This is a genomic window from Mesorhizobium sp. LNHC252B00, from assembly GCF_000502955.1.
In the GTDB taxonomy this organism is placed as follows: Bacteria; Pseudomonadota; Alphaproteobacteria; order Rhizobiales; family Rhizobiaceae; genus Mesorhizobium.
Genome location: NZ_AYWO01000023.1, coordinates 1 through 57,109, shown reverse-complemented (window position 1 = coordinate 57,109; position 57,109 = coordinate 1). Strand labels below are relative to the sequence as shown.

Below are 57,109 nucleotides of genomic sequence, written 5' to 3'. Positions count from 1 at the left end.
GGGCGACCTGGCTGCGGCTGCCTTCTTGGGAGCGGCCTTCTTCGGCTTGGCCGAAGCATCGGCGACCATGGTCTTGGCCGGGATTGCAGCCGGCTCGACACGCGGCTGCCGGTCGGCCTTTATGAAAGCAGGATGCACGATCTTGCCGCCGTCGGTCAGCATCGTCGCCTTGACCAGGTCGTCATCGCGATTGATGGCAAGCGTCTTCGTCGTCTTGTCGACCAGCGTCTCGAGGAAGGCGAACAGGTTCCTGGCGTAAAGCAGCGATGCCGACGCCGCGACACGGCCAGGCACATTGAGATGGCCGACGATCTTGACGTTGTTGGCCGTGGTGACGACCTTGCCGGCTTCGGCCCCCTCGACGTTGCCGCCCCGCTCGACGGCCAGGTCGACGAGCACCGAACCCGGCTTCATCGAGGCGACCATGGCGGCGGACACCAGCTTCGGTGCCGGCCGGCCCGGGATCAGCGCCGTGGTGATGACGATATCCTGTTTGGCGATATGTTCGGCGGTCAATGCCGCCTGTTTGGCCTGGTATTCCCTGGACATTTCCTTGGCGTAGCCGCCTGCCGTCTCGGCGGCCTTGAACTCGTCGTCCTCGACCGCCAGGAATTTCGCGCCGAGCGAGGCGACCTGTTCCTTGGCGGCGGGGCGAACGTCGGTGGCAGTGACGACCGCACCAAGCCGGCGCGCGGTGGCGATCGCCTGCAGGCCGGCAACGCCGACGCCCATGATGAAGACCTTTGCCGCGGGCACCGTGCCTGCCGCAGTCATCATCATCGGCAATGCCCGGTCATATTCCGAAGCGCCGTCGATCACCGCCTGATAGCCGGCGAGGTTGGCCTGCGACGACAGAACGTCCATCGACTGCGCCCGGGTGATGCGCGGCATGAATTCCATCGAGAATGCGGTCACGCCGGCCTTGGCAAGGGCTGCCACGGCGGCATCGTTGCCATAGGGATCCATGATGGCGATGACCGCAGTGCCTAGCTTGTAGCTCTTCAGCTCGAGATCCGTCGGCCGGCGCACTTTCAGCACCACATCGGCCTTGGCGATATCGGAAGCCTTGCCGATAGCGGCACCGGCCTTGGCGAATTCCTCGTCGGGGATGCGCGATCTCGTGCCTGCACCGGTTTCGACGACGATTTCGAAGCCCAGCGCCGCCAGCCGCTTCACCGTATCGGGTGAAGCCGCGACGCGCGGCTCGTTCGCGTCGAGCTCACGAGGGATGAAAACAGTCTGTCCCACCGCATGATCCTTTCGGCCGGAAGCTCGTTCCCGCAAGACGCCGGCCGGCCTCGCGGCGGCGCCGTGGACAAAAAGTCGGAAATCTATCGGAGAATAAGGGCGCCGACGGCCATAATCAGCGCGAACAGGATGGTAGCAGAGAAGAAGCCGCCCGCGAAAAAGCCGAAAGCCATCGCCAAGAGCAGGGCTCCGCAGAAAAGCGATCCGTATTTGGCCAGCCTGAGGAAGCCCGCATAAGTGCGATCATGCTCGGCATAGTCCATCTTCGCGCCCAGTTCGACAGGACCGGTCGGCGAGTGATCAGCCATAGGAATACCCCTTCGAAGACATCTTTCAGGCACATAGCGAAAAGCCGGGCCGAGAGCAATGGCGCTATTGCCGCATCGCAGCCAACAACTGCCTCAAGGGAAAATTGAAGCCGGCTGCCGACGCGACGCCGCGCTCGACACTGGGTCCGGCCGCCTGATGTGGAAAGATACTTCGAAAGCGTCGAGGCGGGGCGCTTGCGCTGCCTCAACCGGCAAGATGCGGGAAAAGCCCGAGCAGTCCGACGACGATCAGATAGAGCGCGACAATATAGTTCAACAGCCTTGGCATGACGAGGATCAGCACGCCGGCGATCAGCGAGATGAGCGGGGTGAGCGCTAGCGTGGAAATGGTCATGTTGGGTTCCTTCTGGCAAATCCGTCGAAATGGAGACGCGGAGCGTCAACGCGCCGCCTTCATCAGAACGCCTGTCTGGCCGGAAAGCTCCGGACGCTCCGCAAAAATCGGAAGCCTCAGGCGGCGTCGCGATAATATTTCGCTGTTGGAACAATCGACAGGGGTGTCAGTCGGTTGATGGCCGGATTGGCAAACATCAGCCGCTGTTCCATCGGCGTCGACCTGAAGAATGGGAACCGTTCGAGCGTCAGTCGCATATTCTCGCCGGCGGGGATTTCGAACAATGCGATCTTGGTAAGAACGCCCGGAAATACTTTTCCCTCGGTCCTCTGCACGGCATTGAAGTAACGGGAATAAAAATTGGAATGCTCGATCTTGACCGGCGTAAGCACCGAGTTCTGGCCAAAATAGCGCGAGGCCACCATGGCTAGCCTGAGGGTCAGGAAAGGCAGCACTCCGGGCGCCGGCGCACCGTCAGGATCGGTTGCGAAGCGGGTTCCGTCGATGAAGGTTTCTCCGCGGGCAAGTCGCTCGATCAGTATTTCCGGATAGGCATCGACGGAGGGCGAATTCGGGTGCTCGCTGGAAATGTAATGGAAGCGGATCGTGCTGACCAATTCGCCATAGCAATAGACACCGAACCGGTAGGAATTGGGCAGATTGTCCCAGCGATCCTCGAACATCCCGCTGGCGATTGGGCCGCACATGCCTGAGCGCAGATAGGATTTATAGCGAAGCCGGTAAATCGCCTCCAAATCCTCACCCCCGGTGATGAGGCGATAATCGACATGCTCCAGCAGTTGCATAATCGATCGATTCAGCACCGAATCCCCGGCTGCGCTGACCGCGCCGGACGTATTGCTTGCAGCCCTTGCAGCATCCATCATCTGTCCTCGAAATTCCGCCTACGGACAAGCTATTCGAGTAAGAATGAGACACAAGCTGAAATTTAGATGTTGTTGATTTACCTTCTGTTAACCTTAACAGCTGAGCCGCCCACTTGAGAATGTATTTGATGAGGAACGCGCGTCGAGAAAGATGTGGATCGTTGCCTCCAGACATCGCACCTCCAGCAACACAGGGGCGTGAGCTCAGCCAACGCTTGAGCTGTCGGTCACGGCGCTAACTGGCTGTCCGTTTGCCGGTGAGGCGCAGGTCAGCGGCGAAAGGCCAAGTGACATTCGACATCGTCTCGATACCCGACGCACTGAGCGCGGCACCGAACAGGAAGCCCTGAACGAGATCGGGTTTGACCTGCAAGGCCAAGATCTTGAGCTGCTCGAAGGTCTCTACGCCTTCGACAGTCACGGAAAGCCCCAGCGGCCGCGACAGGTTGACGATGCCCTTGAGTAGTTCCAACGAACGCGGGTTCTGGGTGACGTCCATCAGGAATGAGCGGTCGATCTTGATCTTGTCGAGCGGCAGCTTGTGCAGATAGCTCAGGCTCGAATAGCCGGTGCCGAAATCGTCGAGAGCGATGCGCACGCCAATCTGCTTCAATTCCTCGATGTACTGGCGTGTCAGAGATTTGTCATCGAGCAGCGCCGTTTCGGTGACCTCGATTTCCAGCCGGCCAGCGGCGAGGCCAGAGCTCGCCAGCGCATCGCGAACCTTCTGGATGACATCGCGGCTGCGGAAATCCTTGGCGGACAGATTGACCGAGACGCTGGTCTGGTCGGGCCATTTGGCGCATTCGGTACAGGCTGCCTGCAGCACGAAGGTGCTGATCTCGGAAATGATTCCCATTTCCTCGGCCAGCGGAATGAAGATGCTGGGCGAGATCGGCCCGAGATCGGAATGGTCCCAGCGGCAGAGCGCCTCGCAACCGGCGATGCGCATCGTGTTCATCGCCACGATCGGCTGGTAGACTACCCGCAATTCCTTGTTTTCCACCGCGCTGCGCAGATCCGCCTTCATCAGCTGACGGTTGCGGAACGCTGCGTCCATTGCCGCCTCGAATAGCCGCCAGCCGTTCTTGCCGAGTTCCTTGGCCTTGTAGAGCGCCAGGTCAGCCTTGACGATCATGGCGTCGACATCGGTATCCTTCACCTGCGACAGCACCGCGCCGCCGCTGGCCTGGATGCGCAGGCCGTGACCGGCAACGTCCACCTCCCCCTGCAGTCCGGCGAAAATCTCGTCGAGCTGGCTTGTCAGATGGCTCTCATCCTCGACTCGGTCGAAGAAGACCATGAATTCGTCGCCGCCGAAACGGCTGACCGTGATGCCTTGCCCGGCAATGGCTGCAAGCCGCTCGGCAACGGCGTAGATCAACCCGTCGCCGATCGGATGTCCAAGCGTGTCGTTGACGCTTTTGAAGTCGTCGAGGTCGAGCACCGCCAGCCCGCAGAAACGGTCGCGGTCGCCGGACGCCATGGCCTCGCCGATCAACTCGTGGAAATAGGCACGGTTGGGCAGGCCGGTAAGATTGTCGTAACGCGCCATGAAGCGGATCTTGTCTTCCGCCTCGACGCGCCCCGTCACGTCCTCGAAGGTGATGACGCCCAGCTCCTGGCTGCCTTCGCGTGCCGAAAATTCATAGTGCTGGCCGTTGGCGAGGGAAACAAGCACCTTGCGGTCGCGGCCCTCGCGCAAGGCGCGCGTCAACTGGGCCTCGATGTAGCGGCAATCGTTCGGTGCCAACATGCCCGCGGCGACGCCACGCATCAAAAGACCGTGGATGGATCGCCCAAGCAGCGCATCCCCGGACTTGAGCGACATCAGATGGGCAGCTTCGGCATTGGCTACCGCCACGCGGCCGTCGGGGCCGAGCATGACCAGGCCATGTGACATGGTGTTGAGGGCGCGATCGAACCTGTGCGCGAGCTTCTTCGCTTCCTTGTGACCGATGACCGCCGAGAAAAGCACGTTGCGGACGTGGTCGGCGCTGTTGATCGTGATGAACGTCAAGGGGATGATCATCAGCCCCAGAACGACCGAGGGGATATCCATGCGCAGCAAGAGTGCAAGTGCTGCCGGACCAATGAAGGTCACGGAAAAAATCCGCACCATGAGCGGAGATCCGTAGTTCCGGCCAACAACCGTCACCAGGGTTGCGATGGCCAGCGACGTCGCGGCCAGTTCGGCAAAGGGATCAGGATACACATAGATCGATATGAAGCACAGCGCGCCCAGGCCGAGGCCCTGCAGGCTGCCCTTGAGGATATAGTTGCGCTCCCACTGCTGCGCCTCTTGGACATTGGCTATTACGCCGCCCGCCTTTTGGAAGTCGCGAATGCCGAAATAGCGGAAAAGGCTGATGGACAGCAGACTAAAAGAAAAAGCCAGGAACAATGAATCGTGCGTGCGCAAGTAGATCATGAATCCGAGGATCCAGTAGCACACGCCGCCAATCACCAGCATGTGAGCGTTGTCGAACAACGACCGCACAAACTGGATATAAACATCCGCCGGGATGTTTTCGGTCTTTGTTCTGCCCATATCGTCGGCCCAACGCTAGGCCTCGTCATCCCACATCCGCCTTAAGAAAGGCTTAGAACAGAGGCTTTGGCTCGGTTGCCGCAAGGAGCGCAAAAGCAGGACAGACCGGGAAATCGAGCTTCAGGTAAACAAGGCCTTCACTCGGCGGCTCGAAGTGCCGCCCCCGCCGGTGCGTTTGCGAGGCGCTGGAGCAACCGCGAGCGCTCGCCGGCCGCCTGTTTGGCACTGGCTTGCCGGACATGGCCATAGCCGCGAATGAGAGCCGGCACCGAGGCCAGCGCAACCGCCGCGTCGACCCGGGCTGGCGCCAGCGCTCCGGCGATTAGCTCCAGATCCGCCTCGTACTGTGCCAGAAGCTGTCGCTCCATGCGCCGCTCGGCGGTGTAGCCGAACAGGTCGAAGACCGTGCCGCGCAGGCCTTTCATCGCTGCCAGCAGCCGAAAACCCTTCATCATCCAGGGGCCGAAACTCGATTTCCTGGGTTTGCCGTCATTGCCGCGGCGGCCCATGATCGGCGGCGCGAGATGGAATTCAAGTTTGTCGTAGCTCTGGAATTGCTTGCCCAATTCGGCGGCAAACGAGCCATCGGTGTAGAGCCGCGCCACCTCGTACTCATCCTTGATCGCCATCAGCTTGAACAGGTTCCTGGCTGCGGGTTCCGACACCGCGGTCGAACCGGGCACCGCCTTCGCTTCGGCGGCTCGCAACCGGGCCAGTCTTTCGGCATAACGCCTGCCATAAGCGCCGTTCTGATAGGCGGTCAGGAATGCGACACGGCGGGCAATGATGTCGTCCAGCGTCTCGGCGACGTCCGCAGCCTGGCCGGTCTTTCCAGGGACGGTTGGGCCCAGCTGGGCGACGAGGCCGCGCACGAATTCCGGCTGATGGGCGGCACGACGGCCCCAGCGAAAGGCGGCTATGTTCATCGCCACTGCCTCGCCATTGAGCTCGATCGCCTTCTCGACCGCCTCGGCGGAGAGCGGCAAGCCGCCATGCTGGAAGGCAAAGCCGAGCATGAACATGTTGGCGCCGAGTGAATTGCCGAAAAGTGCCGTGGCGGTGCGGGTGGCGTCGAAGAAATGCGCCTTGTCGTCTCCGGCAGCAGTGCGGATCGCTTTCTTCAGGCGCTCTATCGGCAGCGAGAAATCGGCCGAACGGGCAAATTCGCCGGGCATGATCTCGGCGGTGTTGGCGAGGAAGATGGTGTGGCCCTCGCGCACCGCGGTCAGCACCTTCTTGGCGCCCGACACGACGAGATCGCAGCCGAGCACGAGATCGGCCTTGCCGGCCGAAACACGGATGGCGTGGATGTCGTCCGGGGTGCGGGCGATGCGGACATGGGTGAACACCGAACCGCCCTTCTGGGCAAGGCCGGCCATGTCGATCATGCCGCAACCCTTGTCCTCGAGATGCGCGGCCATGCCAAGCACAGCACCGATGGTGACGACGCCGGTGCCGCCGACACCGTCGATGATTGCCGCCCAGCCCTGTTCGCCAAGCGCGAATTCGGCGGGCGTCGGCACGCCGTCGAGCGGGTTAGCCTTGCCGGCAAGGCCTTCGGCCTTGCGGATCTTGGCTCCGTGCACGGTGACGAAGGATGGGCAGAAGCCATTGACGCAGGAGAAATCCTTGTTGCAGCTGGACTGGTCGATCCTGCGCTTGCGGCCGAATTCGGTCTCGACCGGCTGGATCGAGACACAGTTCGATTGCACGCCGCAATCGCCGCAGCCTTCGCAGACCAGCTCGTTGATGAAGACCCGCTTGTCGGGATCTGGGAATGTGCCGCGCTTGCGGCGGCGGCGCTTTTCGGCGGCGCAGGTTTGGTCGTACAGCAAGACCGATACGCCCTTAACGTCCCGCAGTTCGCGCTGGACGAGATCGAGATCGTCGCGGTGATGGATGGTGGCGCCGGCCGGGAATTCGGCCTTGCCGGCATATTTGTCGGGTTCATCGGTGACGATGGCGATGCGGTCGACGCCTTCGGCCCGCACCTGCCTGGCGATCATATCGACGGTCAGACCACCTTCGTGCGGTTGGCCGCCGGTCATCGCGACGGCGTCGTTGTAGAGGATCTTGTAGGTGATGTTGGCGTCGCTCGACAGTGCAAAGCGGATCGCCAGCGTGCCTGAATGATTGTAGGTGCCATCGCCGAGATTCTGGAAGATATGGCCGCGCTTGGAGAACGGCGCCTGGCCGACCCATTGCGCGCCCTCGCCGCCCATCGCCGTGAAGCCGAGGGTATTGCGGTCCATCCACAACGCCATGAAGTGGCAACCGATACCGGCAGCGGCGATCGAGCCGTCCGGCACCTTGGTCGAGGAGTTGTGCGGGCAACCGGAACAGAAGAAGGGTGTGCGCGAACCGATGTCGGTGGCGTCGGCGAGCATTGCCTGGAACTGCCGCAGCTTTGCCACCCGCGCCGAAATCTCCTCGGACGGGCCGATGGTCCTGACAATCCTCTCGCCAAGCGCGATGGCGATCTCGTTGGGGTCGAGCGCGCCCTTGGCAGGGAACAGCCAGTCGCCGCGCTCGTCCTTCTTGCCGACAATGACGGGCTGCGTTGCGGTGCCGTAGAGGCTCTCGCGCAGCTGTACCTCGATCAGCGAGCGTTTCTCCTCGACGACGACGATGGTGTCGAGGCCGCGGGCGAAATCGGCGATGTGATGCAGATCGAGCGGCCAGGGGCAGCCGACCTTGAACAGCCGCACGCCGATGCGGTTGGCGGCCGCCTCGTCGATGCCGATGTCCTCCAGCGCCTGGCGAACATCTAGATAGCTCTTGCCCAGCGTGATGATGCCGATCTTCGGGTTGCGGCCGCCCGAATAGACAATGCGGTTCAGCCCATTGGCAAGGATGAAGGCCGAAGCCGCGGCACGCTTGTGCTCATGCAACCGTTGCTCCTGGCCGAGCATATCGATCTCGTGGCGGATGTTGAGACCGCCAGGCGGCATGTCGAAATCCGGCACCACGATGTTCAGCCGCCCGAGCGAGGCATCGACCGAGGCCGTCGATTCGATGTTGTCCTTGACGCATTTGATCGCCGCCCAGGTGCCGGCAAAGCGCGACATGGCAAAGCCGTAGAGCCCATAATCGATGATCTCCTGGACGCCGGCCGGGTTGAGGATTGGCACCATCGTGTCGACGAACAGGAATTCGGTGGCATGGGCGTTGGTCGAGGATTCGGCCATGTGGTCGTCGCCCATCAGGGCGAGCACGCCGCCATGCTTGGACGAGCCGGCGAGATTGGCGTGGCGGAACACATCGCCTGATCGATCGACGCCCGGCCCCTTGCCATACCAGACCGAAAAGACGCCGTCATGGGTGCCCTCGCCCAGCAGCTCCGTCTGCTGCGCGCCCCAGCAAGCCGTGGCGGCCAGCTCCTCGTTGAGGCCAGGCTGGAAGACGATATCGGCCTGGGCGAGCTGTTTCTTGGCCTTCCACAGCTGCATGTCGAGGCCGCCGAGCGGAGAGCCGCGATAGCCGGAGACAAAGCCGGCCGTATTCAGGCCGGCGCGGCGGTCACGCTCGCGCTGCATCAGAAGCATGCGGATGACCGCCTGCGCGCCGGACAGGAAGATGCGCTCCTTTGCCAGGTCGAACTTATCGTCGAGCGCGACGTCATGCAGCGTCATCAGGAATTTCCTCTGCGGAGGCCGCGCGGGGGCAGGCGGCCAGCGTCGGGATCGGATGACGCATCCTTTCTCCCCTTGCAAGGCAGGTCAAACAAAATCGCAGGTGCCAGGCAACGCACAACGAGCAGTCGGCAATCATCGCTGCGGGCATTGCGCGGCACTGCAGCCGGGCTGGCAGTGGCGGGTCAGGTGCCCTTCGAGCAATCCGGCTTCGGCTCGCCCGGCAGCTTGCCGTCGGGATGGCCGACGAGATCGGGATTGGCCGTATAGAGCTGGTCGATCACCAGCGGCCTGTCGGGCAGGATCGACTGATCTTCCGTCGACATCAACGTGGTGTCGATCTCCTGCAGGACCGCACCGTCGGCCCCCTTGATGCTGATGGCAATCGCATAGGGCTTGTTCTTGACGACGCAGGTCAGAGCCGGGCTTTCCAGTGTCACCTTGTCGAGCTTCGGCCAGACCTTCTGCTCGACCACCAATGGCGCGCCGCCGGCCGGGTCTTGGAAGCTGGCGACCGCCACCTGGCCTTCTCCCATCGGCTTCAGCGGCCGTAGCGTCACCACATAGGTCGCCCTGGCGAGGCGGTAGTTGAAGACGAATATCTTGCCGGAAATCTCGAACAGCTTGCCGTCATCGTTGCCGGTGTCGCGGCAGGCGCCGAGCGCAACGGCGGCGATGAGTGCCGCACCGACGACGACCGAACGGGAAAAACCTTTAAGCATTCTTGACCTCATTTTCCGCCATGCGGCGGCGACGATAGTGACGACTTGCCTTCTGGCGGTTGCCGCACACCGCCATGTCGCACCAAAGGCGGCTGGAATTGCGGCTTCTGTCGACGAACAGCCAGGTGCAGTTGGGACAGATTCTGAGCCTTGCGGTGGTGTCGTCGCGCAGCAGCGAGAGCGCCGAAACCGCCAGCGCCGTCTCGAAGGCGATCGGCGTCACCGGATCGCCGAACGGCCTTCCCGGCGCACCGATCTCGGTCCGGCTACCGGCCAGGCCATCGGAGCAGGCTGTGAGGAAGCCCGGCAAATCGGAGGTTGCAATCGAACCCTTCGACACCGCCCCACGAAACAGCCGGTCAGTCGCCTCGCGGATCGACAGCACGACGGGCGCAATCGTCTCTGGTGACGGCGCTGCCAGCGGCCTGCCGCCAAGCTCGGCGGCGCGAAAGCGGCTCGCCGCATCGGCGAAGCGGGCAATCTCGGCCGGATCATCGAAGCGGTCGAAAGACCTCTGCGGATCGCCGCGCCGCACGACGGTGTTCGCCGTGTCGAGCGCAAGCAGGCCGCCAGTGAAGCGGTGCGGTGTCCAGGATACCGTCATGCCAGAAATCTAACCGATAAATCGCGTTTGACAAGTTAGTTTCAGCGATGCAAACCTTACGTCGGGGTGCGGTCTCCGCAGCCTTTTGAGCATGTCGTCGTCACAAAGCCACTTCGCACTTTTGGGCGACATGCTCCGAGGATTTCGCATGCTCTATTTCTTCCAGCAGGTGCTGAACGGGCTGCATTCGGGCGCGCTCTACGCGCTGCTCGCCTTCGGCTATGTGCTGACCAACGGCATCCTGCACCGCACCAACCTCGCCTATGGCGCGCTGTTCGCCTTTTGCGGCCAGACGATGATCCTCACCGCGGCCTTCGGCTATCAGGTGCTGTGGCTGACGCTGCTCGCGGCGGTGGCGCTCGGCGTCGTCGCGGCTTTCCTCTATGCCGCACTGCTCAGCCACGTGCTGTCCCGCAGCGTCTTCGAACCCTTGGCCGACCGTACACCCAACGCGATCGTGGTAACGACGCTCGGCATCCTGTTGCTGTTGTCCGAGGCGAGCCGCATCGCGGCCGACACGCACGATTTGTGGCTGCCGCCGATGCTGGCACAGCCTGTCGTTTTCGCGCACGGCGCGACCTTCAAGGCGACGCTGACGCTTATCCAGCTCATCGACTGCGCGGTGGCGCTGGCGACAATCGCCCTGGCCAGCTGGACGTTTGCCCGTTCGGGCTTCGGCCGGCGATGGCGCGCCGTTTCCGATGATCCCAAGGCAGCCGCGATGTGCGGCGTCGACGTGCGCGCGGTGTTACGGCATGCTGTGCTGTTCGGCGGTTTCTGCGCCGCGCTGGCCGGCATCATGGCCGGCCTCTATTACGGGAATGTCAGCTTCGGCTCCGGCCTCGTCTACGGGCTGAAGATCCTGTTCGTGACGGCGGTCGGCGGCTATCTCTCGCCGCCGCGGGCGGCGCTGGGCGCGGCCGCTTTCGGCATGGCCGAATCGCTGTGGACCGGCTATTTCCCGCTCGAATGGCGCGATGCGTGGATGTACCTGTTCCTGGTCGCGATCCTGGTGCTGATCGGCGCCGGCCGCGACACCGGCAAGATTGCCTGAACCGCATCAGACTTTGGTTGCATGACGCGGGGCAGAGAGCCGGTATCCGCCCAACTCTCCCGTGCAATGATATCTTGCCGCCGCTATCCTTGTTGACCCGTCAGTCCACGCACGGCATACCGTTGGACCACGTGGCGTGACGGACAATAAGGGGGAGCCGGCACGCCTCCGACATACAGGGAGGAATGCATGGCAGGGCTTCTCGCTCTATCCAGGACCATCGATCGTGCGAATGAGTTCATTGGCAAATGGGTGTCGTGGCTGATCCTGCTGGCGATCCTGGTGAGCGCCGCCAACGCCATCATCCGCAAGATGTTCGACATATCCTCGAACGCCTGGCTCGAGCTGCAGTGGTATCTGTTCGGCGCCGCCTTCATGCTGGCCGCCGCCTATACGCTGAAGCAGAACGAACATATCCGCATCGACATCGTCTACGGCCTGTTTTCACGCCGCGTGCAGCACTGGATCGACCTGCTTGGCCATCTGCTTTTCCTGATGCCGTTCGTGACGCTGATGGTGGTCTATTTCGTTCCCTATGTGTCGCTGTCGTTTCGCAGCGGCGAAATGTCCAACAATTCCGGCGGGCTCATCATCTGGCCGGCCAAGGCCATCCTGCTCATCGGCTTTTTCCTGCTCGCGCTGCAGGGCGTCTCCGAGATCATCAAGAAGATCGCCATCATGCGCGGCGACATGGACGATCCCAACCCGTTCATATCTGTGCATGAGCAGGCCGAACTCGAAGCCAAGGCACTGGCCGACGAGGTGCGCTCGTGATGGAGTTCATCGCCCAGAACATGGCGCCGATCATGTTCGCTTCGCTGATCATCTTCCTGCTGATCGGCTATCCAGTCGCCTTTTCGCTAGCCGCCAACGGCTTGATGTTCTTCTTCATCGGCGTGCTCCTCTCGCCCTATTCCGGTGGATCGATCAACCTCGCCTGGCCGCTTCTGCACGCACTGCCGGATAATTTCTACGGCAGCCGGGTGATGTCGAACGACACGCTGCTGGCCATTCCGTTCTTCACCTTCATGGGCATCGTGCTTGAACGATCGGGCATGGCCGAAGATCTGCTCGACACGATCGGCCAGCTGTTCGGGCCAATCCGCGGCGGCCTCGCCTATGCGGTGATCTTCGTCGGCGCCCTTTTGGCGGCGACCACCGGCGTGGTGGCCGCGTCCGTCATCGCCATGGGCCTGATCTCGCTGCCGATCATGCTGCGTTACGGCTATGACCGGCGCGTGGCGGCCGGCGTCATCGCAGCGTCTGGCACGCTCGCCCAGATCATCCCGCCGTCGCTCGTGCTGATCGTCCTCGCCGACCAGCTCGGCCGTTCGGTCGGCGACATGTATGCAGGCGCGCTGATCCCGGGCCTCGTGCTCACCGGGCTCTATATGTCCTACATCCTGATCATGTCCTTCATCCGGCCGAATTCGATGCCGGCGCTGCCGCTCGAGGCCCGTAAGCTCGGCCATGGCGTGATGTCCTTGCTGGTGGCGCTGGCGGTCACATCAGCGGTTTCCTACGCGGCGTATCGCTATCTGGCGCCGACGCATGGCGACAATGCCGACATTCTCGGCGCCACCGCCGGAGTGCTCTTTATCTACATTGTGGCCATTGCCGACAAAGGCCTGAACTTCAACATGATGTCGAGGCTCGCGCAGCAGGTGATCATCGTGCTGATCCCGCCGCTGGCGCTGATCTTCCTGGTGCTGGGCACCATCTTCCTCGGCATCGCCACCCCGACCGAGGGTGGCGCCATGGGCTCGGTCGGCGCCTTGATCATGGCGGCGGCAAAAGGCAGGCTGTCGCTGGACGTGGTCAAGCAGGCGCTGACCTCGACGACGCGGCTGTCGTCCTTCGTGCTGTTCATCCTGATCGGCGCTGCCAAGCGTGTTCCAGATGTAGAGGATGGCGACGGCCGGCACCAGNCGGCGTCAACCTGCTCGTCTTCTTCCTCGCCTTCTTCCTCGACTTTTTCGAACTCGCCTTCATCATCGTGCCGCTGCTGGCGCCGGCCGCCGACAAGCTCGGCATCGACCTGATCTGGTTTGGCGTGCTTCTGGGCGTCAACATGCAGACCAGCTTCATGCACCCGCCCTTCGGCTTCGCGCTGTTCTACTTGCGTTCGGTGGCCGCCCGCGTGCCCTATCTCGACCGCCTCACCGGTAAACAGATCGCACCCGTGACCACCGGACAGATCTATTGGGGCGCGGTGCCGTTCGTCTGTATCCAGGTGATCATGATCGGACTGACCATCGCCTTCCCGCAGATGGTGATGCACTACAAGGGAACGACCGTCGATCCGGGCACGATCGATTACAAAGTGCCGGAGGCACCCGGCCTGTCGCCACTCGGCACACCATCTGCCGGCGGCACGGCACCAGCCGCTCCCGCCGCGCCCGATGATCTGTCGCAGCCGCCGAGCTTCGGCGAACCGGCGCCGGCCCAACCGGCGGCACCGCAGCCGGATCTGTCGCAGCCGCCAAGCTTCAACTGAACCTGGCATGGGCAAGATCATGAAGGCGGTTCGGCTGGAAGCGGTGGGCAGCATCGCGCTGCGCGAAGTCGACAAACCCGATATCGGGCCGGACGAGCTTCTGGTGCGTGTCGAAGCCTGTGGTGTTTGCGGCACAGACCGGCATCTGTTTCACGGCGAATTTCCGTGCACGCCGCCGGTGACGCCCGGCCATGAGTTCTCCGGCATCGTCGAGGCGATCGGAGCATCCGTATCCGGCTTTGCCATTGGCGATCGTGTCACCGGCGACCCCAACATCGCCTGCGGGCGTTGCGCGCATTGTCATGCCGGGCGGGTCAACCTCTGCAGCAATCTGCAAGCCATCGGCATCCATCGCGACGGCGGCTTTGCCGAATATCTTGCCTTGCCGCAGAAGCAGGCTTTTGTCCTGCCTGTGGGCCTGGATCCAATGCATGGTGCATTCTGCGAGCCGCTCGGTTGTTGTCTGCATGGCGTGGACCTTGCCGGGATCCGGCCGGGCAGCTCGGTGGTCGTGCTGGGCGGCGGCGTGATCGGCCTGCTCACCGTGCAACTGGCAAGACTGGCCGGGGCCACCACCGTCATTCTGTCGACCAGGCAAGCCTCGCGGCGCGTGCTCGCCGAGGAAATCGGCGCCACTGCGACGATCGATCCGACCGCCGCCGATGTCATCGAAGCCATCGCCGGACCAGCCGGTCTGGTGCCGGGCGGAGCCGACGTGGTGTTCGAATGCGCAGGCGTGCGAGAGACCGTGGAGCAGTCAATGCGCATGGCCCGCGCCGGTGGCACGGTCGTCATCGTCGGCGTGACACCGCAAGGCATGAAAGCGGAGTTCGAGCCCTTCGACCTGTTGTTCCGGGAACTGAAGGTGCTCGGTTCCTTCCTCAATCCTCACACCCATCGCCGCGCCGCCGAACTCATTGCATCGGGTGTAATCGAGATCGACAGGCTGATCTCCAGGCAGGTGCCGCTCGAAGACGCGGCAGCGGTGATCGCCAATCCACCGGCGCCCGGCGAGGTCAAGGTGCTGGTGGTGCCCAGCCGGGTCTGAGTGGCTACCGCAGATTGTTATACGAGCGTTTGCGCCGCCCCTCATCGCCCTGCCAGGCACTTCTCCTCGTATAGTGATGGGGAGAAGGTGCCGGCAGGCGGATGAGGGGCGGCGCAAACTTCAATCCTTTGCCGCGCAAGCCCGAGGTCTCTCAGATGGGGCTACAGCTTGCCGTTGCGCTGCTGAACCATCATGAAGGTGTCGTAATTGTATTCGGCCACCTGCGCCCAGAGATAGTGCTCTTTGCGGAAGCCCTTGATCGATTCCCAGATCTTCTTGAACGGGGCGTTGGAGGCTTCCATTTCGGCATAGACCTCGTTGGCTTTTTCGAAACAGGCCGCCATGATCTCCTGGCTGAACGGGCGCAGTTTCGCGCCGCCGGCCACCAGCCGCTTCACCGCCGCAGGGTTCAAATAATCGTATTTCTGCAGCATGTTGGCGTCGGCGGCCTGTGCCGCAGTGCGCAGAAGCGACTTGTAAGTCGGCGAAAGCTCGTCGTATTTCGCCTTGTTGAACATCAGATGGACGGTCGGGCCGCCTTCCCACCAGCCGGGATAGTAGTAATAGGGCGCGACCTTGTAGAAGCCGAGCTTCTCGTCGTCATAGGGCCCAACCCATTCGGCGGCGTCGATGGTGCCTTTTTCCAGCGCAGGATAGATATCGCCGCCGGCGATCTGCTGCGGCACGACGCCGAGCCTCTGCACCACCTTGCCGGCAAAACCGCCGATGCGCATCTTGAGGCCGGAAAGGTCGGCCACCGTTTTGATTTCCTTGCGGAACCAGCCGCCCATCTGCACGCCGGTGTTGCCGCCCGGCAGGCCGAAAAGGCCCTGCGTGGCGAGAAACTCGTTGAACAGGTCGATGCCGCCGCCATGGTAATGCCAGGCATTCATTCCGCGTGCGTTGAGCGAGAAGGGAACCGCCGCACCGAGTGCCCATGTCGGGTCCTTGCCCCAGTAATAATATGCCACCGTGTGGCAGGCTTCGACCGTGCCGGCGGTGGTGGCGTCGGCGGCCTGGAGGCCCGGCACCAGTTCGCCGGCGGCGAAGACCTGGACCTGGAAATTGCCGTCGGTGGCTTCCGACAGCATCTTCGAGAACACCTCGGCGCCGCCATAGATGGTGTCGAGGGACTTCGGGAAGGACGACGCCAGCCGCCACGTCACCTTGGGATTGGACTGAGCTATTGCGGGCGCCGCCAGAGTGGCCGCCGCCGCCGCGGCGCCGACGCCTGTGACACCAGCCTTGCGAATGAATGAACGACGATCCATGCAGTTCCTCCCTTTTGGATCAAAAGACCGACGTTCGGGGATATCCTCGATTTCCGTGTCGGTTCGTTCGAGACAATACACGGGCAAGAAGTCGAGTCCAGCACGGCGGCCCGATTTGACGGCGAAGCCCAGCCGCCCTGCAACTATAGTCTAACGGGCCGTTTCCTGGCCTATGTGACACGTTGAAACTTGGCATGGAAAAATCCCCAGGGATCGCCTATTTTGGAGGCAGGAATCCCTTGCTCAGATGGAACACAGAGCCAAAATGCATCAGCCGCTCGTCGCCATATCAACCGACGTCCGTCAGTTCGACAACTACACCTGGCATGCCGTCCCGCAGCAATATCTGGAAGCGGCGATCACCGGCGCCGGCGTGTTCCCGGTGCTTGTGCCGTCGTTTGGTGACCGGCTCGACTTCGACGAACTTCTGTCGTCGGTCGATGGCGTGATGGTCACCGGCTCGAAATCCAATGTGCATCCTTCGCTTTATGGCGGCGACGCCAGCGAAGCCAACGGGCCCTATGACCCGGCGCGCGACGCCACGACGCTGCCGCTGATTCGCCGGGCGATCGAGCGCGGCGTGCCGCTGCTCGCGATCTGCCGCGGCATCCAGGAATTGAATGTGGCGCTCGGCGGCACGCTCGGCACCGAGATCCAGGAGCGCGAGGGTTCGCTCGACCACCGCGCCCCGGTGAGCGACAATCAGGACGAACGCTTCGGTATCCGGCAGACGGTGACGATCAAGCCCGGAAGCTGCCTGGCCGGTGTGTTCGGCGAGGGCGACATCATGGTCAATTCCGTACACCGCCAGGCGGTCGACCGGCTCGGCTCGAAGCTGCAGATCGAGGCCGTCGCCAACGACGGCACGGTCGAAGCGGTGTCGGTCAGGGATGCTCGCGCCTTCGCCGTCGGCGTCCAATGGCACCCTGAATATTGGGTCAAGTCGGACAGCAACTCGGCGAAAATATTCCGCGCCTTCGGCGATGCTGTTCGCCTGCACGCCGCGGCGAAAGCCGGAGCGCGCGCTGCGGCAGAATAATCAGTCGCCAGATTTAGAGTCACTGGTGGCCGCCAGCGACAGCAGCGGCAGCGCCGGGGCGTAGGATTCGTAGCCATTGCCGTCGGCAGCCGCGAATGTGACGATCGGATCGACACCGTTGGCGCTGAAGGCGACCGTGCCGTCGTCTTGCTCTCGCCAGAACTTCGCCTGCTCTATGCCCGGCAAGAGTTTGCGGCAGATCGGGGCGACGGCAAGCAGGGACAAGCCATCCGAGATTTCGGTCCCGCGACTGACCGCACACGCCGCCTCGTCGCCATTGGCGACCAACCTGTAGCTGTTGAACGGCACGACTTCGTCGGCGGCACTTTCACTGCTGCCACCGTGAAACAGCTGAATGCCGCCAAACAGGGCTGCGGCAGCGATCAATGCGGAAAGCGCTTTCATCGTTCTTCATCCACGCGCACGGACAGGATAAAGAATGATTCCTGAGGGTTAAGCCGACGTTAATAAACGCGGCAACCGCAGCTCAGCCACGAGCCCTGATTCCGACCGTCTCCGGCACCGGCGTCAGCGGGCGGCGCTCGGTGAACCAGGACACCAGATTGTCTACGCACAGGTCGGCCATGGCACGGCGGGTGTGATCCGAGGCCGAGCCGACATGCGGCAACAGCGAGGTGTTTGGCGCGTCGAGCAACGCCTTGGGCACGTTCGGTTCGTCGGCAAAGACATCGAGGCCGGCAGCGGCGATGATGCCGTTGGCGAGTGCTGCCGCAAGCGCGGGCTCATCGACCGTGCTGCCGCGGCCGATGTTGACGAAGACCCCGCTGGGGCCAAGCGCCGACAGGATTTCGGCATTGACCGCCTTCTCCGTCGAGGCTCCGCCAGGCGCTACCGAAATCAGTGTGTCGACGGATTCGGCAAGGCCTTTCAGCGTCGGATGGTACTGGTAGGAAAGCCCTTCGACGCGACGCCGATTGTGGTAGGAGACCGGCAGGCCGAAAGCTTCGAGCCGCCGGGCGATAGCTTGTCCGATGCGGCCCATGCCGAAAATACCCACACGGCGCCCGCGCAAGGTCAGCCGGCTCAGCGGATAGTTGCCGTTGCGCACCCAACTGCCATCGCGCAGCCAGGTTTCGGCTCGCGGCAGGTCGCGGACAGTGTTGATCAGCAGCCCGATGGCAGTGTCGGCAACTTCCTCGGTCAGCACGTCGGGCGTGTTGGTGACCATGACGTTCTTCGCCGCCGCATGGCCGACATCGACCGAATCATAGCCGACGCCGAAGGAAGCGATGAGTTCGAGATTGGGCAGTGCATCCATCATCGCCGCGTTGATGCCGGCGAACGAAGCGATGCCACGCACGTTGCTGCGCATCTCGTCGGTGACCAGGGACGGATCGGCACGTTCGATTGTGACACGCCTGAATGTGCGGTCGATGCGGTCGACCGCATGATCGTTGAAATCGCCCGGCACCAGGATGGTGACGGTTTGCAGTTGTTCGGCCTTGGTCATCCACGCTCCACCGGCTTGCCGGTCGACTGACGTACATGCAGTTCCGGCTTGATCAATTCCTGCGAGGGCCGCACCATCTGCCCGTTGAGCTTGTCGAGCAGGGCGCTGGCGGCACGGCGGCCCACCTCGCGCTGCCCATTCCAGACGGTGGTGAGTGCCGGCGTCGCAATCGCCGCCTCTTCGAGATCGTCATAGCCGGTGACGGAAATGTCCAGGCCAGGCACGAGGCCGGCTCGCGCGATGCCGTTCATGAGCCCGATGGCGACAAGGTCGTTCCAGCAGCAGGCCGCCGTCGGTCTATCCTTCAGCGCCAGGAATTGCCCGGCGGCCTCGAAACCGGCCTGCTTGGTGCGCGGGCCGGCGATGCGCCAGGACGGCCTGACTTCAAGCCCGGCCGCCTCCATGGCGTTGACATAGCCCTGGTAGCGATCGCGGCCGGTCGAGGTCTGGTCGGTGCCGCCGATCATGGCGATGCGCTTGTGTCCGAGCGAGATCAGATGGTTGGTGGCGAGCCCGGTGCCATAAGCATCGTCGCCGCGGAAGACCGGCACGTCGGCGCCCTCGACGGTGCGCGCGATCAGCACCGCCGGCAGACCGTTCTCCTCGGCCATCACGATATCGGAAGCGGGTGTGCCGATGGCCGGCGACATGATGACGCCGTCGGCACCTAGCTGCAAAAGCGTGTCGATGAAAGTGCGCTGCTTTTCGAGCTGATCGTAATGGTTGGACAGGATGAAGGTCTGCCGGCTGCGGTCAAGCTCGCTTTCGATCGAGCGCAGTATCTCGGCGAAGAACGGGTTCATGATGTCGTGGACGACGACACCGACAATACCCGAACGCGAGGTGCGCAAGCTGGCGGCGCGGCGGTTGTAGATATAGCCGATGGCGCGGGCGTGTTCCTTGATGCGGTCGCGGGTGGTCCCGGCAACCAGAGGGCTGTCGCGCAGCGCCAGCGAGACCGTGGCCGTGGACACGCCGAGCGCATCCGCGATCGTCGAAAGCTTGATTTTTTGTGCCAGCGACTTGCGCTCCCCGACCGACCTGAGTTCTTGATCTAAACAGTTTAAAGGCGGCGTTATGCCACCGATCGAGGGCAAATCAAAGTTTTTTTGCCAGCGCTTCCGCCTCGACATCCGAGGCCGCGCGGCTCTGCAGCCGAAGCCGGTGCTCGCGGTGGACGATGTAGAGGCCGCTGGCGACGATGATGGCGGCGCCGACCAACGTCCAGCGGTCGGGAAACTGCTTGAAGACGATCCAGCCGGAAATGATCATCCACACCATCTGCGAATAAGGATAGGGCGCCAACGCCGTGGTCGTCGCCAGCCGGTAGGCCTGGACCAGCAGCCAGTGGCCGACGCCGCCGAACACGCCGAGCATGAGCAGCACGAACCAGTGCCAGCCGTCATGCGGCAGGGAAAACGAAAACGGCAGCAAGGGCAACAGCAGCAGCGCCGGTGCCAGCGCCGAGAACAGGATCAGGCTCTCCGGCGTCTCGGTCGCCGACATGCGGCGCGTCATGATGACGTAGAAGCAGTTCGACAGCGTCGAGCCGAGCGCGAAGAGATGCCCGATGCCGAAAATCCCGACGCCCGGCCGGGTGATGATGAGAACACCGGCAAAGGCCGCCAGGATTGCCAGCCAGCGGCGCCAGCCCGCCCATTCGCCGAGCAGCGGACCGGCCAGAGCCGTGATCACCATCGGCCCGAAAAAATAGATCGAGGTGGTCTCGGCCAGTTGCAGGGACCGTAGCGCCAGGACGTTGAAGATGGTCGAGCCGAACAAGAACAGGCCGCGCAGGACATGCGCCGGCAGATTGTCCGGGCGAAAGCGCGCCGGCTCGCGCCAGCCGCGAAGCAGCGTGCCGACCAGCACCACATGCACGGCAAAGCGCACCCAAGCAACGATCAGCACCGAAACGCCGGCAAGGACGAGGTACTTGCTGCTGGTGTCGAGGAAGGTGAAACAGACATAGGTGGAAAGCATGCACAGGATCGCCACCGGTGGCGTCGCGCTTTCTAGATGTCTTTGGGGAGCACTCAATTGCAGGCCGGATCGGAAGCTGGACTGGAGCTCTCCTTTGCGGGAATTGCCGGCTCCCGGCAAGCCAATTGTCGGCGTCGCGACACGAAAGCCGGCTGGCACAACAAGAGCCGCCGGCAGGCGTAGTGTCTGAAGGGCTACGGATGCATGCGGGCGCCCTTGGTGATCTTGTCGACCAGCTTCTTGTCGGCGCGAAGCGCTATGCCGACCACCTTGGCGTCTTCAGGCGCGAATTCGGCGAAGACGGCGCGGTTGGCCGCGTCAAAGCCGGTCGAAAACATCTCCTCGACATAGAGCGAGGTCGTCACGCCGCGCTCCAGTGTGCGCATGTGTATCGTGCCAAGCGTTGCCTGGTCGGCGGACAGCACGATGACCGGCTGGATCGACAGCGGGTTGTAGAGATTGCCGGCGCGATCGCAATAGGGCTCGCCGATGATGTCGGGAAACTGGGCGGCGATGCCGCTGGTCAGGAAGGCGGTGACGTTGAGTTTCTGCCAAACCGGCAAATCCTGCCTGAGCACGATTGCAAATTTCGTATCGAACATGAGAGATAGACCATTCGAGGTTGCGCCCCGGTTTTGGGACTGAAGGAACGATGTCGCACGATCTAGACAGCCAGGCCTTTAGAGGTCTTGGACGTTTGTGCGTCGATGCGGCGGAAAACTGCATTATCTCCGCCCCCGACCCCGCCGGCATGGAGCGGATCGAGGCGCGCTTCCACGGCAATGCCTTCGACCTGCATCGCCACGATACCTATGCGATCGGCGTGACGCTGCACGGGGTGCAGACGTTCCGCTATCTCGGCGCGACGCGCCACAGCCTGCCCGGCCAGATCATCGTGCTGCATCCCGACGAGTTGCATGACGGCGGCGCCGGTACGGAGGCCGGCCTGCGCTACCGGATGCTCTATTTGGAGCCGTCTTTGATGCTGGAGTGCCTTGGCGGCGCGTCGCTGCCGTTTGTCAGGGATGGCGTGGTGACGGACGCGGCCTTCTGCGCCACGCTGCTTTCGGCGCTGGGCCCGATGGAGCGGGAACTCGACGAGTTGTTCGTCGACGACTTCCTCGCGCAGTTGATGCAAAGCCTGACGCGGCATGCCGGCCAGCCGGCAAAGCCGATGGCCAGGACGGCGTGGCGGGCGGCTGCACTGGCTCGCGACTATCTCACGGAAAACCTGACCCGCCCAGTGCGTTCCGGCGAGTTGGAAGCGGTAACGGGGCTCGACCGCTATGCCCTGTCACGGCATTTCCGAGCCGCCTTCTCGACCAGCCCGCATCGTTTCCTGGTGATGCGCCGGCTCCAGCGCGCGCGGAGGATGATCGCCGCCGGCGAGCCATTGGCGCAAATCGCCATCGACGCCGGCTTCAGCGACCAAAGCCATTTCATCAGGCAATTCAAGAAGGCGTTCGGCATGACGCCGGGACGCTGGTCGTCGCTTATCCAAGGCTCTGCAGCGGCGGCTTGAGCGCCTGCCGCCCAGACTAACGCACAATCAGTCGTCCGACTCGGCGTCGTCGTCGATCAAAGCCAGTTCTTCGTTCGAGAGGTTGGCCTCGATGCGGGCGAGCAGCTTGAACAGCGTCTTCTGGTCCTTCTTGTCGAGGCCTTTCAGCGCCTGCTTTTCCGTCTTCTTCACCGACTTCTCGATGGCGTGAATGATCTCGCGCCCGGTATCGGTGAGGAAGATATGCGCCTGGCGGGCATCGGCCTCGGAGGCGCGTTTATCCAGGAAACCTTGGGCCTGCAAGCGGTTGATGGTCTTCGTGATGGTCGGCGGCCGTACGCCGAGACGCCCTGCAAGATTGCCGGGCGTCTGGCCATCCTCGCGGTCGAGCGCCAGCATGATCTGGTCCTGGCCGGCATAAAAGCCGTGCGCTAGAAGCCGTGCCGCCAGCGCAGTTCTTGCAAGCCTTGCCGCCGAATGCAGCCGGCTCATTGTCGCAGTCTTGTCCGCCTTGGCCATGGTCATCCCTCTTCGGCCGTACCGGGTGCGGGCAGCATAGAGGCAGCCGGCCGGTTGGCAATGACGATCAAAAAGATTTCCGGCGCTTCAAACATCTTTGCCGGCAAGCATTGTGGTGTCCGAGGTGGCTAATGCCAGATGTTTATTTCAGTTAGATGACAAACGAGTTTTCGCGGCCGGAGTTTTCGTCGCGGGCACGGCGCGTGAGCGAATGGCGCTCAGCCAGGCTTCACCGCGACGATCATCAGCGCCTGGTAGGCATCCTCCACCTCGCGCAGTGCCGCCTGCGACAGCGGTCCGGCCTGCCTGGCGATGCCGTCACTGGCGTTCGAGGTGTCGCGCTTGCCGGGCCGGTCATTGTAGGGCGCGACCGTGGTGAATATCTGCTCGCTGAGACTGTCGGGGAAAAACAACTGGCCGGTCATTACCGAACTGTCGTCGGGGAAGACCTTGAAATGGATATGGGTGGTGCGGCCGCGATACCAGCCGGGATAGATGGTGGCGAAAGAAACGATGCCGCTTGCATCGGTCTTCTGCCAGCCGCGCAGGAAGGTCTGGCCCGACGTGTCGACGTCCCTGCCGTCACCTTGCCCCGGATAGCCGGAATAGGCACCTTGCGCGTCGCAATGCCAGATGTCGACACGTGCGCCGGCAAGCGGCCGGCAGGCCGCGTCGACGACCTGCAACCGGACATCAAGGGCTATGCCCTTCTTGCCTTCGGTGACATCGGCACGTTCGAGTTTCGGGTCGAAATAGAACGGTCCCTCGGTCACTTCAGGTGTAATGGCGCAGACACCGGCGCCGGTCTCGAAGAGGGCCAGTCCGGCATAGGGCGAGGCCTGGGTAACCGAAGATTGGGCGGCCATTGCCGCGGCCGGTAGGAAGACACCACCGCCAGCGGTAACCGCGATCAAGCCGAGCGCCTTGCGCCTGTTCAATGAGACGGAGGATGGCTTGCCGGACATATCGTGCCTCTCGAATTGGCCTCCCCCTTCCTGATCTAGGCAGTCATAGCGGCTCTCGCCAATGGAAATTCGGTAATGTCGGCAGGCCGGTTTGGCCTATCGGTTTGCCTCGTGCAAAAGGCCGGCACACATCCTATATGGAGCCGACAATCTCATTTCGATGGCCGGACTTTGCGGCCCAGATAGTTCGAGGCAACCCATGAGCGACGCACAGACGCAGATTCCCGTAACCGTTCTCACCGGCTATCTCGGCGCCGGCAAGACGACGCTGCTCAATCGCATCCTGTCGGAGAACCACGGCAAGCGCTACGCCGTCATCGTCAACGAGTTCGGCGAAATCGGCATCGACAACGACCTGATCGTGGAATCCGACGAGGAGATCTACGAGATGAACAATGGCTGCGTCTGCTGCACGGTGCGCGGCGATCTGATTCGCGTCGTCGAGGGCCTGATGCGCCGGCCCGGCCGTTTCGACGCCATCGTCGTCGAAACCACCGGGCTTGCCGATCCGGTGCCGGTGGCGCAGACGTTCTTCATGGACGACGACGTGCGTTCCAAGACCAGGCTCGACGCGGTGGTGGCGCTAGTCGACGCAAAGCATCTGCCGCTGCGGCTCAAGGATTCCAGGGAAGCCGAGGACCAGATCGCCTTCGCCGACGTCGTCGTGCTCAACAAGACCGATCTCGTCACCCCCGAAGAGCTTGCCAAGGTCGAGGCGACGATCCGCGCCATCAATCCGGCGGCGAAGATCCACCGCACGGCGCGAGCCAGCGTCGACCTATCCGAAGTGCTCGACCGCGGCGCCTTCGACCTGTCCAGGGCGCTGGAAAACGATCCGCATTTCCTCGAGGCGCATGATGACCACGATCATCATGACCACGACCATGATCATCACGACCATGATCATCACGCGCATGCTTCCGACATCCATGACGTGACCGTGCAGTCAGTTTCGCTGCGCGGCGGCGAGATGGACCCGAAGAAATTCTTCCCATGGATCGAGAAGATCACCCAGATGGAAGGCCCCAACATCCTGCGGCTGAAGGGCATTATTGCGCTCAAGGGCGACGATGAACGCTATGTCATCCAGGGTGTGCACATGATCATCGAGGGCGACCACCAGCGTGCCTGGAAGGATGGCGAAAAGCATGAGAGCCGGCTTGTTTTCATCGGCCGCGAACTCGACGCCGAGCGGCTGAAGAAGAGTTTTGACGCCTGCCAGGCGGCCTGACCGTTACCAATGGCGCGTTTGCTCGATCTGGCCGATGATTTCCTGATCATCGGCGACATCATTCAACTTTCCGATAATTACGATGTCGGCCCCGGCTCTGGGACCGTCGATCTTATGGTGTTCGATCCTCAGGAGGATGAGGCCGGGCTTGGACTCATGGTGACGTCCGGCTACAAGGCGGGTCTGGTCTTCGCAGTGCTGCCGGAGGAAAGCCGGTTCGAGAAAAAACCTGGACTTTCGAAAGCCTGGTTGATCGAAAACTGGGACAAATGGTTCGTGTTCACCTATCAAGGCGGCCCGGTTCCGATCGAGGAAACCGTGATCCTGCGCTGGAACGAACGAATGACCGTTGAGACTTGCCATGCCGACCGTCGCCCCGCTTGATCTCGATGGACATTGCGTCGCCGCCGTCTTTCTCGGCGACGTGCCGCATTTCGCGATGGCCGACGGCGCCGTCCATCGGCTCGACCTTGGCCACAAGACGGTACAGGCCAATGACGGGCTGCTTGCCGCCTTCCATGATGTGGCCAACGACCGGCTGATCACCGGCGGCGAGGACGGCAAGGTGTTTGCCGTGAAGGCGGGCGGCGAGGCCACCGAACTGACCAATGCCGGAAAGAAATGGATCACCAGCGTTGCTGCTGGGCCGCAAGGCGCCATCGCCTATGCGACGGGCAAGACCGCCTTCGTGCGCTTTGCCGACGGCAAGACCCGGGAATTCGTCCATCCGCGCTCGGTCGAGGGACTGGCCTTTTCGCCCAAGGGCATGCGTTTCGGCGTTGCTCGCTACAATGGCGCGACGCTGCATTTCCCGGCCGCCGAGGGAAAGCCGGTGGAGCTCGAATGGGCCGGCGCCCACACCGGCATCACCTTCTCGCCCGATGGCGCGTTCCTGGTCACCACCATGCAGGAAAATGCATTGCATGGCTGGAAGCTCGCCGACGGCAAGCACATGCGCATGAGCGGTTATCCCGGCAAGGTCAAAAGCCTGTCGTGGAGCGTGAAGGGCAAGTGGCTGGCGAGTTCCGGCGCGCCGGCGGCGATCATCTGGCCATTTTCAAGCAAGGATGGTCCCATGGGCAAGGCCCCGCTGGAGCTCGGCACGCGCGGCAACGCCATGGTGACATCAGTCGCCTGCCACCCGAGCCAGGACGTCGTCGCCGTCGGCTATGATGACGGCATGGTGATGGCGGTGCGCTTTGCAGACGCCAAGGAAGTGCTGTTGCGTCGACCGGGCAAGGGCGCCATCACCTCGATGATGTGGGACAGGGAAGAGCGCCGCGTTGCCTTCGGCAGTGCCGCAGGCGACTGCGGCGTCATCGACATCACGGCGTAGTTTCGGATTTACTCAGCCCCGCACGACACCTTGCCCGTCAACTCAACAGTCTTGCCGTCCTTGTCCGTGTCAGCGGATTTGTCATAGACGGCGAGCGTGTACTGACCGTCATAGACGCCCTCGTCGCTGGTCTTGGTCAGGATCGTCAGCTCGACATAGTTGTAGGTGTCTGCGAGCTGATGCTCGCGGTAGATGTTCAGCCGCAATTCCTTGCCGTCCAGCCAGTACTGGGTCAGATTGGAATCCTCGAACACGGTCTTGCGCAGGTCATCGCCGACCGGCCTCGTCTTGATTTCGAGATCGCCGCGAAAGTTGAAGGTCGGGTCGCCCATGCCTCTGGTGACGCCGGCACCGACGTCGAATGCCACAGCATCATCGTCAACGTTGCACCAGATGCCACCTGAGGCGAAGGCCGCGCTGGCCGATAACAACAGCGTTGCCACACCGATGATCGTCCGCATTTCTGTCCCCCATGGCCGCTTGTATTGGCGCTGACTTCGTCAACGGGGTCAAGCGGTGCCCATGCCGGCTGAGCCAATGCAGGACAGATGCGCGGCCAATTGCGTTTGCGGACACGGATTGGCTAAGAGTGGCGGACCAGAGGGAGTTTCATGCACACGTCAAAGACGTCCATCGGCGGCATCAGCCGCGACCGCATTGCCGAATTGCGCGAGACCGAAGGCGCGGCCTTCCGCAAGGCCCGGCCAAAGTCGCAAGCCAAGGCCGGCAATGGCCTGCCCGGCTTCTTCGGCGGCGTGCCGATGCACTGGATGAATGACTGGCCGACGCCGTTTCCGATCCTGGTCGACAGCGCCAAGGGCGCGACCATCACCGACATCGACGGTATCAGGCTCGACGATTTCTGCCTTGGCGACACCGGCTCGATGTTCGGCCATTCGCCGCCGCCGGTGGCGCGCGCCATCCGCCGCCAGGCTGGGCGCGGCCTGACCTATATGCTGCCTTCGGAAGACGCGATCGCCATCGGGCCGTTGCTACAACAGCGTTTCGGCCTGCCGTTCTGGCAGATCGCGACGACGGCGACCGACGCCAACCGCTTTGCATTGCGCGTCGCCCGCGCCGTCACTGGCCGGAAGAAAATCCTGGTCTTCAACGGCTGCTATCATGGCTCGGTCGACGAGACGATGGTACGGCTGGTCGATGGTTTCCCGGTCAACCGGCCGGGGCTTGCGGGCGAATTCCGCGACCTGACCCGCACCGCCAAGGTCATCGAGTTCAACGATGTTTCAGCACTCGAAGCCGCGCTCAAGGACAAGGATGTCGCCTGCGTCATCGCCGAACCGGTGCTGACCAATTCCTGCATGGTGCTGGCCGCTGCCGGTTTCCACAATGCGCTGCGCAGACTGACGCGCGAGGCCGGCACGCTGCTCTTGATCGACGAGACGCATACGATCTCGTCCGGCCCGGGCGGCTACACCAGGAAATACGGGCTGGAGCCCGACTTCTTCGTTCTGGGCAAGCCGATTGCCGGCGGCGTGCCGGCCAGCGTGTGGGGCATGAGCGACGACATCGCCTCGCGCTACGCCGATTACAACAGGACCAAGGAGCCGGGCTATTCCGGCATGGGCACGACGCTCTCGGCCAACCCGCTGCAATTCGCGGCGATGCGCGCCACGCTCGAAGAGGTGATGACGCAGGAAAATTACGACCGGATGGATCATCTGGCGCGGCGGCTGGATGCCGGGCTGACCGGCGTGATCGACCGCTACCGCCTGCCCTGGCATGTTTCCCGCGTCGGCGCGCGCGTCGAGTTCATCTGCGCGCCCGGCCCCTTGAGGAATGGCGCCGAGGCGGAGACAGCGCATGCGCCGGAACTGGAGGCAGCAATCCATGTCGCGCTGGTCAATCGCGGCGTGCTGATCGCACCCTTCCACAACATGATGCTGATCTCGCCGGCGACGTCAGGGGCCCAGGTCAGCCGGCTGATCGCCGCCTTCGGCACGGTTGCGGCAAAGCTTGCGGCATGAGACAAGCGGCGATGGACCACCCCAATGCCATGATGACCTCACCTTCGGGCTCGACGCCCACCGAGGCGCAAGCCTTTCTCGATGCCCATCCCGAGATCGAAGCCTTCGATATCGTGCTGACCGATGCCAATGGCGTCGGCCGCGGCAAGATCGTGCGCCGGCATGAGCTGAAAAGCATCTTCGAGGGCGGCCGCCATATGCCGATCTCGATCCTCGGCCTCGACATCACCGGCGAGGATGTGCACGAGACCGGGCTGATCTGGACGACAGGCGACGGCGATCTCAGGGCATGGCCGATTCCCGGCACGCTGGTGCCGCTCTACGGCACGAATCCGCCACGCGGCCAGTTGCTGATGGCCATGTACCAGCTCGACGGCCAGCCGATGTCATCGGATCCGCGCCTCGCGCTGGCACGGCAGGTCGACATATTGGCAGCCAAGGGTCTTTATCCGGCCGGTGCCTTCGAACTCGAATTTTTTCTTCTTGCCAATGAGCGCGATGCCGACGGCAAGGTGCAGCCGGCGCGCGCCGTGCTCGACGGTCGTGTCTCGGGCAAGACCGAGGTCTATTCCGTCGATCACCTGCATGGCATGGAGCCGCTGTTTTCCGACATCTATGCCGCCGCCAGGGCGCAAGGCATCCCGGCCGAGACGGTGATTTCCGAATATGCGCCGGGCCAATACGAACTGACGCTGAACTACCGCAAGGACGTGATGCGAGCAGCCGACGACCTCGTCATGCTGAAGCGGCTGGTCCGCGCGCAGGCGCGCCGCCACGGCGTCACCGCCTGTTTCATGGCCAAGCCGATCGAGAAATATGCCGGCTCGGGCATGCATTTTCATGTCTCGCTGCAGGACAGAGGGGGCCGAAACGTCTTTGCCGAAGCCGGCGGCGAGAGCTGGTCGCTGCCGCTGCTACAGGGGCTCGGTGGCTTGATCCAGACGATGGCGGAATCGATGCTGGTGTTTGCGCCGCACGCCAATTCCTGGCGGCGTTTCGTCTCGCAATCCTATGCACCGGTGGCGCCGACATGGGGTGTGAACAACCGCTCGGTGGCGCTGCGCGTGCCGGCGGGCGACGCCAAGAACCGGCGCATCGAGCACAGGCCGTCCGGCGTCGACGCCAACCCCTATTTGATAGCCGCGACCGTGCTGGCAGCTATAGTCAAGGGGCTCGACGAAGGTCTCGACCCCGGCCCCGAAACCACTGGCAACGGCTATGAGGCGGCAGTCACGCGCACGACCATGCCGGTCGATTGGCGCGCCGCAATCGAAGCGGCCAGGGCATCCAGCTTCCTGAAGGGCGCGCTCGGCGAGGACCTGCACCGGACCTTCGTGGCGATCAAGCAGTCGGAATATCTGCGCGTGGCGCGCACGGTCAGCGAACTGGATTACCATCTCTATCTGCACGAGGTGTAAGGAAAGGAACCATCGCCGATCTCGTTCATTTTAATATCGAAATAGACGAGGCAGGACGATGGCGACCACGGGCCTTCCGCATGAAGCGAAGATCCCTGCCCGGCGTGTTTCTATTGCACGTGCGGAGCCAATAGCGGACGAAGCCAAAGCCAGCTCGATCACGAACCTGCGCGAGGCCGCAGAGGGCTGCCGTCGCTGCCCGCTTTGGCGTCATGCGACGCAGACCGTGTTCGGCGAAGGCCCGGACGATGCCAAGGTGATCTTCGTCGGCGAACAGCCTGGTGATCAGGAGGATCTCGCCGGAAAGCCTTTCGTCGGGCCTGCAGGCAGGGTGTTCGACGCCATCCTTGATGACGCCGGGGTTGACCGTCAGAAAGTTTACGTCACCAACGCGGTCAAGCACTTCAAATTCGAACCGCGCGGCAAGCGGCGCATCCATTCCAAGCCGAATGCCGGCGAGATTCAGGCCTGCCGCTGGTGGCTCGACCAGGAGTTCGAGCTGATCAAGCCAAACATCGCCGTGGCACTCGGCGCGACAGCGGCGACGTCGCTGCTGGGCAAGCCGATTCCGGTGATGAAGATGCGCGGCCAGGTGGTCGAACGCGAGGACGGTTTGCGCGTCTTTGTCACTATTCATCCCTCCCTCATCCTGCGCATTCGTGAGCCTGCGGACAAGCAAGCCGAACGAGGCCGGTTCCTGGACGATATGAGAAAGGTGAAGCGGCTGATGGCCGCCTGAGATCACCTGGTGCTGGGATTATCCGACGAGGATTGCCCTGAGATCGTTGACATTCGTACCGGTCGGGCCCGGCACGAAAAGATCGCCAACCGCGTTGAAGGCCGTCCAGGCATTGTTGCCGGCCAGCATAGCCTTGGCATCGACCCCGGCTGCCCGCATGCGCGACACCGTCGAACCGTCGGCAAAGGCGCCGGCATTGTCTTCCGAACCGTCGACACCGTCGGTGTCGGCGGCCAGTGCATGAATGCCTTCGACGCCGCTGATGCCGATGGCGAACGCGAGCAGGAATTCCGAATTGCGGCCGCCCTTGCCCTTGGCACGAAGTGTCACCGTTGTTTCGCCACCCGACAGGATCAGCACTGGCTTTGGAAATGGGCGGTTGCGGGTCGCCACTTCGCGGGCGATCGCTGCGTGGACGCCGCCGACCTCGCGCGCTTCGCCTTCGATCGAGTCGGAGAGGATGACGGCCTCGACGCCTTGCCGTTTCGCTTCCGCGGCCGCTGCCTCGAGCGATACGCCGGCAGAGGCGATCAGATGTACCTCGTTGCGCGAAAAACGTTCATCCTCAGGACTTGGCGCATCGGCGGCCGGCGAATTGATATGCGCCATCACCGAGGCCGGCAGTTTCATGCCATAGGCTGATATCGATGCCAGAGCGTCTGCGCGGCTGCCTTTATCCGGAACCGTCGGGCCGGAGGCGACCAGCGCCGGGTCGTCGCCGGGAATATCGGAAACGACCAGCGACACCACCTTGGCCGGATACGCCGCGGCGGCCAGCCTGCCACCCTTGATGGCCGAAAGGTGCTTGCGGATGGTGTTCATCGCTGCGATTGGCGCGCCGGAGGCGAGCAGCGCCTCGTTGACGGCGATCTCGTCGGCCAGCGTCAGGGTGGCGGCCGGCGACGGCAGGAGCGCCGAGCCGCCGCCCGAAATCAGCGCCACGACCAGGTCGTCCACCGTCAACCCCTGGACCTTGGCGAGCAGGCGGCGCGAGGCTTCAAGCCCGGCTGCATCCGGCACCGGATGCGCGGCCTCGATGATCTCGATACGCTCGCATTTCGCGCCGTAGCCGTAGCGGGTGACGACCAGCCCTTCGATCGGACCGTCCCACATTTTCTCGAACGCCGCCGCCATCTGGGCCGAGCCTTTTCCCGCGCCAATGACGATGGTGCGGCCCTTAGGCCTGGCCGGCAAATGATCCCGGATGGTTCGTTCCGGATCGGCGGCGGCGACGGCCGCGTTGAAGATCGAGATAAGGAACGATTTGGGGTCGAGCACGGTCATTCGGCTTCCCGAGGCAATGCCAGCCCGCGCTTGTCGACGCCCAAATGATCGCACAGCGCATCGACCACGACGCCGTGATCCTGGCGCTCAGGCAGTCCGGAGACGGCGATCACACCGATGACGCCGGCGCCCTTGACGGTCACCGGAAAACCACCGCCGGCCAGCACATAGTCCGAAATGTCGAGGCCCTCACCGATCTTGAAGGTGCGGTCGGGGCGCTGCTGTTCCAGCACCATGCGGTAGGTGCTTTTCAGGAATCGCCTGACGACATTGATCTTGCGACGCGCCCAATCGGGATTGGACGCGTTCGAGCCGGGCATCGCGGCATAGAACAGCGGCCGATCGAAGGTCCTTATCTCGACGATAACAGGCAGGTTCTCGGCCAAAGCCCGTTTGCGGATGGCCGAGCCGATCTTGAACGCAACGGCCTCGTCGAAGACGGAGAAGACAAGGGTCTCTTCCTGTCTCTTGATCAGAGCGATGTCGTCAGCAACGGCCATTTTCTCTCTCCGAAAATCGTCACACGTCGTTTGTACGACAAGCTCCGCCCGGTCAAGCGCGCGTCGCGGCAGCCCCCTCATCCGGCCGCTTCGCGGCCACCTTCTCCCCGAGGGGAGAAGAGACGAGCACGGGCCTCGGCTTCCTCCTCTCCCCTCGGGGAGAGGTCGGATTGCCCCGAATTGCCCTTTGCAATTCGGTTGGCAATCCGGGTGAGGGGGTCTTACCCCGCGATCATGTCGCTCTTGGCGGGCCGCCCAGCGACATAAACCTCGCGGACAGCGCGGTCGTCGCCTAGCGTCTGCAGCAGGAACAATTCCTGCGCCAACGTCTCGACCGTTTCCATCCTGAGCCGCATTGCCGGTGTCGCCCTGGCATCCAGCACGACGATGTCGGCGTCGGTGCCTGCGTCCAGCGTGCCGATCCTTTCCGCCACCGACAGCGCCTCGGCATTGCCGCGCGTCAGCTGCCAGAAGGACTGGAACGGGTTCAGCTTCTCGCCGTTCAGTGCGATCACCTTGTAGCCCTCGTCCATGGTGCGCAGCATGGAATAGTTGGTGCCCCCGCCGACATCGGTGGCGGCGGCGATACGGATCGGCCTGTCGCGGCGGCGAAAGCGCTGATAGTCGAACAGGCCGGAACCAAGGAACAGGTTCGAGGTCGGACAGAACACCGCCACCGAACCCGAGGCCGAAAGCGCGTCCGCCTCGCGCTCCGACAAATGGATGCAATGGCCGAACAGGCTTTTTTTCCCCAACAGCCCATAGTGCTCGTAGACGTCGGTGTAGTCGCGCGACCNTTTTCCGACAGATGCGTCTGCATGTGCAGGTCGGGGTATTCCCGGCACAGCGCGCCGGCCATCTCCATCTGCTCCGGCGACGAGGTGATGGCGAAGCGCGGCGTGATGGCATAAAGCTGCCGTCCCTTGCCGTGCCACTCGGCGATCAGCGCCTTTGTGTCGTCGTAGCCGGATTGCGGAGTGTCGAGCACGCCGTCTGGCGCATTGCGGTCCATCATAACCTTGCCGGCTATGTTGAGCATGTTGCGGTCATGCGACTCTGCAAAGAAGGCTTCGGCAGAAGCCTTATGCACCGAGCAGTAGGCGGCGACCGTCGTGGTGCCGTGGCGCACCACCTCGTCGAGGAATAGCCGCGCTATGCGCCGGCCGTGCTGGGCGTTGGAGAACTTCGTTTCTTCCGGAAAAGTGTAGGTGTTCAGCCAGTCGAGCAGTTCTGCGCCATAGGAAGCGATGATCTGCATCTGCGGAAAATGCGCATGCGCGTCGATGAAGCCCGGCAGCAGCAGATGCGGCCGATGATCTATTTTTTTCACCGCTTCGCCAGCCTGCTTTTCAACTTCGGCATAGGCACCGGTGGCAACGATCCTGCCGTCGCGGATCAGCAGACCGCCATCCTCCTCGTAGCGCCAGGCGGAGTGGTCGTCGATGGTTTGCGGCCAGCGCTCGAAGGACAGCGTGCGGCCACGCAGAAGTGTCGAAATCATGCTATTTCCCTGCGCCTTCGAACCAGGCCACCAGCAGCGCGCGTTCCTTGTCGGTGATCTGGCTAACGTTGGCGGGCGGCATGGCGTGGCTGCGGCCGGCCTGAAGATAGATCTCACGGGCGTGGTTGGCGATATCCGCATCGTTATCCAGCATCACGCCCTTCGGCGCATGATAGATGCCCTCGTAGGCCGGCTCCGCCGCATGGCACATCGAGCAGCGGCCGAGCACGGTGTCGCGCACGGCCGGGAAATGCACCGAAGCGACATAGACCTGCGCGGCGGCCGATTGCCTGGGTTCGCCGGTCAGCACCTTCGGCACGGTCGACAGCCAGATGATGATGATGAACAGGACAAGTGCTGCCATCCAGGTCCAGGTCGGGTTGCCCTTGCGGGCATGGACGCTGTTGAAATAGTGCCGGATCAGCACGCCGATGATGAACACCAGCGAGGCGATGACCCAGTTGAACTCAGTGCCGAACGCCAGGGGATAGTGGTTCGACAGCATCAGGAACAGCACCGGCAGCGTCAGATAATTGTTGTGGAGCGAACGCTGCTTGGCGATCTTGCCGTATTTAGGGTCGGGCTTGCGGCCTGCGATGAGGTCGGCGACGACGATCTTCTGGTTGGGGATGATGACCATGAAGACATTGGCCGACATGATCGTCGCGGTGATGGCGCCCAGATGCAGGAAGGCGGCGCGGCCGGTGAACAAATGCGTCAGCCCCCAGGCGATGAACACCAGCACGCAGTAGAGCACCAGCATCAGGCCGGTGTCGCTCTTGCCAAGCGGCGAGCGGCACAGGAGATCATAGACCACCCAGCCGACGCCGATGGTTGCCAGCGACAGCAGGATACCGACCGGCACTGACATCGGCAGCACGTTGGGATCGATCAGGAACAGATCAGCTCCGGCATAATAGACGACGCACAGCATGGCGAAACCGGACAGCCAGGTGGCGTAGGATTCCCATTTGAACCAGGTCAGGTGCTCGGGCATCTCGGCCGGCGCCACAAGGTATTTCTGGATGTGGTAGAAGCCGCCGCCATGCACCTGCCATTCCTCGCCGAAGGCACCGGCAGGCATGCCCGGCCGCTGGCGCAGGCCGAGATCGAGCGCGACGAAGTAGAACGACGAGCCGATCCAGGCGATGCCGGTGATGACATGCAGCCAGCGCACGGCGAAGCTCAGCCAGTCCCAGAAAATCGCGAAATCCATCATTGAAGTCGTCCCTGCCGATTGGGTGACTTTACGGGCTGGAGCGCAAACGGAAAGGGGCGAGGTGCACGATGACTTTCAAAAAAAAATGGAAAATACTAGGCTTATCGCTGCAAACCGGCGAAAGTGCTCCGCATGGCCTATCTCGACAACATCGCCGTCTTCGTCCGCGTCGTCGAACTCGGCAATCTGTCGGCCGCCGGGCGCGACATGCGCATTTCGCCGGCGGTGGCCTCCAACCGCATCAAGGAGTTGGAGAAACATCTTGGCGTGCGGCTTTTCAACCGCACCACGCGGCAATTGATGCCGACCGAACACGGCACGGTTTTTTATTCAGGTGCCAAGCAGGTGCTGGAGGCGATCACCGAGGCCGAAGCGGCTGTCTCGGCCCTTTCCGGCCAGCCCCGCGGTACCATCCGTGTCACGGCACCTTTGGGTCTCGGCCGCCGGCTGGTGGCTTCGGGCATACCCGATTTCCACGACAAATACCCTGATATCGAGGTGCGGCTCAGGCTTTCGGACCACAATGTCGACATCATGAAGGAGGGCATCGACGTCGCCTTCCGGCTCGGCATCATCGAGGATTCCAGCCTCAGAATGCGTGGCATCATGGAATGCGAGCGCGTGCTGGTGGCGGCGCCGAAATACCTAGAGGCGCGCGGCGAACCGTTGGAGCCACAGGAGCTGATCGGCAAGAAACACGACTGCCTGATGCTGCGCTACTCCGGCGCGCGCGAATATGTGTGGACGCTGCAGACACCCGCAGGCCCGCAGAAATTCGAAGTGCACGGCCCCTACGACACCGACGATGGCGACGTGTTGACCAGCTGGGCGCTGTCGGGGCGTGGCATTATCAACAAGCCGCGCTTCGAGGTCGAGCCGTTTATCCGCGACCAGCGCCTGAAAGTGATCCTGAGCAACACGCCGCCGACGCCGGTGCAGTTCGCCGCCGTTTATCCGCACAAGAAGCTGCAGGATCCAAAAGTGCGGCTCCTGCTCGACTTCATGGCCGAGCGCTGCCAGCGGCTGATCAACGATCTGCTGGCCGGCAAGTGATGTCCTCGTGGCCCATCCGGGGCAGTTGCCCTGGGCGAAAGCCAGCCTAGGTTGGTAGCCGGATGGCTGCACGCTATCGCTGATAGCCAAATGGACAGCAGAATGCATCTCGCCGTTTCGCTCAACATCGCTTCCACCGCAGGGCAGACCGGCCCGACATTCAGTGAGATAGCCGGCTTCGTGCGAAAGGCCGAGGCGGCAGTATCGACATGGTCGTTATCTCCGACTCATTGGCGAGCGGCGAGCCGTCCAGCAGTCCCTTCGAAGCGACGACGCTCATCGCCGCACTGGCGACAGTGACGAGCAGGATCGGCCTCGTTGCCGCAGCCTCGACAATTGCCCACCAGCCCTACAATCTGGCGCGCCGTTTTGCCTCGCTCGACATCATCAGCCATGGCCGAGCCGGCTGGAACGCGACCATGACGCAAGCGCCACGCGAGGCCGCCAATTTCAGCCGGCCCGAAGGCTTTTCCGGCGACGATCTTCGCCGTCGCACGCAGGAATATATCGGCATCGTTCAGGGCCTGTGGCAGGGCTGGGATGCGGACGCACTGCTGTTCGACCAAAGCGGAGGCCGCTTTCACGACCCCGAAAAGATGCACTTTCTCGACCACCAGGGCGAGTTCTTCTCCGTGCGCGGACCGCTGAACGTCGCGCGGTCGCCGCAGGACACGCCGGTGCTTGTCTTGTCGGATCTGTCGGAGCCCGATCTGGATATTGTCGCTCGCGCCGCCGATGTGATCCTGCTGGGCGACGGACCGATCGAGAGTGCGAAAGCACACTATGACGAACTGAGGTGCCGTGTTGCCGCCTGCGGACGCGACCCGGATGCCGTGAAGGCGCTGAGGAACGTCGCGTCTATCGCCGATAGTAAGCCGGCTGCCGTCATCGACAGATTGGAAGAAGAATTCCGCGCAACAAGCTGCGACGGGTTCAACATCCAGATGCCGGCACAGCTTTCCGCGCTCGACGATTTCTTCGATCTGGTCTTGCCGGCTTTGCGACGGCGCGGCCTTTTTCGACAGAGCTATCGCGGCGCAACCTTGCGCTCGCATCTGGGGCTTGCCGGCGGAGGTGACCAATGACCGCTCGCCAAATGAAGCTAGGCGCCTTCCTGTGGGCGACAGGGCACCACATCGCCGCCTGGCGCCACCCCAAGGCGCACGTGACCGCCGGAATCGACATCGACCATTACATCCAGCTGGCACGTACGGCGGAGGCGGCGAAACTCGACATGGTGTTCTGCGAGGACGCTGCCGGCCTGCGCGAAGCAAATATCGACATCGCCAGCCAAACGTCGCGCTCGATCGGTTTCGAGCCGATCAGCCTGCTGTCGGCGCTAGCCGCCCAGACCAGCCGCATCGGCCTCGTCTCGACCGCGTCGACCAGCTACAACGAGCCATACGGGCTGGCGAGGGCCTTTCTGTCGCTCGACCATCTAAGTGGCGGCCGGGCCGGCTGGAACCTGGTCACCTCGGCCAGTCCCATCGAAGCAGCCAATTTCGGTTCGACGGGCCTCAAGCCCCATGCCGACCGCTACGAACGGGCGCGTGAGTTCGCCGAAGTGGTCGCCGGGCTTTGGCATGGCAAGCTCGATGAAGCTTCCAGTCATGCCGGCCAAAGCTTCTCGGTGCGGGATCCGCTCGACCTGCCGCGTTCGCCGCAAGGCGCGCCTGTCATGGTCCAGGCCGGCGCCTCTGATGTCGGCCGCGACCTCGCCGCCCGCACCGCAGACGTGGTGTTCACCGCCGCGCAGACCTTCGAGGAAGCGAAGGCCTTTTATGACGATCTCAAGGGGCGCATGGCGGCCTATGAGCGTGAGCCGGGCGACATCAAGATCATGCCCGCCGTAGCGCCAGTGGTGGCGGAGACCGATGCAGAGGCCCAGGAGAAATACGCAGAATTGCAGGAGCTGATCCCCGACGATGTCGGCGTGGCGCTGCTCTCCAGCTATCTCAGCATCTCCGATCTGTGGCGCTATCCGATCGACGGGCCGCTACCGCAGCTGCCCGAGAGCGAGGGGATGAAGAGCCGGCAAGCACTGGTGATCGAGCAGTCTCGCCGCGACAACCTTTCCATCCGCCAGCTTGCCCGCCATTTCGCCGGCGCCCGCGGCCATTGGCGCATCGTCGGCACAGCCGCCCAAATCGCCGACGAGTTGCAGGCACGGTTCGAGGGCGGTGCGGCCGATGGCTTCAACGTCATGCCCTCGTATTTCCCCGGAGAGCTCGATGCCTTTGCGACGCTGGTCGTGCCGGAACTGCAGCGGCGCGGCCTGTTCCGCACCGACTATGAGGGTCGCACACTGCGCGACCATCTGGGGCTGAAGCGACCTGCATGAAATGCGTGGAGGCGCAAGCTTAGCCGGCAATCACCTTGTCGTGCGAAACCTGATAGCTGACATTGGATGATGAGGCGTGCATGACCAGCGCCGTCATGATCTCGGCCGCCGCAAGCGCCGCGATGACTTGCGGCCGCTTGTCCTTGACGGCGTCGCCGCCGATCGGCGAAATGAGGCGGGCAAATTCCGCCTCGCTGCCATCCGCCGATTTCAGGAACCAGTTCTTGAACGTCGCTTTCTTGGTCTTCGACCCGATCATGCCGACATAGGCGGCGTCGCCGCGTTTCAGCGCTTCAGCCACGATCAGGAAATCCAGTGCATGGTCGTGGGTGAGGATGGCGAAGGCGGCCCCCGCAGGAGCATCGCGCACCATAGCTTCCGGTATCGGCGTCAGCCGGGTCTCGACGGTTTCGGGCATGCCTTCCAGCGCCTCGGCCCGCGTCTCGATGACGACGCCATGCACGGGAAGAAGTGCGATCGTCGACGCCAGCGCCTGGCCGACATGGCCGCCGCCGAAGATATAGACATGCGGCAGATGCGCTTCTTCTGCCTCCGCAGCCGCAACCAGCTCGGCGGCGAGCGCCGCATCGACCAGCCGGATCAGCACTTCGACGCGCCCACCGCAGCATTGGCCGATTTCAGGGCCTAGCGGAACGTCGAGGGTGGCGCGAATATCCCTCCTCCTTGAGGGGAGGGTGGCGGCGAAGCCGTCGGGTGGGGTCGCCGCGGCAGTGCTCGACGTTTTAGGTCGCGCGCTGCCTCTGCCGACCCCCTCTGGCCGCTTCGCGGCTGGCCCTTCGCCATGGCTCCGGGCGTTCGTCACTGAAAAGGCCAAATCATTGGCTTTTTCTCGGCCTTCGGCCGAACACTTCTCACCGCCGTCGAGGGGGGAGAAAAGCATCTGCCTGGCTTTGTCGATGGCCATGTATTCGAGCTGACCGCCGCCGATCGTGCCCAGGATTGCCGATTGCGAGACGAGCATGAGCGCGCCCTTCTCGCGTGGCGTCGACCCTTTCGTGCCGGCGACCTCGACCAAAGCGATGCGGCCTTGACCAGCAAGGAAGTCTTTGAGGCTTTGCACTTTCGAATTCATCATTCGTGTTCCCGTGCGGGAAACATAGGGTCTTTCGGCCTGAATTGCACGCATTGCCGACCCTGGCGCCAGAATCAGGCCTTCGCCTCGGTCTTCAGCCGCTCGATCGCCATCAGAACCCGCTCCGGGGTCGCCGGCGCGTCGAGGCGCGGACAGATCCTGTTGTCGGCGACGCTCGCCACCGCATCCGACAGGGCGTGCAGCACCGACATGCCGAGCGGGAACGGCGGCTCGCCGACCGCCTTGGAGCGGTGGATGGTCGGCTCACCCGCTTCCGGCCAGTCGGCCAGGGTGACGTTGAAAATCTTCGGCCGATCGGAGGCGAGCGGAATCTTGTAGGTCGACGGCGCATGGGTGCGCAGCCGGCCTCTGTCGTCCCACCACAGTTCCTCGGTCGTCAGCCAGCCCATGCCCTGGATGAAACCGCCCTCGATCTGGCCAAGATCGATGGCGCGGTTCAACGAACGGCCGGTCTCGTGCAGGATATCGGTGCGCTCGACCATGTATTCGCCGGTGAGCGTGTCGACCGAGACTTCCGAGCACGATGCGCCGTAAGCGAAGTAGTAAAAGGGGCGGCCTTCGCCTTTGTCGCGGTTCCAGTGGATTTTCGGCGTCTTGTAGAATCCCGCCGCCGAAAGCTGGATGCGGGCCATGTAGGCCTGCTTGACGAGGTCGGCGAAGGCGATCTCCTGGTTGCCGACGCGCACCCGGTTGGGCAGGAACAGCACCTGGTCGCGCGGCACCTGATATTTCTCGGCGGCGAAATCGGTCAGCCTGTCCTTGATCTGGCGAGCGCCATTCCGCGCCGCCATGCCGTTGAGGTCGGAACCGGACGACGCCGCCGTGGCCGAGGTGTTCGGCACCTTGCCGGTCGTCGTCGCGGTGATCTTTACCTGGTCGAGGTCGATCTGGAACTCTTCAGCCACCACTTGCGCCACTTTGACGTAGAGGCCCTGCCCCATCTCGGTGCCGCCATGGTTCAGATGCACCGAACCGTCGGTGTAGACATGCACCAGCGCGCCAGCCTGATTGTAGTGGGTGGCAGTGAAGGAAATGCCGAACTTGACCGGCGTCAACGCCAGGCCGCGTTTGATAAAGCGGCTATTGGCGTTGAAGGCCGATATTTCGCGCCGCCGCCGCGCATAGCTGGCGCTCTCCTCCAGTTCGGCGACGATGCGCTGGATGATGTTGTCCTCAACCGTCTGGTGGTAGGGTGTGACGTTGCGGTCTGATGTGCCGTAGAAATTCTTCTTGCGGATTTCGAGCGGGTCCTTGCCGACGGCAAAGGCCACCTCGTCGATGACGCGCTCGGCGCCAACCATGCCCTGCGGGCCGCCGAAACCACGGAAGGCAGTGTTCGACACGGTGTTGGTGTAGAGCGGCGCCGACTGCGCATGCACCGCCGGCCAGAAATAGGTGTTGTCGCAGTGGAACAGCGCGCGATCGGTCACCGGGCCGGAAAGGTCCGACGAAAAGCCGCAGCGCGCCGCGAACATGAAATCGACACCGAGGATGTTGCCCTCATTGTCGAAGCCGACCTCATAGTCGACCAGGAAATCGTGACGCTTGCCGGTGGCGATCATGTCGTCGTCGCGGTCGGGCCGGATCTTCACGGCGCGATGGTGCTTCTTCGCGGCTATCGCGGCCAATGCCGCAAACTGGTTGCCTTGCGTCTCCTTGCCGCCGAAGCCGCCGCCCATGCGGCGGATTTCCACCGTGACGGCGTTGCTCGGCACACCGAGCGCGTGGCTGACCATGTGCTGGATTTCGCTCGGATGCTGGGTCGAAGAATAGATGGTGACGTCCTGGTCCTCGCCGGGAATGGCCATCGCAATGTGGCCTTCGAGATAGAAATGCTCCTGGCCGCCGATGCGCATCTGCCCTTTGAGCCGGCGCGGCGCCTTTTCGATCGCTTTAGCGGCATCGCCGCGCTTCAGGGTCAGCGGCGGCGTGACGAGCTTGTCCTTCTTCGGATCGAGCGCGCCGATGTCGGTGACGAAAGGCAGCTCCTTGTATTCGACCTTGGCCAACCTGGTGGCGCGGCGCGCCTGCTCGCGCGTTTCGGCGATGACGCAGAAGATCGGTTGGCCGTAGAATTGCACCTTGCCATCGGCCAGCACCGGCTCGTCGTGGCGGCCGGTCGGCGAAATGTCGTTTTCGCCCGGCACATCCTTGGCCGTCAGCACGTCGACAACGCCGGGCGCCGTACGCACCGCCGAGAGATCCATGCTGGTGATGGTGGCATGTGTTGCGGCCGAAAGCCCGAGGCAGCCATGCAGCGTGCCGGCTGGTTCCGGCATGTCGTCAATGTAGACGGCGGTGCCGCTGACATGCTTGTGCGCGGAATCATGGCGCTGATCGGTGGCGACGCCACCGGCGATCTTTTCAGCCCTAGGGTTGGGCGCTGCGTGCTTGTTCATCATGCCGCCTCGTGCCTCGAAACCTGGACCGGCGCCTTGGTGCCGCTCGTCTCTGCAAGGAAGCGCAACAGCAGGTTCTTCGCCGCCAGCGCCCGGTATTCTGCGCTCGCCCGCATGTCGGTCAGCGGCGTGAAATCCTCGGCATATCCGGCCATCGCCACTTCCACCGTCTGTTCGGTCCACGGCTTGCCAAGCAGTGCTTTTTCCACAGAAGACGCACGCTTCGGCGTCGCCGCCATGCCGCCATAGGCGATGCGCACATCCGCGACCGTGCCATCCCCGGCCAGCGTCAGGAAGAAAGCGCCGAGGGCTGCCGTGATGTCCTCGTCGCGGCGCTTGGTGATCTTGTGGACGGCGAATTTTGTGCCCTTGGCAGGAACCGGCACATGCACGGCCTCGACGAACTCGCCCGGCTGCCGGTCCTGCTTGCCATAGGAAATGAAGAAGGCTTCCAGCGGGATCGTGCGCCGCTTGTTGCCCTTGCGCAGCGTCAGCCGCGCGCCGAGAGCGATCAAGGGCGGTGGTGTGTCGCCGATCGGCGAGCCGTTGGCGATGTTGCCGCCGATAGTGCCCATGTTGCGCACCTGATCGCCACCGATGCGATCGAACAGCGGCCCCAGCGCCGGGATGCGTCTGGCGAGCGTCGAGAATGCTTCGGTGTAGGTGACGCCGGCGCCGATCGAAATGACGCCATTATCTTCCGAGATTGTGCAAAGCCCGTCGAGATTGCCAATGAAAATGGCCGGCGAAATTTCTCGCATGTGCTTGGTCACCCACAGGCCGACATCGGTCGAGCCGGCAACAATGGTGGCGCCGGGCTCCTCGTCCAGCACAGCGGCGAAATCGTCGACATTGGCCGGCACGACAAGCCGTGCCTTGCCGGCGCCGATCTCGACCCTCGCACCGTCATGCATGGCCTCGAGCCTTGCGGTGATCGCCTTGCGCTCGGCAGCCAGCGGGTCCTTCGCCACCTTGCCGTAGCTGGAGATGGCATGTGCCGCGCGCATGATCGCCTCGTAGCCGGTGCAACGGCAGAGGTTGCCCTGCAACGCCTTTTCGATTGCCGCGTTCGACGGATCTGATGATCTCATCCACAGGCCATAGAGCGACATGACGAAACCCGGCGTGCAGAAGCCGCATTGCGAACCGTGGAAATCGACCATCGCCTGCTGCACCGGGTGCAACTGCCCGGGTGACCCACGCAAATGCTCGACGGTCACGACATGGGTGCCGTCCAGCGAGCCGAGGAAGCGTATGCAGGCATTGACGGTTTCGTAGACCAATCCGCCAGCGGATAGTTTACCGACCAGCACAGTGCAGGCCCCACAATCGCCTTCGGCGCAGCCTTCCTTGGTGCCGCGCAGCGAGCGGTCGAGCCGCAGCCAGTCGAGCAAGATCGCATCGGGCGCCACCGTCGAAAGCACGACATCCCTGCCATTGAGGATGAAGCGTATTTCGTTTCGGATATTGACCATGCCTCAGCTCCCTCTGTAGGTCGAATAACCATAGGGCGAGACGAGCAGCGGTACATGGTAGTGCACCGGCTCGGCCATGCCGAAGCGGATCGGGATCACATCGAGAAAGGCGGGCTTCGGCAGACTCAGCCCCTGCTGGCGCAAATAGTCGCCCGCGGCGAAGACCAGTTCGTATTCGCCGGTGCGGAACTCCGCGCCGGCGAGCAGCGCCTTATCGCAACGGCCGTCGACATTGGTGGTGACAGTCTTCAAATGTGTCCGTGTGTCGCCATGGAGATGGTAGAGCGCGATCGACAGTCCCGCCGCCGGCTTGCCGGTCGCCGTGTCGAGGACATGGGTCGTCAGACGCCCGCCATCGGCTTTCGACGTTTCTGCCATTGGCCGCCTCCCATTTTCGGTACGAGCGAATTTGGCCCGGTACGATCGAGTATCAACAGTGAATTGTGCGCCAATTAAAGGCGATGCATAAGTCCCGGTCGAGCGGAGTGCGACAAAAACACTTTCAAAAATTTTCGGGGGAATGCCCAGGCAACCCTTTCGATATTCTCACCACACTTCGGGCCATGCCCGGCAGGAGGGACGATGCGATACACCAGAGACATGCGCGGCTATGGAGCCAATCCGCCGGATCCGAAATGGCCTGATGGTGCGCATGTCGCCGTGCAGTTCGTCGTCAACTACGAAGAGGGTGGCGAGAACTGCGTGCTGCATGGCGACAAGGCGTCGGAAGCCTTTCTGTCGGAAATCGTCGGCGCGGCGCCCTGGGTGGGCCAGCGTCACTGGAACATGGAATCAATCTACGAATATGGCGCTCGCGCCGGCTTCTGGCGGCTGCTCCGACTGTTCACGGAGGCTGAGGTACCGATCACCTGCTACGGGGTCGCCACCGCGCTCGCCCGTTCGCCCGACCAGGTCACGGCCATGCAGGAAGCCGGCTGGGAAATCGCCTCGCACGGACTGAAATGGATCGACTACCGCGACCATAGCGCCGAAGATGAGCGTCGCGACCTCGAAGCAGCGATCCGCCTGCACTATGAGGTGACCGGGCAGCGACCGACTGGCTGGTACACGGGCCGCACATCGGTCAACACGGTGCGGATTGTGGCGGAAGAGGGTGGCTTCGACTACGTGTCGGACACCTATGACGACGAATTGCCCTACTGGTTCGAGCACGCAGGCGGCACGCAGCTCATCATCCCCTATACGCTCGACGCCAACGATATGCGCTTCGCGACGCCGCAAGGATTCAATTCGGGCGACCAGTTCTTTGCCTATCTCAAGGACAGTTTCGACACGCTTTACGCCGAGGGCAAGGCCGGCCGGCCGCGCATGATGAACATCGGCCTGCATTGCCGCCTCGTCGGCCGTCCGGGTCGCATCGCGGCTCTGAAGCGCTTCGTCGACTATGTCAAATCGCATGACAAGGTCTGGCTGGCGCGACGCATCGATATCGCCAGGCACTGGCAGGAGAACCATCCCTACAAGCCGGCGGCACTCAGGCCATCCAAGATGGAATTCGAGACTTTCGTCCATACCTTCGGTGGCGTGTTCGAGCATTCGCCCTGGATCGCAGAACGAGCCCATGAACTGGAACTAGGCCCGGCGCATGACACCGCCGGTGGCCTGCACAATGCGCTCTGCCGCATCTTCCGTGCCGCCAGCGAGACCGAGCGGCTTTCGGTGCTCAATGCCCACCCCGACCTTGCCGGCAAGCTGGCCAAGGCCAAACGGCTGACGGCGGAATCGACCAGGGAACAGGCCTCGGCTGGGCTAGACGCGCTGACCGACAAGGAACGCGAGCTGTTCTCCAAATTGAACGCCGCCTACGTCACCACCTTCGGCTTCCCCTTCATCATCGCGGTGAAGGGCAAGACCAAGGAGGAAATCCTCGCCGAATTCGAGACGCGCATCGGCAACAGTCGCGGCGTCGAATTCGAGACTGCCTGCAAACAGGTCGAGCGCATCGCGCTGCTCCGCCTCAAGGACATGCTTCCGCAATAGGTTTGAACCCATGGATACGATCAGGATGCCCGAGCGAACCTATTACGCACCGCATGGCGGCCACCCCGGCCAGAGCGAACTGCTGACCGGCCGCGCCGTCTTCACCGACGCCTATGCCGTCATCCCCAGGGGCGTGATGCAGGACATCGTCACCAGCGCTCTGCCGTTCTGGGACAAGACCCGCGTCTGGATCTTGTCGCGACCGCTGTCCGGTTTTGCCGAGACGTTCTCGCAGTACATTGTCGAGGTCGCGCCCGGCGGTGGCAGCGACCGGCCGGAACCCGATGCCGGCGCCGAAGGTGCCCTGTTCGTGGTCGAGGGCGAATTGACGGTTCTGCTTGCCGGCAAGAAGCACGTGTTGCAGCCCGGTGGATTTGCCTTCCTGCCGCCGGCCAGCGGCTGGACGGTTCGCAACGAAAGCAAGGCCGATGTCCGCTTCCATTGGATTCGCAAGGCCTACGAGGTGGTCGACGGTCTCGATGCTCCCGAAGCCTTCTTCACCAATGAGCAGGAGATCGCGCCAACGCCGATGGCCGGCACCGAAGGCCGCTGGGCGACGACACGTTTCGTCGATCCGGCCGATCTGCGCCACGACATGCACATGACCATCGTGATGCTGGAGCCCGGCGCGGTCATTCCCTTCGCCGAGACCCATGTCATGGAGCACGGTCTCTATGTGCTGGAAGGCAAGGCGGTCTATCGCCTCAATCAGGATTGGGTCGAGGTCGAGGCCGGCGACTATATGTGGCTGCGCGCCTTCTGCCCGCAGGCCTGCTATGCCGGCGGTCCGGGCAGATTCCGCTATCTGCTCTACAAGGACGTCAACCGCCATGCCAAGCTCGGCGGGGCTGATATTGGCGGTCGCGCGCGGTGACCCGTATCGTCGCGCAGCCGCTGACCCGCGAGAACTTTGCCCCTTTTGGCGACGTCATCGACATGGGCGGCGACAACCATTACCCGATCAATGGCGGCAGGGCCGAGCGCTACCACGATCTCGCTACCGCCGAGGCGACCGGGCCGAACGCCCGCGTGCTGATCTCGATGGTGCGCGGCACGCCCTATGAATTGCCTCTGAAGCTGACGATGGTCGAGCGCCACCCGTTCGGCAGCCAGGCGTTCATTCCGTTGTCGCCACGCCCGTTCCTGATCGTTGTCTGCCATGATGGAGATGAGGGACCGGAAGAGCCTCATGCCTTTATCACTGCCCCCGGACAAGGGATCAATTACCGGCGCAATCTCTGGCATGGCGTGCTGACGCCGCTCGGCGAGCCGCAGGATTTCCTGATCGTCGACCGGGGTGGCGACGGCCCCAACCTCGAGGAATTCCATTTCTCGCACGCCTACGAGATCCATCTCCCTTGATTTTTGTGCATGTCGCTACCCCAAAACCGGGGGCACTATTGGGCGACGTGCAGCAGGAGACCCCGTAATGACCGATATTTCGCTGATCGACCGCCTGCTCGACGTCATCGAGCACGACATCGTGCCGAAGACGGCCGAAGGTGTCGCCCATGGCAACAAGCTGTTCGGCGCGGCGATCCTGAGGAAAGATGACCGTTCGCTGGTGCTGGCCGAGACCAACAACGAGATCGAGAACCCGCTCTGGCATGGCGAGGTGCACTGCCTGAAATGCTTCTACGAAATGCCGAAGGCGGAGCGCGTCGATACGAAAGACGCCATCTTCATCGCCACGCACGAGCCATGCTCGCTGTGCCTTTCGGCGATTACCTGGACCGGTTTCGACAATTTCTACTACCTCTTTTCACACGAGGATTCGCGCGACAGCTTCGCCATCCCGCATGATTTGAAGATCCTGAAAGAGGTCTTCACCCTCGATCCCGGCGGCTACAATGCAGAGAACGCCTACTGGAAGAGTTTTTCGATCCGTCGACTGGTGCGATCGCTGCCCGAGGTCGAGCGCCAGCGACTGGAGGCGCGCATTGGCAATATCTCGGCCCGTTATGACGAGTTGTCCGGCGCCTACCAGGCGAGCAAGGATGAGAACGACATTCCGCTGAATTGACGCGGATGCCTAGCCAACTTTCGCTTTCTTCAGCACTTCATTTATCCTGGCTTGCCAACCCTTGCCGGTGGCCTTGAATTTTCTGACGACATCCTGATCCAGGCGAATGGACACAACTTGCTTCGGCTTCTCCACGGTCGGCCGGCCACGAGAACGCCTTATACTCTCGAAAAGTTCTGGAAACACTTCCGCGAAAGGCTTGGCTTGCGCCACCTCTTCGTCGGTCGCCTCCGCATCATCGGGATCAGCGGCAATTTGTCTTTGAATTTCCGCTTCCTCCTCATTGGTAAGCGGTCGAACATGCGATTTAGGATTGCTCATATACTGACCTTTCCTTTCGGCTGGCACGACGCATCGAGATTACCGAAATCGCTTCGGAACCAAGCGGCTTAAAGATCACGGCGAGAATGATCTCTCCGAATTCGCCAATCGCCTTGAGTCGGCCGGCCTTGGCCGGGAGGACGGTTGAAGTCGCAAAAAACTCGATATCGAGTTCGGCAAAGTCCAGACCTCGGCTTTCGAGGTTCGTCACGCGCTTTGGCTCATCCCAAACGATCTTCAGTCGAGATTGTCCTCAATGCATCAAGCCTAAGCGAATAAACGTAATACATAAATTAGTGAGATAACGCAAGATGGACAGTCGAACGGTCCCGTCAAACGTCGTGTCGGCGACACAGGCCGTCGCCCGTTTGACTTCGTGACGTACGCGTTTCATGCGTCACTGACATCCTGGAGAGCTCGCATGAAAACCGTCACCGATTTTCCCCGCAAGGTCGTCGAATTTCCGGACATGGCCATCGTCATGCCGGATGGCTGCCGGCTGTCGGCGCGGGTCTGGATGCCGGAAGATGCCGATGATGACCCGGTGCCGGCGATCCTTGAGCATCTGCCCTACCGCAAGCGCGACGGCACCATCTTCCGCGATCAGCTGACGCATCCGTATTTCGCCGGCCACGGCTATGCCTCGATCCGCGTCGACATGCGTGGCAATGGCGATTCCGAAGGGCTGATGGACGACGAGTATTCCGAGCAGGAATTGCAGGATGCCTGCGACGTCATCGCCTGGGCTGCAAGCCAACCCTGGTGCAACGGCAATGTCGGCATGATGGGCATTTCCTGGGGCGGCTTCAACTGCCTGCAGGTCGCGGCCAAGCAGCCGCCGGCACTGAAGGCGGTGATCAGCCTGTGCTCGACCGTCGATCGCTATGCCGACGACATCCATTACAAGGGCGGCTGCCTTTTGATCGAGAATTTCGGCTGGGCTTCGACCATGCTCTCCTACTCATCACGGCCGCCAGATCCGCTGCTGGCCGGCGACAACAGGTGGCGGGATCTGTGGCTGACCCGGCTGGAGAACCAGCCCTTCCTGGCGCCGCTGTGGCTGAGACACCAGCACCGCGACGCCTACTGGAAGCGCGGCTCGATCTGCGAGGACTTTTCCACCGTCAAGGCCGCGGTGCTGTCGATCGGCGGCTGGCATGACGGCTACCGCAACACGGTTTCGCATCTGGCCAGCAACATCGAAGCGCCGGTCAAGGGCATCATCGGGCCGTGGATCCACAAATACCCGCATTACGCCGGGCCCAAGCCCGCCATCGGCTTCCTGCAGGAGACGTTGCGCTGGTGGGACCGCTGGCTGAAGGATATCGACACAGGCATCGAGGCCGACCCCGCCTACCGCGCCTATGTCATGGACAGCGTCCGTCCGGCACGCTGGCATCCCGAGCGCCCGGGCCGCTGGGTTGCCGAACAGCAATGGCCATCGGCCAACATCGAGACGCAATCGATCGAGCTTATCGCCGAGGGCGGCAACCCCGCGATCGTCGCCTCGCCGCAAAGCTGCGGCCTGGCTGGCGGCGAGTATTTTCCGTTCACCTTCGGCCCGGAACTGCCAGGCGACCAGCGCGCCGATGATGCGCTGTCGGTGTGCTTCGACCAGCCCGAACTCGGTGAAGCAATCGACATCGTCGGAGCGCCCGAAGTCGAGATGCGACTATCCTCCGATCGTCCGCAGGCCAACATCGCGGTGCGGCTTTGCGACGTGCATTCCGACGGTGCCTCCGAGCTGATCTCTTATGGCGTACTCAATCTGGCGCATCGCAATTCGCACGAATTCCCGGAAGCGCTGGTGCCGGGTGAAACGGTGTCGGCGCGCGTCGTGCTCGATCAATGCGCCTACCGCGTGCCCGCCGGCCACCGCCTGCGTGTTGCCGTTTCGAACGCCTATTGGCCGATGATCTGGCCGTCGCCGGAGCCTGTCCAACTCTCCCTGTCGACCGCGACGCTGTCCCTGCCGTTGCGGCCGCTGGCGACGGGCGACGAAGTGACGTTCGCCGAGCCGGAAGGCGCCTCTCCCTGGGAGACAGAAACGATCCGCGCCACCAATTCCGAGCGCCACGTCGATCGCGACGAGAAGACCGGAATTGTTACCCTTTCCATCGTTGATGATTTCGGCGAGGTGCGCGATCTCGATCACGGCCTTGCCAATGGCAGCATCGCCCGCGAGACCTGGACGATCCATCCCGACGATCCGCTGTCGGCCTCGGGGAAAACGCATTGGACGCAGACCCTGTCGCGAAATGAATGGTCCGTGCGCACCGAAACGTCTGCCGAAATGCGATCGGACGCGCAAAACTTCATCGTCAACGCCAGAATCGAGGCCTATGAGGGCGAAAAGCTCGTTTTCGAGCGCAATTTCGATGAGAAGATACCGCGCGCGCTTGTTTGAACGCCGATTTCGTTGATCCAATTGCGACGCACGATTTACGCCACGGCATGTCGCATTCGGTCTTGCTTACTGCTTTCCCTTGCGGTCATTATTCTCCTCACAAGAAACAAGAAAAACGACCGCAGAGTCGAACCAACAGAGTGAGGAACTCAAAATGTCGAACGAACTGGAATATCTTAGCCGGCGCGTCGCGTCGGGCAAACTCAGCCGTCGTGATTTTCTCGGCCGGGCGGCAGCGCTTGGCGTCACCGCCCCCTTCGCCAACTCGCTGCTTTCAAGTGCGGCGCGCGCGGCGGGCCCGGTCAAGGGTGGCACGCTGAAGGCAGGCTTGGTCGGCGGCGAATCCACCAACAGCCTCGATCCGGCGCTGATGATGACGCAGGTGCCGTTCGCCTTCGGCAAGTGCTGGGGCGAAATGATCGTCGAGCTGTCGCCGGAAGGCAAGCTCGAGAACCGTATCGCCGAGGAGATCGGCTCCTCGGACGACGCCAAGGTGTGGACGCTGAAGATCCGCGACGGCGTCGAGTTCCACAATGGCAAGACGGTGACCGCCGAGGACGTCGCGGCCACGCTGGAGCGCCATTCGGACGAGAAGTCGAAATCCGGTGCGCTCGGCTACATGAAGGGCATCGAGACCATCAAGGCCAGCGGCAAGGAAGTGGTGCTGACGCTGAAGGAGGCCAACGCCGACCTGCCCTACCTGCTCAGCGACTATCACCTGATCGTCCAGCCGAACGGCGGCAAGGATAAGCCCGATGCCGGTATTTCGGCCGGCCCATACGTGGTCAAGACCAACGAGCCTGGCGTGCGCCATGGCGGCGAGCGCTTTGCCAACTATTGGCAAGGCGACAAGATGGGCCATGCCGACCAGATAGAAGTCATCGTTATCAACGATGCGACGGCGCGCACCGCGGCCCTGCAGGGCGGCCAGGTCAACATGATCAACCGCGTCGAGCCGAAGATCGTCGACCTGATCAAGCGTCTGCCGGGCGTCACCATCCGCAATCACGCCGGTCCCGGCCACTACGTGTTCATCATGCATTGCAACACGGCGCCGTTCGACAACAACGATCTGCGCATGGCGCTGAAGCTGGCGATAGACCGCGAGGAGATGCTGAACAAAGTGCTGCGCGGCTACGGCTCGCTGGGCAACGACTTCCCAATCAATTCATCCTATCCGCTGTTCACCGAGATCGAGCAGCGCAAGTACGACCCCGACAAGGCCAAGTTCCATTACAAGAAGTCGGGCCATGACGGCACCGTGTTGCTGAGGACCTCCGACGTCGCCTTCCCGGGCGCCGTCGACGCTTCCCAGCTCTTCCAGCAGAGCGCGGCCAAGGCCGGCATCAAGATCGAGCTCAAGCGCGAACCCGGTGACGGCTATTGGAACGAGGTTTGGAACAAGCAGCCCTTCTGCGCTTCCTATTGGGGCGGCCGCTCGACGCAGGACCAGATGTATTCTACCGCCTATCTGTCGACCGCCGACTGGAACGACACGCGTTTCCTGCGCCCCGATTTCGACAAGCTGGTGCTCGCGGCTCGCGCCGAGCTCGATGAGGCCAAGCGCAAGCAGATGTACCACGATATGGCTGTCATGGTGCGCGACGAAGGCGGCCTGATCTTGCCGATGTTCAACCAGTTCATCGACGCGACCGGAGCCAAGGTCGATGGCTGGATCGACGATCCGCATCAGGAACTGATGAACGGTTACGCTTTGGCGAAGTGCTGGCTGCAGGCCTGAGCCCGGCTTTGCGGATATGTCTTCACCCATCCTGAAACTGATTGCCCAGCGCGTTGCGCTGGGCATTCTCCTCTTGTTGGCCGTTTCGGTCCTGATCTTCGCCGGCACACAGATTCTGCCCGGCGATGTCGCGCAAGCCATTCTCGGGCAGTCGGCGACGCCGGAGTCGCTAGCCAATCTGCGTGAGCAGCTCGGGCTGAACGAGCCGGCCTATATCAGGTATTTCCACTGGCTCGGCGGAGTGGTGACGGGCGACCTGGGTACGGCCATGTCGAGCGGCCAAGACATCGCGACATCTATCAAGGGCCGGCTTTGGAACACGCTGTTCCTAGCCTTCTGGGCGGCGATTGTCGCCGTACCGCTGGCGATCATCCTCGGCCTTATCGCGGTCCGCTACCGCAATGGCTGGGTCGACAAGCTGATCTCCGGATTGGCGCTCGCCTCGACCTCCTTCCCTGAATTCTTCATCGGCTATGTGCTCGTCTACTTCTTCGCGGTGAAGTGGCAGATCTTCCCCGGCATCTCGACTGTCTATGACGGCATGCCCTTCGGGGAACGGATGCAAGCGATCACGCTGCCGGCGACGGCGTTGACGCTGGTCGTGCTCGCCCACATGATGCGTATGACGCGCGCGGCGATCCTCAACGTCATGCAGTCGGCCTATGTCGAAACGGCGGAACTGAAGGGCCTGTCAGCGTTCAACGTTATCCGCAAGCACGCCTTCCCGAATGCCATCGCCCCGATCATCAACGTCGTCATGCTCAACCTCGCCTACCTCATTGTCGGCGTCGTCGTTGTCGAGGTGATCTTCGTTTATCCGGGCATGGGGCAGTATCTCGTCGACCACGTCACCAAACGCGACGTTCCGGTGGTGCAGGCGGTCGGCCTGATCTTCGCCGCCGTCTACATAAGCCTGAACATCATTGCGGACATAGCGGCGATCGTCGCCAATCCGCGTCTCCGACATCCGAAATAGGGGGCGGGCATGCTCGATATCAAACGCATCCCCATTCCCGCGCTGGTCGGCATAATACTGACCGCACTGTTTGTTCTGGCGGCTATCTTCGCGCCCTGGATCTCACCGCATGACAATGGCGAGATCGTCGGCGATGTCTGGGAGCCTATGTCGGCGGCGCATTGGCTGGGCACCGACAATCTCGGCCGCGACCTGCTGTCGCGAATGATCTACGGCGCCCGCATCACGCTGTTCATCGCAGTGCTGGCCACCGCGCTGTCGTTCTCGCTCGGCGCCATCCTTGGCTTCTCGGCGGCGGTGTTCGGTGGCTGGTTCGATACGCTGCTGTCGCGCCTTGTCGATCTCTTGATGTCGATCCCGACGCTGATCATGGGCCTTGTCGTGCTATCCGTGCTGCCGACCAACCTGGTGACACTGATCCTGGTCATGGGCGTTCTCGACTCGACCCGCGTCTATCGCCTGTCGCGCGCGGTCGCCGTCGACATCAACGTCATGGACTATGTCGAGGCGGCGAAGCTGCGCGGCGAAGGCAGCGCCTGGATCATCTTCCGCGAGATCCTGCCCAACGCACTCTCGCCGCTGGTTTCGGAACTCGGCCTGCGCTTCATCTATGCGGTGCTGTTCCTGTCGACGCTGTCCTTCCTCGGCCTTGGCGTGCAACCGCCTGATGCAGACTGGGGCGGCATGGTCAAGGAAAACAAGGACGGCATCGTCTTCGGCATCGGGGCAGCCCTGATCCCGGCGGCAGCGATCGCCATGCTGGCGATTTCGGTCAACCTGGTTGCGGACTGGGTGCTCAACCGGACGACAAGCCTGAAGGGAGGACGCGGGTGATGGCAGAGAGCAAAGCGAAACCCGGCGTGCTGCTCGACATCCGCAATCTGCGCATCGAGGCGACCGTCTTCCCGCCCGGCGAACCGCCCAAGAACATCGTGCTGGTGCACGATGTCTCGTTGACGCTCGAAAAGGGCAAGGTGCTTGGCCTGATCGGCGAATCCGGCGCCGGCAAGTCGACCATCGGCCTGTCGTCGATGGGCTATGGGCGCGGTGGTGTGCGCATCACCGGCGGCGAGGTCATCCTGAACGGCCGCGACATCCTCAAGGGCGGCAAGGACGGTTTTCGCAAGCTGCGCGGCCGCGAGGTCTGCTATGTCGCGCAGTCGGCGGCGGCCGCCTTCAACCCGGCGCATAGGCTGATGGACCAGGTGGTGGAAGCCACGCTGCTGCACGGCACGGCGACGCGCGCCGAGGCCGAAAAGCGCGCCGTCGCGCTGTTCAGGAAGCTCAGCTTGCCGAACCCCGAAACCATCGGCGAACGCTTTCCCCACCAGGTCTCGGGCGGCCAGCTGCAGCGCGTGATGACGGCGATGGCGCTCTGCTCCGAGCCGGATCTGATCGTCTTCGACGAGCCGACCACGGCGCTCGACGTGACGACGCAGATCGACGTGCTGGCGGCGATCAAGGATGCCATTCGCGACACGCATGTGGCGGCACTCTACATCACCCACGACCTTGCCGTCGTCGCCCAGGTCTCCGACGAGATCATGGTGCTGCGCCATGGCCGACTGGTCGAATGGGGCGGCACGAGGCAGATTATCAAGGAGCCGCGCCAGGAGTACACCAACGCGCTGGTGTCGGTGCATGAGATCGAACACGCCGAACAGAAGCCCGGCACGACGCCGTTCCTGTCGGTGAAGAACGTCACCGCCGCCTATGGCCGCAGCCACATTAAGGTGCTGAAGAACGTCTCGGTCGACATCTATCCGGGCCAGACGCTAGCCGTCGTCGGCGAATCCGGCTCCGGCAAGTCGACGCTGGCGCGCGCCATCACCGGGCTCTTGCCGCCCGAAGAAGGGACCGTCACCTTCGACGGGCGGCCGTTGGCGAACCGGCTGGCCGACCGGCCGAAGGAGGACCTGCGGCAGTTACAGATGATCTATCAGATGGCCGACGTGGCGATGAACCCGCGTCAGACCGTCGGCACCATCATCGGCCGGCCGCTCGAATTCTATTTCGGCATACGCGGCCGCGAGCGCGACAGACGCGTCGCCGAACTGCTCGACAAGATCGAGATGGGCAAAGGCTTCTCCGACCGTTATCCGGCCGAGCTTTCCGGCGGCCAGAAACAGCGCGTCTGCATCGCCCGCTCACTTGCCGCCAAGCCCAAGCTGATCATCTGCGACGAGGTGACCTCGGCACTCGATCCGCTGGTGGCACACGGCATCCTTGAACTGCTGCTCGAGCTGCAGAAGGAGGAGAACGTCGCCTATCTCTTCATCACTCATGACCTGGCCACGGTGAAGTCGATCGCCGATTCGATCGCGGTGATGTACCGCGGCGAGGTGGTGCGCTACGGCCCGAAGAGCAAGGTGCTGGCCCCGCCTTTCGACGCCTATACCGACCTGCTGCTTTCCTCGGTTCCCGAGATGGAGATCGGTTGGTTGGAAAAGGCGATCAAGGGACGGCGCATGGCCAGTGCGGGGAACTAGGGAATTCGTGGCATAAGCCGCGAAACCACCCTTCAACGACAAAGCCTTCCGGAGTCGCCCATGGCGCTCGCGACAAAACTGTTGCTGATCATCCTCGATGGCGTTCCCTACAGGAACTGGCGCCGGTTGATGGGCAATCTCGAAGGCTGGGTGCAATCGGGCGAGGCGCGGGTCTGGAAGATGCGTTCCGTGCTGCCGTCGACCTCGGCCTGCTGCTATGCCTCGATCCATACCGGGGTTCCACCGCAGGTGCACGGCATCCTGTCCAACGAGAACCGGTTCCGAGTCGCGCAGCCCGACATTTTCTCCGAAGTCAGCAAGGCCGGCGGCAAGACCGGCGCCGTGACGCATTCCTACTGGTCGGAATTCTTCCGCGCCTACCCGTTCGACCTGGTCGAGGACATGGAATTCGACGAGCCGGGCGGGCCGATCACGCATGGCCGCTTCCACACCATGACCGGCTACAATGGCCGCAACCAGATGACGCCGAGCGACATCGACCTGTTCGCGACGCTGACCATGCTGACCAAACGCCACGGCATCGACTACGGCATCCTGCACACCTGCACGCTGGACTCGATGGGGCACCGCTTCGGCCATGACTGCCACGAGATGGACCATGCCGTCTATGCGATGGACGGCATGCTGGCCGCCTTCCTGCCGCGCTGGATCGAAGCCGGCTACGAGGTCATGGTCACCGCCGATCACGGCCAGACCGACCGCGGCCATCATGGTGGCCATGGCGACGAGATGCAGGATTTCGCGCTGTATTATTTCGGAGCCGGCAAGGGGCCGCAGGCCGAGACGCTGCTCGACCAGCTGCAGCTGGCGCCGACAATCCTAAGCCGTCTCGGCGTGCCGGTTCCGGCGACGATGAAGGCGAAATCGTTTTTGGGGTGATGTGGACGCGACGTTGGCGCCCCCCTCCCGCCTGCCGGCATTCGTCGTTCCAAAAGCCAAGCAATTGGCTTTTCGTCCGCTGCGCGGACCACGTCTCACCTCCCCGGTAAATGACGGGCAGAAGGGATGCTCTGGCAACCGCCTCGCTCTTCGGCTAGCCTCCGAAATTCCTTGGCGGAGGATGAACCTTTTTGGATCGATCAGCGACAGAGCAGACAGGAGCCAGGCGGCTCGACCGGCCATGACGGCATCGACGGAGACCGATCGCGCGCTTGTCGACCGGGTCGCGAAGGGCGACCGTGCCGCCGTGCGGCTCCTGTTCATGCGTCACCACGCGCGGGTGTACCGCTTCGTGGCGCGCCAGACGGGATCGGAAATGATGGCCGACGATATCGCCAATGAAGTGTTCCTCGAGCTATGGCGCCAAGCGCCAGGTTTCGAGGGACGCTCCGAAGTCTCGACATGGCTGCTCGGCATAGCCCGTTTCAAGGCGCTGTCCTTGCTGCGCAAGAAGAAGGAAGCCTGGATCGACGACGAGGCCGCCGCCGCGGTGCCCGACAGTGCCGACACGCCGGAAGTCGTCACCATGAAGGAAGACAAGGCTGCCGCCTTGCGGCGCTTCGTCGACGCCTTGCCGGAAGAGCATCGCGTTGTGATCGATCTTGCCTATTATCACGGACAGTCGGTGAGCGAGATCGGCGAGGTGCTCGACATTCCAGTCGCGACCGTCAAGACCCGCATGTTTTACGCCCGCAAGAAACTCGGTGAGGCCCTCAAGGCCGCCGGTTACGACAGGGGGTGGCCATGAGCGCCGCTGAAAAAATGTCGCGCCGCGACGAAATGGAAATGCTGCTGCCGTTCTACCTGAACGGCTCGCTGGAGGGCTCGGACCTGGAAGCCGTCGAGGAATGGCTGGCCAGCGACCCGGCGGCACTTGCCGCCCTTGGCGAGGCGGAAGCCGAATTCTCCGGCACTGCGGCTGCCAATGAAGCGATCCGCCC

50 protein-coding genes and 4 pseudogenes (1 of these 54 cut by a window edge) are annotated in these 57,109 nt (G+C 62.8%); 27 read left to right on the top strand and 27 right to left on the bottom strand.

The genetic code is table 11. The annotated features are described in order from the left end of the window. The 8 genes from X744_RS146835 to X744_RS146865 form a co-directional block, all read right to left on the bottom strand. Nucleotides 1-1,248: the 5' portion of a Re/Si-specific NAD(P)(+) transhydrogenase subunit alpha gene (locus X744_RS146835; RefSeq protein WP_023761461.1), read on the bottom strand. The gene continues 27 nt to the left of window position 1, outside the view; the window shows 1,248 of its 1,275 coding nt (coding positions 1-1,248); its start codon is at nt 1,246-1,248; its stop codon lies beyond the left edge, outside the window. 83 nt (nt 1,249-1,331) lie between these two features. Further along, on the bottom strand, nt 1,332-1,556 hold the full coding sequence (locus tag X744_RS146840; protein WP_023761460.1) for an aa3-type cytochrome c oxidase subunit IV: 225 nt from the start codon (nt 1,554-1,556) through the stop codon (nt 1,332-1,334). A gap of 205 nt (nt 1,557-1,761) precedes the next feature. Continuing rightward, on the bottom strand, nt 1,762-1,911 hold the full coding sequence (locus X744_RS1000000172480) for a DUF3096 domain-containing protein (protein ID WP_013528205.1): 150 nt from the start codon (nt 1,909-1,911) through the stop codon (nt 1,762-1,764). A gap of 116 nt (nt 1,912-2,027) precedes the next feature. Further along, nucleotides 2,028-2,795: a hypothetical protein gene (locus X744_RS146845; RefSeq protein ID WP_031260774.1), complete on the bottom strand. Its 768-nt coding sequence runs from the start codon at nt 2,793-2,795 to the stop codon at nt 2,028-2,030. Between the two features lie 238 nt (nt 2,796-3,033). Next, nucleotides 3,034-5,349, bottom strand: a complete 2,316-nt coding sequence (locus X744_RS146850) for an EAL domain-containing protein (protein WP_023761458.1) — start codon at nt 5,347-5,349, stop codon at nt 3,034-3,036. A gap of 137 nt (nt 5,350-5,486) precedes the next feature. Beyond that, nucleotides 5,487-8,981: an indolepyruvate ferredoxin oxidoreductase family protein gene (locus tag X744_RS146855; RefSeq protein ID WP_023761457.1), complete on the bottom strand. Its 3,495-nt coding sequence runs from the start codon at nt 8,979-8,981 to the stop codon at nt 5,487-5,489. A gap of 185 nt (nt 8,982-9,166) precedes the next feature. Next, nucleotides 9,167-9,703 carry a hypothetical protein gene (locus X744_RS146860; protein ID WP_023761456.1) on the bottom strand — a complete coding sequence of 179 codons (537 nt, stop codon included), beginning with the start codon at nt 9,701-9,703 and terminating at the stop codon, nt 9,167-9,169. Beyond that, nucleotides 9,696-10,307 carry a CGNR zinc finger domain-containing protein gene (locus tag X744_RS146865; RefSeq protein WP_023761455.1) on the bottom strand — a complete coding sequence of 204 codons (612 nt, stop codon included), beginning with the start codon at nt 10,305-10,307 and terminating at the stop codon, nt 9,696-9,698. The genes X744_RS146860 and X744_RS146865 overlap by 8 nt, the downstream gene beginning before the upstream one ends. Nucleotides 10,308-10,455: 148 nt before the next feature. Between X744_RS146865 and X744_RS146870 the strand changes: the two genes are divergently transcribed. The 4 genes and pseudogenes from X744_RS146870 (at nt 10,456) to X744_RS146880 (ending at nt 14,906) form a co-directional block, all read left to right on the top strand. Further along, nucleotides 10,456-11,361: a branched-chain amino acid ABC transporter permease gene (locus X744_RS146870; RefSeq protein WP_023761454.1), complete on the top strand. Its 906-nt coding sequence runs from the start codon at nt 10,456-10,458 to the stop codon at nt 11,359-11,361. Nucleotides 11,362-11,550: 189 nt separating this feature from the next. Further along, nucleotides 11,551-12,135 carry a TRAP transporter small permease subunit gene (locus X744_RS146875; protein ID WP_023761453.1) on the top strand — a complete coding sequence of 195 codons (585 nt, stop codon included), beginning with the start codon at nt 11,551-11,553 and terminating at the stop codon, nt 12,133-12,135. Beyond that, nucleotides 12,132-13,858, top strand: a pseudogene (locus tag X744_RS01000000170125) (TRAP transporter large permease subunit). Before X744_RS146875 ends, X744_RS01000000170125 begins: the two are co-directional and overlap by 4 nt. A gap of 19 nt (nt 13,859-13,877) precedes the next feature. Next, the gene (locus tag X744_RS146880; RefSeq protein WP_023761452.1) at nt 13,878-14,906 is read left to right on the top strand and encodes a zinc-dependent alcohol dehydrogenase family protein; all 1,029 of its coding nucleotides are present in this window, start codon (nt 13,878-13,880) and stop codon (nt 14,904-14,906) included. 161 nt (nt 14,907-15,067) lie between these two features. Here X744_RS146880 and X744_RS146885 read toward each other — a convergent pair whose 3' ends face one another. Next, nucleotides 15,068-16,177 (bottom strand): TRAP transporter substrate-binding protein, encoded by a 1,110-nt coding sequence (locus X744_RS146885; protein WP_023761451.1) that lies wholly within the window; start codon nt 16,175-16,177, stop codon nt 15,068-15,070. Between the two features lie 265 nt (nt 16,178-16,442). On the opposite strand from X744_RS146885, the gene X744_RS146890 reads away from it, so the two are divergent. Next, nucleotides 16,443-17,216: a gamma-glutamyl-gamma-aminobutyrate hydrolase family protein gene (locus X744_RS146890; protein ID WP_023761450.1), complete on the top strand. Its 774-nt coding sequence runs from the start codon at nt 16,443-16,445 to the stop codon at nt 17,214-17,216. Here X744_RS146890 and X744_RS146895 read toward each other — a convergent pair whose 3' ends face one another. The 5 genes from X744_RS146895 to X744_RS146915 form a co-directional block, all read right to left on the bottom strand. Then, nucleotides 17,217-17,621 carry a hypothetical protein gene (locus X744_RS146895; RefSeq protein ID WP_023761449.1) on the bottom strand — a complete coding sequence of 135 codons (405 nt, stop codon included), beginning with the start codon at nt 17,619-17,621 and terminating at the stop codon, nt 17,217-17,219. An 82-nt stretch (nt 17,622-17,703) separates the two neighbouring features. Beyond that, nucleotides 17,704-18,687 carry a 2-hydroxyacid dehydrogenase gene (locus tag X744_RS146900; RefSeq protein WP_023761448.1) on the bottom strand — a complete coding sequence of 328 codons (984 nt, stop codon included), beginning with the start codon at nt 18,685-18,687 and terminating at the stop codon, nt 17,704-17,706. Further along, nucleotides 18,684-19,706: a LacI family DNA-binding transcriptional regulator gene (locus X744_RS146905; RefSeq protein ID WP_023761447.1), complete on the bottom strand. Its 1,023-nt coding sequence runs from the start codon at nt 19,704-19,706 to the stop codon at nt 18,684-18,686. The genes X744_RS146900 and X744_RS146905 overlap by 4 nt, the downstream gene beginning before the upstream one ends. A 79-nt stretch (nt 19,707-19,785) precedes the next feature. Then, nucleotides 19,786-20,670 (bottom strand): DMT family transporter, encoded by an 885-nt coding sequence (locus X744_RS146910; RefSeq protein WP_032907923.1) that lies wholly within the window; start codon nt 20,668-20,670, stop codon nt 19,786-19,788. 194 nt (nt 20,671-20,864) lie between these two features. Next, entirely contained in the window at nt 20,865-21,272 is a 408-nt protein-coding gene (locus tag X744_RS146915; protein WP_023761445.1) for a DUF2000 family protein, read from the bottom strand. Nucleotides 21,273-21,322: 50 nt separating this feature from the next. Here X744_RS146915 and X744_RS146920 point away from each other — a divergent pair, with 50 nt between their 5' ends. After that, nucleotides 21,323-22,192: an AraC family transcriptional regulator gene (locus X744_RS146920; RefSeq protein WP_023761444.1), complete on the top strand. Its 870-nt coding sequence runs from the start codon at nt 21,323-21,325 to the stop codon at nt 22,190-22,192. A gap of 27 nt (nt 22,193-22,219) precedes the next feature. Here the strand turns inward: X744_RS146920 and X744_RS146925 are convergent, their stop codons facing one another. After that, nucleotides 22,220-22,690 (bottom strand): MarR family winged helix-turn-helix transcriptional regulator, encoded by a 471-nt coding sequence (locus tag X744_RS146925; protein ID WP_023761443.1) that lies wholly within the window; start codon nt 22,688-22,690, stop codon nt 22,220-22,222. Between the two features lie 218 nt (nt 22,691-22,908). Beyond that, nucleotides 22,909-23,655: an intradiol ring-cleavage dioxygenase gene (locus X744_RS146930; RefSeq protein ID WP_023761441.1), complete on the bottom strand. Its 747-nt coding sequence runs from the start codon at nt 23,653-23,655 to the stop codon at nt 22,909-22,911. Between the two features lie 199 nt (nt 23,656-23,854). On the opposite strand from X744_RS146930, the gene X744_RS146935 reads away from it, so the two are divergent. Genes X744_RS146935 through X744_RS146940 form a run of 3 tightly spaced genes read left to right on the top strand, consistent with a single transcriptional unit; the run spans nt 23,855 to nt 26,222 of the window. Beyond that, nucleotides 23,855-24,886, top strand: coding sequence for a GTP-binding protein (locus X744_RS146935; protein WP_023761440.1), 1,032 nt, complete (start codon nt 23,855-23,857; stop codon nt 24,884-24,886). An 18-nt stretch (nt 24,887-24,904) separates the two neighbouring features. Beyond that, complete coding sequence (imm45, locus tag X744_RS0137840; RefSeq protein ID WP_198032263.1) at nt 24,905-25,270, top strand: Imm45 family immunity protein; 366 nt, start codon at nt 24,905-24,907, stop codon at nt 25,268-25,270. After that, nucleotides 25,248-26,222: a WD40 repeat domain-containing protein gene (locus tag X744_RS146940; RefSeq protein WP_023761438.1), complete on the top strand. Its 975-nt coding sequence runs from the start codon at nt 25,248-25,250 to the stop codon at nt 26,220-26,222. The genes imm45 and X744_RS146940 overlap by 23 nt, the downstream gene beginning before the upstream one ends. Before the next feature lie 8 nt (nt 26,223-26,230). On the opposite strand, the gene X744_RS146945 is transcribed toward X744_RS146940, so the two are convergent. Further along, on the bottom strand, nt 26,231-26,683 hold the full coding sequence (locus X744_RS146945; RefSeq protein ID WP_023761437.1) for a hypothetical protein: 453 nt from the start codon (nt 26,681-26,683) through the stop codon (nt 26,231-26,233). 150 nt (nt 26,684-26,833) lie between these two features. Between X744_RS146945 and X744_RS146950 the strand changes: the two genes are divergently transcribed. Genes X744_RS146950 through X744_RS146960 form a run of 3 tightly spaced genes read left to right on the top strand, consistent with a single transcriptional unit; the run spans nt 26,834 to nt 30,364 of the window. Continuing rightward, nucleotides 26,834-28,207, top strand: a complete 1,374-nt coding sequence (locus X744_RS146950; RefSeq protein WP_023761436.1) for an aspartate aminotransferase family protein — start codon at nt 26,834-26,836, stop codon at nt 28,205-28,207. A gap of 11 nt (nt 28,208-28,218) precedes the next feature. Continuing rightward, nucleotides 28,219-29,625: a glutamine synthetase family protein gene (locus tag X744_RS146955; protein ID WP_023761435.1), complete on the top strand. Its 1,407-nt coding sequence runs from the start codon at nt 28,219-28,221 to the stop codon at nt 29,623-29,625. Nucleotides 29,626-29,683: 58 nt separating this feature from the next. Then, complete coding sequence (locus X744_RS146960; protein WP_023761434.1) at nt 29,684-30,364, top strand: UdgX family uracil-DNA binding protein; 681 nt, start codon at nt 29,684-29,686, stop codon at nt 30,362-30,364. 18 nt (nt 30,365-30,382) lie between these two features. On the opposite strand, the gene X744_RS146965 is transcribed toward X744_RS146960, so the two are convergent. The 4 genes and pseudogenes from X744_RS146965 to X744_RS146975 all read right to left on the bottom strand — a co-directional run bounded on the left by X744_RS146965 (nt 30,383) and on the right by X744_RS146975 (nt 34,868). Beyond that, entirely contained in the window at nt 30,383-31,648 is a 1,266-nt protein-coding gene (locus tag X744_RS146965) for a glycerate kinase (RefSeq protein ID WP_023761433.1), read from the bottom strand. Continuing rightward, nucleotides 31,645-32,148, bottom strand: a complete 504-nt coding sequence (locus X744_RS146970; RefSeq protein ID WP_023761432.1) for a heme-degrading domain-containing protein — start codon at nt 32,146-32,148, stop codon at nt 31,645-31,647. Before X744_RS146970 ends, X744_RS146965 begins: the two co-directional genes overlap by 4 nt. A gap of 221 nt (nt 32,149-32,369) precedes the next feature. Further along, nucleotides 32,370-33,649: pseudogene (gene guaD, locus X744_RS01000000170120) on the bottom strand (guanine deaminase). A gap of 1 nt (nt 33,650) precedes the next feature. Continuing rightward, nucleotides 33,651-34,868, bottom strand: a complete 1,218-nt coding sequence (locus tag X744_RS146975) for a urate hydroxylase PuuD (protein ID WP_023761431.1) — start codon at nt 34,866-34,868, stop codon at nt 33,651-33,653. Between the two features lie 132 nt (nt 34,869-35,000). Here X744_RS146975 and X744_RS146980 point away from each other — a divergent pair, with 132 nt between their 5' ends. From X744_RS146980 to X744_RS146985, 3 genes and pseudogenes are all read left to right on the top strand, one after another. Beyond that, entirely contained in the window at nt 35,001-35,921 is a 921-nt protein-coding gene (locus X744_RS146980; protein WP_023761430.1) for a LysR family transcriptional regulator, read from the top strand. Nucleotides 35,922-36,011: 90 nt separating this feature from the next. After that, nucleotides 36,012-37,006 (top strand): annotated as a pseudogene (locus X744_RS01000000170115) (LLM class flavin-dependent oxidoreductase). Further along, nucleotides 37,003-38,262 (top strand): LLM class flavin-dependent oxidoreductase, encoded by a 1,260-nt coding sequence (locus tag X744_RS146985; protein WP_023761429.1) that lies wholly within the window; start codon nt 37,003-37,005, stop codon nt 38,260-38,262. The pseudogene X744_RS01000000170115 and the gene X744_RS146985 overlap by 4 nt, the downstream one beginning before the upstream one ends. Before the next feature lie 19 nt (nt 38,263-38,281). Here X744_RS146985 and xdhC read toward each other — a convergent pair whose 3' ends face one another. From xdhC to uraH, 4 genes are all read right to left on the bottom strand, one after another. Then, complete coding sequence (gene xdhC, locus X744_RS146990; RefSeq protein ID WP_023761428.1) at nt 38,282-39,355, bottom strand: xanthine dehydrogenase accessory protein XdhC; 1,074 nt, start codon at nt 39,353-39,355, stop codon at nt 38,282-38,284. Between the two features lie 74 nt (nt 39,356-39,429). After that, complete coding sequence (gene xdhB / locus X744_RS146995) at nt 39,430-41,775, bottom strand: xanthine dehydrogenase molybdopterin binding subunit (RefSeq protein ID WP_023761427.1); 2,346 nt, start codon at nt 41,773-41,775, stop codon at nt 39,430-39,432. Then, complete coding sequence (xdhA, locus tag X744_RS147000; RefSeq protein WP_023761426.1) at nt 41,775-43,250, bottom strand: xanthine dehydrogenase small subunit; 1,476 nt, start codon at nt 43,248-43,250, stop codon at nt 41,775-41,777. The genes xdhB and xdhA overlap by 1 nt, the downstream gene beginning before the upstream one ends. 3 nt (nt 43,251-43,253) lie before the next feature. Continuing rightward, complete coding sequence (gene uraH / locus X744_RS147005) at nt 43,254-43,628, bottom strand: hydroxyisourate hydrolase (RefSeq protein ID WP_023761425.1); 375 nt, start codon at nt 43,626-43,628, stop codon at nt 43,254-43,256. A gap of 204 nt (nt 43,629-43,832) precedes the next feature. Here uraH and puuE point away from each other — a divergent pair, with 204 nt between their 5' ends. From puuE to X744_RS147025, 4 genes are all read left to right on the top strand, one after another. After that, nucleotides 43,833-45,251, top strand: a complete 1,419-nt coding sequence (gene puuE, locus X744_RS147010) for an allantoinase PuuE (RefSeq protein ID WP_023761424.1) — start codon at nt 43,833-43,835, stop codon at nt 45,249-45,251. Nucleotides 45,252-45,261: 10 nt separating this feature from the next. Beyond that, entirely contained in the window at nt 45,262-46,125 is an 864-nt protein-coding gene (locus X744_RS147015) for a bifunctional allantoicase/(S)-ureidoglycine aminohydrolase (protein ID WP_023761423.1), read from the top strand. Continuing rightward, nucleotides 46,122-46,613: an ureidoglycolate lyase gene (locus X744_RS147020; protein ID WP_023761422.1), complete on the top strand. Its 492-nt coding sequence runs from the start codon at nt 46,122-46,124 to the stop codon at nt 46,611-46,613. The genes X744_RS147015 and X744_RS147020 overlap by 4 nt, the downstream gene beginning before the upstream one ends. A 67-nt stretch (nt 46,614-46,680) precedes the next feature. Continuing rightward, entirely contained in the window at nt 46,681-47,274 is a 594-nt protein-coding gene (locus X744_RS147025; protein ID WP_023761421.1) for a nucleoside deaminase, read from the top strand. 9 nt (nt 47,275-47,283) lie between these two features. Here the strand turns inward: X744_RS147025 and X744_RS147030 are convergent, their stop codons facing one another. Further along, on the bottom strand, nt 47,284-47,595 hold the full coding sequence (locus X744_RS147030) for a BrnA antitoxin family protein (RefSeq protein WP_023761420.1): 312 nt from the start codon (nt 47,593-47,595) through the stop codon (nt 47,284-47,286). Next, entirely contained in the window at nt 47,582-47,836 is a 255-nt protein-coding gene (locus tag X744_RS147035) for a BrnT family toxin (protein WP_023761419.1), read from the bottom strand. Before X744_RS147035 ends, X744_RS147030 begins: the two co-directional genes overlap by 14 nt. 180 nt (nt 47,837-48,016) lie before the next feature. Between X744_RS147035 and X744_RS147040 the strand changes: the two genes are divergently transcribed. From X744_RS147040 to X744_RS0137825, 8 genes and pseudogenes are all read left to right on the top strand, one after another. Continuing rightward, nucleotides 48,017-50,002, top strand: a complete 1,986-nt coding sequence (locus X744_RS147040) for a CocE/NonD family hydrolase (protein ID WP_023761418.1) — start codon at nt 48,017-48,019, stop codon at nt 50,000-50,002. A gap of 154 nt (nt 50,003-50,156) precedes the next feature. After that, complete coding sequence (locus tag X744_RS147045; protein ID WP_023761417.1) at nt 50,157-51,743, top strand: ABC transporter substrate-binding protein; 1,587 nt, start codon at nt 50,157-50,159, stop codon at nt 51,741-51,743. 16 nt (nt 51,744-51,759) lie between these two features. Then, nucleotides 51,760-52,719, top strand: coding sequence for an ABC transporter permease (locus X744_RS147050; protein ID WP_023761416.1), 960 nt, complete (start codon nt 51,760-51,762; stop codon nt 52,717-52,719). Between the two features lie 9 nt (nt 52,720-52,728). Beyond that, on the top strand, nt 52,729-53,553 hold the full coding sequence (locus tag X744_RS147055; protein WP_023761415.1) for an ABC transporter permease: 825 nt from the start codon (nt 52,729-52,731) through the stop codon (nt 53,551-53,553). After that, a complete protein-coding gene (locus X744_RS147060; RefSeq protein ID WP_023761414.1) occupies nt 53,553-55,208 on the top strand; it encodes an ABC transporter ATP-binding protein in 1,656 nt (551 codons plus the stop codon). Before X744_RS147055 ends, X744_RS147060 begins: the two co-directional genes overlap by 1 nt. A gap of 60 nt (nt 55,209-55,268) precedes the next feature. Continuing rightward, nucleotides 55,269-56,108, top strand: a complete 840-nt coding sequence (locus tag X744_RS147065) for an alkaline phosphatase family protein (protein ID WP_023761413.1) — start codon at nt 55,269-55,271, stop codon at nt 56,106-56,108. A 241-nt stretch (nt 56,109-56,349) separates the two neighbouring features. Further along, a complete protein-coding gene (locus tag X744_RS147070; protein ID WP_023761412.1) occupies nt 56,350-56,916 on the top strand; it encodes a sigma-70 family RNA polymerase sigma factor in 567 nt (188 codons plus the stop codon). Continuing rightward, nucleotides 56,913-57,109, top strand: a pseudogene (locus X744_RS0137825) (anti-sigma factor); the annotation flags it as partial. The gene X744_RS147070 and the pseudogene X744_RS0137825, both read left to right, overlap by 4 nt.

Bases quoted from the DNA above. Each gene is read 5' to 3' on its own strand.
- X744_RS146840 (WP_023761460.1), bottom strand. From the start codon at position 1,556: ATGGCTGATCACTCGCCGACCGGTCCTGTCGAACTGGGCGCGAAGATG.
- X744_RS1000000172480 (WP_013528205.1), bottom strand. From the start codon at position 1,911: ATGACCATTTCCACGCTAGCGCTCACCCCGCTCATCTCGCTGATCGCC.
- X744_RS146845 (WP_031260774.1), bottom strand. From the start codon at position 2,795: ATGGATGCTGCAAGGGCTGCAAGCAATACGTCCGGCGCGGTCAGCGCA.
- X744_RS146850 (WP_023761458.1), bottom strand. From the start codon at position 5,349: ATGGGCAGAACAAAGACCGAAAACATCCCGGCGGATGTTTATATCCAG.
- X744_RS146855 (WP_023761457.1), bottom strand. From the start codon at position 8,981: ATGACGCTGCATGACGTCGCGCTCGACGATAAGTTCGACCTGGCAAAG.
- X744_RS146860 (WP_023761456.1), bottom strand. From the start codon at position 9,703: ATGCTTAAAGGTTTTTCCCGTTCGGTCGTCGTCGGTGCGGCACTCATC.
- X744_RS146865 (WP_023761455.1), bottom strand. From the start codon at position 10,307: ATGACGGTATCCTGGACACCGCACCGCTTCACTGGCGGCCTGCTTGCG.
- X744_RS146870 (WP_023761454.1), top strand. From the start codon at position 10,456: ATGCTCTATTTCTTCCAGCAGGTGCTGAACGGGCTGCATTCGGGCGCG.
- X744_RS146875 (WP_023761453.1), top strand. From the start codon at position 11,551: ATGGCAGGGCTTCTCGCTCTATCCAGGACCATCGATCGTGCGAATGAG.
- X744_RS146880 (WP_023761452.1), top strand. From the start codon at position 13,878: ATGAAGGCGGTTCGGCTGGAAGCGGTGGGCAGCATCGCGCTGCGCGAA.
- X744_RS146885 (WP_023761451.1), bottom strand. From the start codon at position 16,177: ATGGATCGTCGTTCATTCATTCGCAAGGCTGGTGTCACAGGCGTCGGC.
- X744_RS146890 (WP_023761450.1), top strand. From the start codon at position 16,443: ATGCATCAGCCGCTCGTCGCCATATCAACCGACGTCCGTCAGTTCGAC.
- X744_RS146895 (WP_023761449.1), bottom strand. From the start codon at position 17,621: ATGAAAGCGCTTTCCGCATTGATCGCTGCCGCAGCCCTGTTTGGCGGC.
- X744_RS146900 (WP_023761448.1), bottom strand. From the start codon at position 18,687: ATGACCAAGGCCGAACAACTGCAAACCGTCACCATCCTGGTGCCGGGC.
- X744_RS146910 (WP_032907923.1), bottom strand. From the start codon at position 20,670: ATGCTTTCCACCTATGTCTGTTTCACCTTCCTCGACACCAGCAGCAAG.
- X744_RS146915 (WP_023761445.1), bottom strand. From the start codon at position 21,272: ATGTTCGATACGAAATTTGCAATCGTGCTCAGGCAGGATTTGCCGGTT.
- X744_RS146920 (WP_023761444.1), top strand. From the start codon at position 21,323: ATGTCGCACGATCTAGACAGCCAGGCCTTTAGAGGTCTTGGACGTTTG.
- X744_RS146925 (WP_023761443.1), bottom strand. From the start codon at position 22,690: ATGGCCAAGGCGGACAAGACTGCGACAATGAGCCGGCTGCATTCGGCG.
- X744_RS146930 (WP_023761441.1), bottom strand. From the start codon at position 23,655: ATGTCCGGCAAGCCATCCTCCGTCTCATTGAACAGGCGCAAGGCGCTC.
- X744_RS146935 (WP_023761440.1), top strand. From the start codon at position 23,855: ATGAGCGACGCACAGACGCAGATTCCCGTAACCGTTCTCACCGGCTAT.
- X744_RS146940 (WP_023761438.1), top strand. From the start codon at position 25,248: ATGCCGACCGTCGCCCCGCTTGATCTCGATGGACATTGCGTCGCCGCC.
- X744_RS146945 (WP_023761437.1), bottom strand. From the start codon at position 26,683: ATGCGGACGATCATCGGTGTGGCAACGCTGTTGTTATCGGCCAGCGCG.
- X744_RS146950 (WP_023761436.1), top strand. From the start codon at position 26,834: ATGCACACGTCAAAGACGTCCATCGGCGGCATCAGCCGCGACCGCATT.
- X744_RS146955 (WP_023761435.1), top strand. From the start codon at position 28,219: ATGGACCACCCCAATGCCATGATGACCTCACCTTCGGGCTCGACGCCC.
- X744_RS146960 (WP_023761434.1), top strand. From the start codon at position 29,684: ATGGCGACCACGGGCCTTCCGCATGAAGCGAAGATCCCTGCCCGGCGT.
- X744_RS146965 (WP_023761433.1), bottom strand. From the start codon at position 31,648: ATGACCGTGCTCGACCCCAAATCGTTCCTTATCTCGATCTTCAACGCG.
- X744_RS146970 (WP_023761432.1), bottom strand. From the start codon at position 32,148: ATGGCCGTTGCTGACGACATCGCTCTGATCAAGAGACAGGAAGAGACC.
- X744_RS146975 (WP_023761431.1), bottom strand. From the start codon at position 34,868: ATGATGGATTTCGCGATTTTCTGGGACTGGCTGAGCTTCGCCGTGCGC.
- X744_RS146980 (WP_023761430.1), top strand. From the start codon at position 35,001: ATGGCCTATCTCGACAACATCGCCGTCTTCGTCCGCGTCGTCGAACTC.
- X744_RS146985 (WP_023761429.1), top strand. From the start codon at position 37,003: ATGACCGCTCGCCAAATGAAGCTAGGCGCCTTCCTGTGGGCGACAGGG.
- xdhC (WP_023761428.1), bottom strand. From the start codon at position 39,355: ATGAATTCGAAAGTGCAAAGCCTCAAAGACTTCCTTGCTGGTCAAGGC.
- xdhB (WP_023761427.1), bottom strand. From the start codon at position 41,775: ATGAACAAGCACGCAGCGCCCAACCCTAGGGCTGAAAAGATCGCCGGT.
- xdhA (WP_023761426.1), bottom strand. From the start codon at position 43,250: ATGGTCAATATCCGAAACGAAATACGCTTCATCCTCAATGGCAGGGAT.
- uraH (WP_023761425.1), bottom strand. From the start codon at position 43,628: ATGGCAGAAACGTCGAAAGCCGATGGCGGGCGTCTGACGACCCATGTC.
- puuE (WP_023761424.1), top strand. From the start codon at position 43,833: ATGCGATACACCAGAGACATGCGCGGCTATGGAGCCAATCCGCCGGAT.
- X744_RS147015 (WP_023761423.1), top strand. From the start codon at position 45,262: ATGGATACGATCAGGATGCCCGAGCGAACCTATTACGCACCGCATGGC.
- X744_RS147025 (WP_023761421.1), top strand. From the start codon at position 46,681: ATGACCGATATTTCGCTGATCGACCGCCTGCTCGACGTCATCGAGCAC.
- X744_RS147030 (WP_023761420.1), bottom strand. From the start codon at position 47,595: ATGAGCAATCCTAAATCGCATGTTCGACCGCTTACCAATGAGGAGGAA.
- X744_RS147040 (WP_023761418.1), top strand. From the start codon at position 48,017: ATGAAAACCGTCACCGATTTTCCCCGCAAGGTCGTCGAATTTCCGGAC.
- X744_RS147045 (WP_023761417.1), top strand. From the start codon at position 50,157: ATGTCGAACGAACTGGAATATCTTAGCCGGCGCGTCGCGTCGGGCAAA.
- X744_RS147050 (WP_023761416.1), top strand. From the start codon at position 51,760: ATGTCTTCACCCATCCTGAAACTGATTGCCCAGCGCGTTGCGCTGGGC.
- X744_RS147055 (WP_023761415.1), top strand. From the start codon at position 52,729: ATGCTCGATATCAAACGCATCCCCATTCCCGCGCTGGTCGGCATAATA.
- X744_RS147060 (WP_023761414.1), top strand. From the start codon at position 53,553: ATGGCAGAGAGCAAAGCGAAACCCGGCGTGCTGCTCGACATCCGCAAT.
- X744_RS147065 (WP_023761413.1), top strand. From the start codon at position 55,269: ATGGCGCTCGCGACAAAACTGTTGCTGATCATCCTCGATGGCGTTCCC.
- X744_RS147070 (WP_023761412.1), top strand. From the start codon at position 56,350: ATGACGGCATCGACGGAGACCGATCGCGCGCTTGTCGACCGGGTCGCG.